The following is a 56703-nucleotide window of genomic DNA, read 5'->3' on the forward strand; positions in this document are numbered from 1 at the left end:
TAATACAAGGGTGGGCAAAGGCGCGCCAGCGCCGTGCCCACCGTTCCGAGCCGATAAACCGTTGGTGGGCACGCTTCGCTTTGCCCACCCTACGAGGTCACGCGAGTTCAGCGCCCATAATAGTCCTGCACCGTGTCCCACGCCGCCTTTTGCAGAAGCCGCGTCGTCTCCGCATCCAGGCCCATGATATAGGAATTGTCGACGGGCGAACGGCCCGTCAACGCGGCAAACGTCACGCATGCCGCAAGATACGTCCCCGCCGGACTCGGATGCCGCTTGTCGGGCGCGTAGAGATTGAGCTCCGGCTGCAGCTTGCGCACGCGCGCGAAGGCAAGACCTGCGGGAATGACCAGCGCATCGTTGGCATTGCCCGCGATCGTATAGGCCTCGGCCAACGCTTCCGTCATTTCCGGCTTGTCGGCATAGGCCCAGGACATGAACAGCACCGGCCGCAGGCCGTGGGCGCGGACGATCTCGCTGTCCTTCTTTGCGAAAGTCACGAACGCGTCCTTCAATTGCGGATGGATCGGGCACTGGCTGCAATCCATCATCACGACGGCGTCGTACTGCCGGCCCGGTTTGCTGAAGATGACGTTGTTCTGCTCGTCGAAGGAATAAGCGCCGAGGCCGCCCGGACGCAGCAGATTGTCCATGTCGTGCCAGTCGAGGCCGGAGCCGCCGATCGTCACCATGGTGTTGCGGTACACCGCCTTGTTGGCGGGATCCACGGCCCGCTCCATGAAGGTGAGATGCCCGGGCATGCCGTTGTTGTAGTAGAAGAAGCTGTTGCCGACGAACAGCGCGGCCCTGGGGAAGTCTGGTCCGAGCGAAGTGATCTTCGGCTTGGTCTGCGCCTGTGCGTTGAAGCCGGCTGCAACGGCCAGACACATTGCGAGCATCACTCGCGCAAAAAGACGCATCATGACTTCCTCCCTTTTTCCAGGGCCGGAACCAAATCAGCTTTTCAGAACGGTCTCAAGAGTACGAGCGTGCAACGGAAGTCCCCGCGCTTGCGTGCTCACCACAGATTCTTTCCGTCGATCATGTTGACCGGCACCGCCTCCAGATCGAAATCGTCGAACAGGCGCGCATTCACCGCGACCTTGGGATTGTCGAAATCGGGCTTGCCGGTCGACCAGTCCGGGGACTCCGAATAGGTGCCGCAGCCGCACGTCGCGCAGAAATGATGTTTGACCGTGCGGCTGCCCCAGAGATAGGTCGCGACGTCGTCTGGCGGCGAAAGCAGGCGAAACTGCGCCGGCGTGTAATAGGCCCACAACGCGCCGCGCTTGGCGCAAAGCGAGCAGGTGCAGCGCGTGACGCTCAAAGGCGCCTCCGTCACCTCGAACACCGCCTCACCGCAATGACAGCTTCCCTCGATCGGCATGACCCGCTCCCTCCGTTTGTCAGGAGGTGGTCGTAGCGGGTGCCTGCTGCCAACATGCTGTCAGCAGCGGGGCGCCTCCTCAACCAAAATATGAAAAACAACCCCATGCACAGTAGCCACCCCCTGTCGATTCAATGACTTACGGTGGCCGAATGTCGGCTTGCCCTCGCCCCGGCAAAACCCCGCCGCAATGTCGGCATGAGAGACGTCCACCGGCGTTGCCGGGCGTGAAAGCTGTTCAGGTCGCGCCTTCGTCGGGAATATTGAGAACCGTGCCACAAGCCTTGCAATGCACGGCGTCGGCATCGTGCCTCTGGAGCCCGCAAGCCGGACAGGGAAATCGCACCTTACTGGGACTGAGGAGTGCGCGGGCAAGATTGAAGAACAGTGTGACCCCGAAAATCATGATCACGACCGTGATGAGACGACCGAGCGTGCCCGGCAGGGTGATATCGCCGAAACCGGTTGTCGTCAGCGCCGTGACCGTGAAATACAGCGCATCGGCATAGTTGTGGATCTCATTGTTGCGGAACTTCTGGGTCTCGTAGACGATCCCGGTCATGACGAATATGAAAACGGCGAGGTTCGTCACCGCGAAGATGACCTCTTCGTTGCGACGAAAGAACGAAGAATCGATGCGGAGCCTCGCCAGCATCTGGTAGTCGCGAAGCAGCCCCAGCGTTCGCAGGATCCGGAGAAAGCCGCCCGCCTCGCCGGCAAGCGGTGCCAGGAAAGATACGATTGCCACCATGTCAGCCCAGATCGCAATCTGACGGAACTTCCGAAAGGGATGCCGACCGACGAGGAGTCGTGCCGAGAAATCGGCAAGCAGAAGCATGCCGAACAGAACGTCGAGCGTCTCGATGATCTCACTGGGAGGCAGGAACGAGGTTGCGATGATGAACAGCACCGTCACGATATCGAAGGCAAGCAGCGCGTAGCGGAAGCGCACGCCGCTCGGCGTTGCACCCTCGTAAAGGCCGCGAACGCTGCTTCTCATGGACGTCAGGGTCACTGCATCATAATCCGGTTTGCAGGGATGATTGCAACTGGGAGAGCGCGCCGCAAGATCGAACACAATCGCTGCCGTCTTTGGCCGAACAGGAGAAGGTTTGCGAACCCTGAGGGACTGGACGGTGTTCGACACGAAAGCTATGGTTTCGCCAGTTTCGCGATAATTCTTAGCCCACCAGATCTATTCCGAGATTGCTCACGATGCGAATTATTCTGATTGCGGCGATGTCGCTCGCCTGCATTGGTGCCGTACAGGCGCAGAACGTGACGTTCAAGTGCAACGTGAACAATTACCATCTCTTCGAGATGCGCTTCCAGAACTCCGACCCGCAATGGAGGTGGTGTCAGTATCGCTGCGAAGCAGATCAGACCAACGGGCTGGGCCGCGCAACGGTATGCTCGCCCGGCGTTGCCATTCCCCCGGTCCAAGACAAGGGAGGAGAAAAGCACCTTCTTGCCGATGCGCAAACTCAGCTCAACGATATCGGGTTCAGCTACCGATATGAGTGCAAGAGCACCCGGGAAGAGCTAGCGCCAAACCGCGACCACTATTGTCCCCCGACCATCATCCCACCTCAAAAGACCCCGCAGCCCTCCCCTCGTGGCCGTTCATGTTGGGGGACGACCGAAACGAACGTCTGCCATACCGACAGTCGGGGCAAGCCGCGGTGCATGATCCGGCGTGAGCGCGTTCGGCAGGACTGCGGCGGAAAGCCCTAAGCCAGTCGGTGCGAGGGCGCAGCGCAATCGGCTCCTTCGCTTAGGAGGGATCGCCCGGGTTGACGGCCACGGCTAAACTCTCTCGATTCGTGGAGACCGTTTTGGCCTTTCTCTTCGTCCTCATCGTCGGCCTCGTCGCCGGCACCATCTCAGGCATCGTCGGCACCGGCTCGTCGATCATGCTGATGCCGGTGCTGGTCTATGCCTATGGGCCGAAGGAAGCGGTGCCGGTCATGGCGGTCGCGTCCGTGATGGCGAACTTTTCGCGCATTTTGGCCTGGTGGCGGGAGGTCGACTGGCGGGCCTGCGCGGCCTATTCGGTCACGGGGATTCCGGCCGCGGTGCTGGGCGCGCGCACGCTGCTGGCGCTGCCCCCGCACGCCGTCGATCTCGCCATCGGCATCTTCCTGATCGCGATGGTGCCGGTGCGGCATTGGCTGGCGCGGCACGACCTCAAGGCCAATCTCTGGCATCTGGCGGTAGGCGGCGCGGTGATCGGCTATCTCACCGGCATCGTGGTCTCGACCGGTCCGCTCAGCGTGCCGCTGTTCCTGTTCTACGGCCTCTCGAAGGGCGCTTTCCTCGCCACTGAGGCCGCAAGCTCGCTCGGCCTCTATTTCGCAAAGTCCGTCACTTTCGAACGTTTCGGCGCGTTGACCGGCGAGGTCTTCATGAAGGGCCTGATCGCGGGCGCCTCGCTGATGTCGGGCGCCTTCATTGCCAAGCGCTTCGTGCTGCACCTGAAGCCGGACATGTTCCGCCTGCTGATGGACGCGATCATGGTCGCAGCCGGGCTCTCGATGCTGTGGAACGCGACGCAGCCATAAGCCGCCGCGATCAGGCGAATTCGGGTGCGATCGGCGGGCTGTCGGCGAGGATGCGGCTGTCCGGCGCGAGCGGCTTTTCGAGCCATTGCAGCACGGCATCGAGCGGCTGCGGCCGCTGGTAGAAATAGCCCTGCCCGAACCTCACGCCCATCTCGCGCATGGCCTCGGCCTGCTCGGGCCGCTCGATGCCCTCAGCGACCAAAGTCAGTCCCAGCGTGCCGGCGAGCGATGCGATCACGCCGACGATCGCCTTGTCTTCCGCGCTATCGGGAATCTCGCTGATGAAGGCCTTGTCGATCTTGACCTTGTCGAGCGGGAAGCGCCTGAGATGAGCGAGCGAGCTGTAGCCGGTGCCGAAATCGTCGAGGGCGATGGTGGCACCCAAGCGGCGCAGGCGATGCAGCGTCGCGGTAGCGCTGGCGATGTTGTTGATCAGCGATCCCTCGGTGATCTCGAGCTCGAGCGAGCTGGCAGCAACGTCGAAGCGCGCGCAGGTCGCGCGCAGCTCGGCGGCGAGCGAATGGTCGGCAAGCTCGGACGGCGGCAGATTGATCGCGATCCGGATCTGCGGCCTGCCGGCGGCGGCCAGGCGTTGCAGCGCCCAGCAGGCATCGGTGAGCACGTAACGCGTCAGCCGCGCATTGTTGCCGCTGCGCTCGATCAGCGGCAGGAATTCGGCCGGACCGATCACGCCGTGATCGGGATGGCGCCAGCGGATCAGCGCTTCCAGGCCAACGACCTCGTGGCTTTCGAGGTCGACCTGGCTCTGGTACCAGACCTCGAACTGTCCCTCGGCAAAGCCCGTGGGAATGGCGAGCTCGAGATCCCTGCGGCGGCGGTAGTCGCGCTGGAGCGCTTCGTCGAGCACGGCGACCGTGCCGGGCGCCTTGCTCTTGGCATGGTAGAGCGCGATGTCGGCCAGCGTCGGCAGATGCGACAGCTCCGGATCGTCGGCGCGGCGCACGGCAAGGCCGATGCTGGCGCGCGGCACGACCTGCTTGTCGTGGAGCCGGATCGGTTCGGAAATGGCGTCCAGCACCTGCTGCGCGAATGCGTGCGCCGAGGCTTCGTTGCTCACTTCAGGGCGGATAACGACGAATTCGTCGCCGCCGAGCCGGGCGACCCAATCCTCCGCTTCGACCGCGCTGCGAAGACGCTCGGCGATATGAACCAGGAAATTGTCGCCGGCTTCGTGGCCGAAGGTGTCGTTGATGCCCTTGAAGTCGTCGAGATCGATGAAGCAGAACGCGACCAGCGCGTCCGGCCTGCCTCCATCGCGGCTCGCCACGGCCAGCCGCTCGGTCAGGGAGCGCCGGTTGGGCAGCCCCGTGAGCGGATCGTGCCCGGCCATGTGCCCGAGCCGGTCGAGCGCGCCCGATGTCGTATGCTGCATGGCGTTGAAGGCGCGCGCGAGCTGGCCGAATTCGTTGGAGGATCTGACGTCCGCCGGATAGGCCCGGCCGTCCTGCTTGCTGCGCTGGATCGCCGACATCATGGCGGCCAGCGGCCTGCCGATGAAGATGTTGGCGGAAATCCGCATCGCGATCAGGGTCGCGAACGTCGCGAGCAGGCCGACGACCAGCAACAGCACCAGGCGGCTGCCCGCGTCCGCGTACAGCGTGGCGTGGGAATAGGCGATCGCGATGCGGCCGGCCTGAACGGCCATGTTGCCGTTGCTGTAGTGGATCGGGCGCGAGACCTCCGCGACCGCCTCGCCTTCGGGGCGTGCCACCACGCGGGCGATCGCAGCGCCGGTGTCGTCATAGACGGCCGCCGCCGCGATGGTCTCGTCGTGCATGATCTCGTTGAGCACGCCCGTGACCTGGTCGTAGCGCATCTTCCAGAGCGGCTCGGCGATCAGCTCGGCCCGGCTCTCGGCGACGCGGGCCATGCGGGCGTCGAGCTGCCTGGTCTGCGACCAGAAGCTCGAGGCCTCGACGCCGGCGGAGGCGAGCAGCTGCACCAGCAGCAGAACGGGCACGGTAGCCCAGATCATCGCGCGGACGACCGAGCGCAAGCGCGTTGGCGCGGCCTGCTGGTTGCGATCCGGATCGGTCATCGTCTCATCATCGCGCATCAGTCCGCGACGCCTTCGGGACGCGCCAGCGACGAGATCAGCGCATCGAGAGAGAAATCATATTGGCCGCAGCGTCCGGCCTTGGCCCGAAACCGCGTAAAATCGATCCGGTCGAAGGCGCGCGTCTTGATGAGGTCGCCGACCGAGGCGAGATTTTGGCGCGTGATCGCAGACGTCTTGACCTCGACGCGGGGTGAGACCGCCGCGAAATCGCAGCCATCGGCGTAATCGCGCAACAGCACGATCGACCAGCCGCCGAGCAGGAAGTGGCCGCCGTCGCTCAAGAGCAGGCGACCCGCCTTGATCTCGCGCAGCGCGTCCTCGGACCAGTTGAGGCCGACCACCTCGATGTTCCGGCCCGGCACAAGGCCGGCGGCGGTCACCGCGCGCAGCGCCCCGAGCGCCATCGGATCGTTCCCGGCCCATATGCCGGCGGGCCGGATCTTCTTGCGCGAGGCCCAGTCGAGATAATTCTTGGTGACCTGCTCGGCCTCCGACTGCGTCCAGTTGGCGAACAGCAGCCGGTCGACCACGACGTCGGGCGCGGCGTCCACCGCGAGCTTGAGGCCGGCGTTGCGCGCGATCGAGGCGGGCGTGATCTCGTCACCGCCGATGCCGAGAATGTGGATCTTGCCGTCCGGGCTCTGCCATTTCTCGGCACGCGCGGTCCGGATCAGGGCATCGGCCATCCGTGCGCCCGCGGTCTGAAGATCGGTCGTGATGTCGCCGAGCCAGGTCTTGAGCTTTTGCCTGGGCGGTCCAAGTCGCACCGCATCCTCGCCGATCAGCGTGTTCGAGAGCAGCAGCGTCTTGACGCCCGCGGCCTCGGCCGCCTCCACGATCGGCACGGCGGCGGATTCCTCGTTCGACAGGATGAGGAAATCCGGCTTGTCGTGACGCGCCACCACGCCGAAGCCGAGCTCCTGCATGGTGCGATAATTGCGTTCGCTGGTCAGCACCTCGACATGCGCGTCGAGCTTGCGGCCGGCAGCCTGCATGGTCTGCGCGACCATGTCCCAGTAGACCTCGCCGGTCTTGCCGGGATTGACGAAGACGATGTCGAGGGGCTTGGCAAAGGGCTTGGCAAGGCTACTGCCCGCGGACGCGAAAGCGCCGCAGGCCGTGCCCGCCGCGAGCAATATTCGCAGGAATCTCGTCATTTCTCTTCGCCGCCCCTGATGGTTCCGAGATTGGACCCGGGTCCGCTAACACTTCGCAAAATCCGCCCGGCCGCAGGGGCACAGAGCTAATGAAAGGTATATCTATCGTGCCGAATTGAGATCATCGAAGCGCCGGCGATCGGCCTTCCGTGCTATCAGCAAACCCGAAACCGCGACTCATCTGTCCCCATGGCCAAGAACACGCTTTCCTTCGTCTGCCAGAACTGCGGCGCGGCCTATAACCGCTGGCAGGGCAAGTGCGAGTCCTGCGGCGAGTGGAATACGCTCGCCGAGGAGGACGCGACCGGCAGCGTGCCGGTGTCGATCCGCTCCAAGCGCAAGGGGCGGACGTTTGCGCTGGAGAGCCTGTCGGGGAAAACCCAGGATGCGCCTCGCCTGTCCTCAGGGATGACCGAGCTCGACCGCGTCACCGGCGGCGGCTTCGTGCGCGGCTCGGTGCTGCTGGTCGGCGGCGATCCCGGCATCGGCAAGTCGACGCTGCTGACGCAGGCCACCAGCATGATGGCACGCGCCGGCCACCGCATCGTCTACATCTCCGGCGAAGAGGCGGTCGCGCAGGTGCGCCTGCGCGCCGAACGGCTCGGGCTGTCGGATGCGCCGGTGCAGCTTGCGGCCGAGACCTCGGTCGAGGACATCGTCTCGACGCTGTCCGAGGGCGCGGTGCCCCGGCTGATCGTGATCGATTCGATCCAGACCATGTGGACCGACACGGTCGAGTCCGCGCCCGGCACGGTGACCCAGGTGCGCGCCTCGGCGCAGGCGCTGATCCGCTTTGCCAAGAAGACCGGCGCGGCCATCATCCTGGTCGGCCATGTCACCAAGGACGGCCAGATCGCCGGCCCCCGCGTGGTCGAGCACATGGTCGACGCCGTGCTGTCGTTCGAGGGCGAAGGCTCGCAGCAATTCCGCATCCTGCGCGCCGTGAAGAACCGTTTCGGCCCGACCGACGAGATCGGCGTGTTCGAGATGACGGGGCTTGGCCTGCGTGAGGTCACAAATCCCTCCGAGCTGTTCCTGTCCGAGCGCGATCTCGGCACGCCCGGCACCGCAGTGTTCGCGGGCATCGAGGGCACGCGGCCCGTCCTGGTCGAATTGCAGGCGCTGGTGGCGCCGACCTCGCTCGGCACGCCGCGGCGGGCCGTGGTCGGCTGGGATCAGAGCCGGCTTTCCATGGTGCTGGCGGTGCTGGAGGCCCATTGCGGGGTCAAGCTGTCCGGCCATGACGTCTATCTGAACGTCGCCGGCGGCCTGCGCATCCACGAGCCGGCGGCGGACATGGCGGCCGCGGCCGCGCTGGTGTCGTCCCTGGTTAACGCGCAGTTACCCACGGATGCCGTCTATTTCGGCGAGATTTCGCTCTCCGGCGTCATCCGCCCGGTGGCGCAGACCCCGGCCCGGCTCAAGGAAGCGGTCAAGCTCGGCTTCAAGCGCGCCGTGCTGCCCGAATCGGCACGAGGCGGCGATGCCGGCGGTGACGCCGGATTGACGCTGAATGCGGTCAACAGCCTGACGACATTGGTGGCCGAGATCGCCGCCCGCGGCTCCCGCCGGGGCGAATCGAACGCGCCGGCAGAGAAAAATGCCACACCGGCAAGATTCCGCCGTGGAGAGGGTTAGGTGGAGGTGACGTCGGAGGCCCCCGCCGCTATACAGCCGTCACAAAAGCAGCATGGGATTGCGTGGTTGCGGCCTTGCCGGGAACGCCGTCTGCCCCTCTTTTAGGGCAGCGGCCAAACACCGATTCGCTAGAGCACCTTCGACGTACGAGCGGACCAGACCAGCCGATGCCAGTAACACTCCTCGACCTGATCCTGCTCGGTGTGATGCTGATCTCGGGCCTGCTCGCCATGGTCCGCGGCTTCATGCGCGAAATCCTGTCGATCGCGGCCTGGGGCGCGGCGGCGATCGTGACGCTGTACTCCTTCTCGAAGCTGCTGCCGACCGCCAAGACCTATTTCAACAACGATACCGTCGCAAGCGTGGTCGTCGTCGCCGGCGTTTTCGTCGGCACCCTGGTCGTGGTCTCCGTGATCACGGTCCGGATCTCCGACATGATCCTGGATTCCCGGATCGGCGCGCTGGACCGCACCCTCGGCTTCCTGTTTGGCCTGGCTCGCGGGCTTTTGATCGTGGTGGTCGCCTTCCTGTTCTTCACCTGGCTGGTTCCGGACAAGCAGCGCCCGGACTGGGTCACGGGGGCCAAATCCCGCGTGGTGCTCCAGGGAACCGGGGATTGGCTGATGGCCCTCTTGCCTGACGACCCCGAGAACACCATCTTGAAGAGATTCAAGAAAAACAAACCAGATGATGATCAAGCTGAATCCGAGCAGCAGCCTTCGGGCAGTGGCGACGGATACAGTAAACCTGCTCGTGACAGTTTGAAGAAACTGATCGAGAAACCTGCGGCGCGTTGATTGCCCTTAAAGAGAGGCGCGGACGAGATGCGACACCCTGACCAGGACGCCCAACTTGATCTCGATCCAAACGCCGGCCCAGGCCCGGCCGCTCTAGAGGTTCAGGACGACCTGGAGGGAGATACGCTGCGCGAGGAATGCGGCGTCTTCGGCATCTATGGTCACCCGGACGCCGCCGCCATCACCGCGCTCGGTCTGCACGCCCTTCAGCACCGCGGCCAGGAAGCCGCCGGCATCGTCTCCTACGACGGCAGCCGCTTCCACAGTGAACGCCGCCTCGGCCTCGTCGGCGACACCTTCTCCCGCCGCGAAGTGATCGACCGCCTGCCCGGCAATATGGCCGTCGGCCATGTCCGCTACTCCACCACCGGCGCCACCATCCTGCGCAACGTGCAGCCGCTGTTCGCCGAGCTCAATGCCGGCGGCCTCGCGGTCGCCCATAACGGCAACCTCACCAACGGCTTGACGCTGCGCCGCGAGCTCGTGAAGAACGGCGCGATGATGCAGTCGACCACCGACACCGAGGTGATCCTGCACCTGGTTGCGCGCTCCAGGCGCAGCCGCTTCATCGAGCGCTATATCGACGCGTTGCGCGAGATCGAGGGCGCCTATGCGCTGGTCTCGCTGACCAACAAGAAGCTGGTCGGCGCGCGCGATCCGCGCGGCATCCGCCCGCTGGTGCTCGGCGAGCTCGACGGCTGCCCGATTCTGACCTCGGAGACCTGCGCGCTCGACATCATCGGCGCGCGCTTCATCCGCGACATCGAGCCGGGCGAAGTCATCGTGTTCGACGAGAACGGCCAGGACATCCACAAGCCGTTCCCGCCGATGGCGCCGCGTCCCTGCATCTTCGAATACATCTATTTCTCCCGTCCCGACTCCATCGTCCACGGCCGCTCGGTCTACGAGGTCCGCAAGGCCTTCGGTGCGCAGCTCGCGCGCGAGAGCCACGTGCCGATCGACGTCGTCGTGCCGGTGCCGGATTCCGGCGTGCCCGCCGCGGTCGGCTACAGCCAGCATTCCGGCGTGCCGTTCGAGCTCGGCATCATCCGCAACCACTATGTCGGCCGCACCTTCATCCAGCCGACGCAGGCGATCCGCGAATCCGGCGTGCGCATGAAGCATTCGGCCAACCGCGCCGCGATCGAAGGCAAGCGCATCATCCTGATCGACGACTCGCTCGTGCGCGGCACCACCTCGAAGAAGATCGTGCGCATGATGCGCGATGCCGGCGCCAAGGAAGTGCACTTCCGGCTCGCTTCGCCCCCGATCCTCTATCCCGATTATTACGGCATCGACCTGCCCGATCGCGGCGGCCTCCTGGCCGCGACGCACTCGCTCGAGGAGATGCGCGAGATCATCGGCGCCGACTCGCTCGCCTTCCTGTCGATCGACGGCATGTACCGCGCCATGGGCGAGCCCGGCCGCGACCCCGCCAATCCGAAGTTCTCGGATCACTGTTTTACCGGCGCCTATCCGACCCACCTCACCGACCAGACCCAGACCGAGCAGCAGCCGCGGCAATTGTCGCTGCTGGCGGAGGCGAGCTGACGCTGAAAGCGTCATCCCGGGGCGATGCGAAGCATCGAGCTGTGGTGCGCAATTGCGCACCTGAGGATCTCGAGATTCCCCGATGCGCAATTGCGCATCTGAGGTCTGGTGCTTCGCACCATCCCGGAATGACAGATGCGGATGGGGGCTTGTCCCAGCCATCCACGCCTGTAAAACCCCGCCATGACAAAACCCCTCGCCGACCGCATCGCTCTCGTCACCGGCGCCTCGCGCGGCATCGGCTATGCCACAGCCATCGCGCTCGCCAGGGCCGGCGCGCATATCGTGGCGGTGGCGCGCACGCAGGGTGGGCTGGAAGAGCTCGACGACGAGATCCGCAAAGACGGCGGCAGCGCCACCCTGGTGCCGCTCAACCTCACCGATTCCGACGGCATCGCGCGGCTCGGTGCGGGCCTGCACGAACGCTACGGCAAGCTCGACATCCTCGTCGGCAATGCCGGCGCGCTCGGCCCCTCCTCGCCAATCGGTCATATCGAGCTGAAGACCTTCACCGACGTGATGGCCGTCAACGTCTCCGCGAACTTCCAGCTGATCCGCTGCATGGAACCACTGCTGAAGCAGTCCGACGCCGGCCGCGCCGTGTTCATCACCTCGGGCGCTGCCAACAAGGCGACCGCCTATGTCAGCCCCTACGCCGCCTCCAAGGCCGCACTGGAAACACTGGCGCGCGCCTGGGCGCAGGAGACCGCGAACACGAAGCTGCGCGTCAATCTGTTCAACCCCGGCCCGGTCCGCACCCGCATGCGCGCGACGCTGATGCCGGGCGAAGACCCTGCGACACTCGACACGCCCGAGCAGGTCGCCGAATTCATCGTGCCGATGTGCGCACCTGACTGGACCGAGACCGGCAAGTTCTACGACTACAAGACGCGCAGCCTGATGAGCTTCCGCTCGCCTGCGTAATGTCCTTGCCTGATTGACTCGACTGCCTCCCCGCGATTGACTGCCCGCGCGCAAGCGGCAGCAAGCCGCGCGCCAAAAAGGGAGGTTGCCATGGCGCCATGGCATGATCGCGCAGGCTTTGCGTCTGCGCTCGCACGTCACGCTCTCTCCATTCTGATCGCAGCCTTCGCGTTTCCGGTTGCGTCGAACGCCGGCGACGTCCCGACCTTCGCGGTCGATGCCTCCTGGCCGAAGCAGCTGCCCAACAACTGGATCCTCGGCCAGGTCGGCGGCATCACAGTCGACTGGCAGGGCCATATCTGGGTGATCCATCGCCCGCGCTCGCTCACCGACGACGAGAAAGGCGCAAGCCTCAATCCGCCGCGCTCGAAATGCTGCGTGTCGGCGCCGCCCGTGCTCGAATTCGACGTCGACGGCAATCTGCTGCGGTCCTGGGGCGGTCCCGGCCAGGGCTACGAATGGGTCGGCCGCGAGCACGGCATCGAGGTCGACGAGCGCGGCTTCGTCTGGGTCGGCGGCAACGCCGACAACGACAACGCCATTTTGAAGTTCACGCTCGACGGCAAGTTCGTCGCCCAGATCGGCAAGTTCGCCCCCAGCCTCGGCAGCAACGACACGACGCAGCTCGGCAAGCCCGCCGAGACCGCACTCGACAAGGAGGCCAACGAGATCTACGTCGCCGACGGCTATGGCAACCGCCGCGTCATCGTGTTCGACGCGACGACACTCGCCTACAAGCGGCACTGGGGTGCCTATGGCAACAAGCCCAACGACGACAAGCAGGCGCCCTACGATCCCAAGGCGCCGGTCGCGCAGCAATTCGGCAATCCCGTCCATTGCGTGAAGCTTGCCAATGACGGCCTCGTCTATGTCTGCGACCGCATCAACAACCGCATCCAGGTGTTCAGGAAGGACGGCAGCTTCGTGAAGGAGTTCTTCTTCGAGAAGAACACGCTCGGCAACGGCGCGGTGTGGGACATCGCGATCTGGCCCGATCCGAAGCAGACCTATCTGCTCAGCGCCGACGGCGAGAACAACGAGATCAGGGTCATCAAGCGCGAGGATGGCAGCGTGGTCGGCAGCTTCGGGCACAACGGCCGCAACGCCGGTCAATTCCACTGGGTGCATGCCATGGCGATCGACGCGAGGGGTAACGTCTATACCGCCGAGGTCGATACCGGAAAGCGCATCCAGAAATTCAAGCTGACATCGGACGCGCTTAAATAGCGTCTCAACGCATTTTGCCCAAAAGTTAACGGACGGATGACGCTACGACGCAGCGTCATCCGGCTTTAGGCGCATTGCCGCCGGCCCTGGGACAGGCTAGAGCCATCAGCCGGAACAAGGCTCCGCAAGAGAGCCGTCCGCATATTTGACAATGGAGGAAACGTTTATGACGACGACGTTCGCGCGCCGCTCCGCGGCCCTTCTGGCCTGTGCCGCCTTCGGTTTTGCAACATCCGCCTACGCGCAGGACAAGACCGTCAAGATCGGCGTGCTCAACGACATGTCGAGCCTCTATGCCGACATCGGCGGCCCCAATTCCGTGGTTGCGATCAAGATGGCGGTCGAGGATTCCGGCCTGCTCAAGAAGGGCTGGAAAATCGACGTCATCAGCGGCGATCACCAGAACAAGCCCGACGTCGGCGTCAACATCGCCCGGCAGTGGATCGACAACGAGAAGGTCGACGCGATCGCCGATACGCCGAACTCCGGTGTCGCCCTGGCGGTCAGCAACCTCGTCAAGGAAAAGAATGCGGTGCTGCTGAATTCCGGCGCCGCCTCCGCCGACCTCACCGGCAAGGCCTGCACGCCGAACACGATCTCCTACACCTATGACACCTACATGCTGGCCAACGGCACCGGCAAGGCGCTGACCAAGGCCGGCGGCGACAGCTGGTTCTTCCTGACCGCGGATTACGCCTTCGGCCACGCGCTCGAACGCGACACCACGGCGGTCGTGACCGCCAACGGCGGCAAGGTGCTCGGCAGCGTCAAGCATCCGATCAATACCGCGGACTTCTCGTCCTTCCTGCTGCAGGCGCAATCCTCCAAGTCCAAGGTTGTGGGCCTTGCCAATGCCGGCGGCGACACCACGAACTCGATCAAGCAGGCTGCCGAATTCGGCATCGTCTCCGCCGGCCAGAAGCTCGCGGCATTGCTGCTGTTCATCAACGACGTGCATTCGCTGGGCCTGAAGACCGCCCAGGGCCTGACCTTCACCGAATCGTTCTACTGGGACCTGAACGACAAGACCCGCGAATGGTCCAAGCGTTTCTCGGCGCTGGCCAACAAGAACGCGATGCCGTCGATGACGCAGGCCGGCAACTACGCGATGGTGCTGCATTATCTCAAGGCAATGGATGCGCTCGGCGGCAATCCGCATGACGGCGCCAAGGTCGTCGCCAAGATGAAGGAGCTGCCGACCGACGATCCGCTGTTCGGCAACGGCCCGCTGCGCCAGGACGGCCGCCGCCTCATCCCGGCTTACCTGTTCGAGGTGAAGAAGCCCGAGGAGTCGAAGGGACCGTGGGACTATTACAAGCAGATCGCCACGATCTCGGCGGAAGATGCGGCCAAGCCGCTCAAGGACAGCGATTGTCCGCTGGTGAAGAAGTGACCGCGTAGCGTCGCGCACAGCATCACCGACGTCATGCCCGGGCTTGTCCCGGGCATTCACGTTTGAGGCCATGGAAATCGCTGTCGTGGGATGGGCAAAGCGAAGCGTGCCCACCACCCTTCGAAGTCGCGGAGAGATGGTGGGCACGGCGCTTGTGCGCCTTTCCCCACCCTACGAGACTACGATCCTGTCTTCGCCCCACCCAGCGTCCGCACCGCGATCGCTACGCAGACCACCATCAGCACAGCCGCGAGCAGGAACGGTGCGCCGGGCAGATGCAGCGGCGCGCCGGCGCTGATGAAATAGGAAAAGGTCAGCGTGAACAGGAACGGGCCGACGAGCTGCGACACGCTCTGCACGCTCGCGGTCGCGCCCTGGAGCTGGCCCTGCTGATCGGGCGCGACCAGCCGCGTCATCAGCGCTTGCGAGGCGGCACCCGAGATGCCCCACAGCGCCAGAATGGGAATGCCGATCCAGGACAGCGGCCCGGTCGGCGCAGCGCCCAGGACCACGAAGCCGAGCGCGCCACAACACAGGCCCAGCAACAGCGCGTTCCGCTCGCCGAGCACGCGCACGATCGGGCCGATCGCGAGCCCCTGCACCACCATGGCGCAGATGCCGACCATCGCGAGCGTCAGTCCCACGGTCTTGGAATCCCAGCCGTAGCGATAGGTCGCATAGAGCACGAAGGTCGAGGGCAGCACGACATGCGCGACCTGCGCGATGAAATTGACGACGGACAACGCGGCAAGCACCGCATTGGAGCGCAGCAGACGGAGCGCACTGACCGGATTGGCGCTCCTCCAGTGGAACGGCGCGCGCTTGTCGGGCGCGAGCGATTCCGGCAGGACGAATAGCCCATAGAGCGCATTGGCGAAGCTGAGGGCCGCCGACGCCCAGAACGGCAGGCGTGGATCGATATCGCCGAGCAGGCCGCCCAGCGCCGGCCCCAGGATGAAGCCGGCGCCGAACGCCGCTCCAATCCGGCCGAAGACCGCCGCGCGCCGATCCGGCGGCGTGATGTCGGCGATATAGGCGAAGGCCGTCGAGATGCTGGCCGAGGTGATGCCGGAGATGACGCGGCCGACGAACAACCACACCAGGGACGGCGCCAGCGCCATCAGCACGTAGTCGGCGGCAAGGCCGAAATTCGACAGCAACACCACCGGCCGCCGCCCGAAACGGTCCGACAGCGCGCCGAGCAACGGCGAGAACACGAACTGCATCAGCGCCCAGGCGGTGCCGAACAGGCCGAAGATGCGGGCCGCATGCGCGGTGTCGTTGTCGACGAAGCCCTCGATCAGCTTCGGCAGGATCGGCATGATCACGCCGAGCGCGAGCATGTCCAAGAGGATGGTGACGAAGATGAAGGCGACCGCGCCGCGCCTCGCCGGCACAGCGCCTTGCGCCGTCGCCTCGCCGGCGCCGTCACTCACGACGGGCGCTTGCGCTTGTGGGCGAAGGGATTGGCCTTTTCACGGAGAGTAATGCGCACCGGCGTGCCCGGCAGTTCGAAAGTCTCGCGCAGGGAATTGATGAGGTAGCGCAGATAGGACTGCGGCACCGCGTCAGCGCGTGAGCAGAACAGCACGAAGCTCGGCGGGCGCGCCTTGGTCTGCGTGATGTAATTGAGCTTGAGCCGTCGGCCGGACACGGCGGGCGGCGGATTGGCCTGAACTGCCTGCTCGAACCAGCGGTTCAATGCCGAAGTCGACACGCGCCGGTTCCAGAGCGCGTAGGCGTCCTGGATTGCCTGCATCAGCCGATCGATGCCCTCGCCCATCAGGCCCGAGACCGCGACGATCGGCACGCCCTTGATCTGCGGCAGCCAATGGTCGGCATCGCGGCGCAGGCCGGAGATGGCGCCGCCCCCCTTGCTCTCCATCAGGTCCCATTTGTTGACGGCGAGCACGACCGCGCGGCCCTCGCGCTCGATCAGATCGGCGATGCGCAAATCCTGCTCCTCGAAGCGGTTCTGCGAATCCATCATCATCACGACGACTTCGGCAAAACGGACCGCGCGCAGGGCGTCGGCGACCGAGAGCTTTTCCAGCTTCTCCTCGATGCGGGAGCGCCGGCGGAGACCTGCTGTGTCGAACACGCGAAACTCGCGGCCCTTCCAGTTGATCTCGACCGCGATGGAGTCGCGCGTGGTGCCGGCCTCCGGGCTCGTCAGCAGGCGTTCCTCGCCGAGCAGATGGTTGATCAGCGTCGACTTGCCGGCATTGGGCCGGCCGACGATGGCGACCCGGATCGGGCGCGTCGCGGCCTCTTCCTCGGTGAGCGGCTCGTCGTCCTCGGTCTCGTCGTCGTCGACGGGCTCCGGCATCAGCTTGGCGAGCTCATCGTAGAGCTCGCCCATGCCCTCGCCATGCTCGGCCGAGATCTGGATGGGATCGCCAAGGCCGAGCGCGAAGGCTTCCATCGCGCCGGCATCGCCGTGCTTGCCCTCGCTCTTGTTGGCAACCAGCAGCACGGGCTTGTTGGCCTTGCGGGCGAAATCGGCGAAGGCGCGGTCGGTGGGCGTGAGGCCGACGCGGGCATCGATGACGAAGAACAGCGCGTCGGCTTGCGCGATCGCGGTCTCGGTCTGCTCCTGCATGCGCGCGGTCAGCGAGCCCTTGGCGCCCTCGTCGAGACCGGCGGTATCGATGATGGTGAACTCGAGGTCGCCGAGCCTCGCCTCACCCTCGCGGCGGTCGCGGGTGACGCCCGGCAGGTCGTCGACGAGCGCGAGCTTCTGTCCGACCAGGCGGTTGAACAGCGTCGATTTGCCGACATTGGGCCGGCCGATAATGGCAATCGTGAAGGACATCGGTCATTCGTGCGCTGCCGGGGCTGCGCCTGTCAATGCAGGTGGAATTATTAGCGCGAGAAGCTGCCGCTCGGCAGCGGCGCCGGGAAGCCGCCCTGCGTCTGCTGCTGCGTGGTCTGGGTCGGTTGCGCCTGCTGGACCGGCTGATCCGGCGGCGGTGCGGTGGTGCGCTTGCGGACGATCTTGTGCTTGGGCGGCGCAGCGGCCGTGGCCGGCGCCGCCTCCGGCTGGGCCTCGCCGTCGACTTCGCCGGCGGGCGCGACGGCTGCGGCGGCCGGCTGCCTTGTGTGCTTCGCCTTGGCTCCCTTCGCCGGCTTGGCCTCAGGCGGCGGCTCGGCGGGCAAAGCCGCGACGGCAGGTGCGTTCGGATCGGGCTGCTGTTGCTGCGCGCCCTTGTACATGTCCTTCGGGACGCCCTGCTCGAGGCCCGGCACGCCCTCCGGGAAGACCGGCTTGCGGTCGCCCGGCAGCTTCTTCTTGGTGTCGAGGAAGTCGAGCATGTCGCTTGGATCGAAGCTGGAGCAGCCGCCCAGGACACCCGTGAAGGCGATCAGGACGGCGGCTGCGATCAAGCGTGGCGTACGGCGCATCTTGTGTGTCTCGTTTACGTCAGAGGGCCCGTCGTCAGCTCTTTTTGCTCAGCTCTTGGCGACGGGCGGAAGCAGGGCCTGGAGCGCCTCGGCGCGCGAGCGCAGGCCGGGCGGCGTTTCGCCGTCGTCGCTAATCGCGTCGAGCCATTTGCGGGCCGCGGTCATGTCGTTGTTGCGCCAGGCCGACAGCGCCAGCATCTCGCGGGCACTGTGGCGGAAGGTCGATTTGGGCGCTGCGGAAGGCTCCAGCCGCTGCTGCATGTCGGCATAGGACGCGCTGTCGAGCAGCAGGCCGGCGGCGCGGATCTTGGACAGATCCTGCCACTCACCACCGACGCTGCGGTCGGCAGCGATGTCGTCATACATCTTGGCAGCAGCCTTGGCGTCGCGGGGCGCGGCCTCGGCCGCGGCACGCAGCCGCGCCAGGGTGCGATAACCCGAAGGCGCCTTGGCGGCGAGCTCGGTGAAGGCGGCCTCGGCCTCGGCATGCTTGTCCTGGTCGGACAGCTCGGCGGCCTTCTCGAAGGCGGCGCCGGCCTCGGCGGCCTTCCTGGCCTCCAGATATTGATACCCGCGCCAGCCGCCGACGCCGGCCACAACCAGCACCATCAGGGCGATGAAGTAGATCGAATATCTATCCCACAGCTTCTTGAGCTGTTCGCGACGTACTTCCTCGTCGACTTCGTCAAATAATTCAGACACTTATGCTAATCCCATGCCCATCCGGGTACGCGCGCGGAAGCGTTCGCGTCAGGAATCCCGTCCCCCACGTGGCGGCGGGGTACCCTAACGATATGGCGCTGGCAAGGCAAAGCGAGCCCGATCAAGGCGTTAACCACCCGGGAGAGCCCGGATGGCGCCTGCCCGGCTCAAGCGCCCAGGAGCTCCCGGAGCTGCCGCTTCAGCACCTTGCCGTTGGCGTTGCGCGGCAGCGGGTCTGGTGTGATCGCCATTGTCTCGGGAACCTTGTAATCGGACAGACGCTCCGCACACCAAGCCCGTAAGTCGCTGTCGGCGACCGGGCTGCGTGTCACCACCACGGCGTGGACGCGCTCGCCCAGCACCGGGCAGGCCTTGGCGATGATCGCGCTCTCGATCACCGCGGGATGGCCGGCCAGCACGGATTCGACCTCGGCCGAATAGATCTTCAGCCCGCCGCGATTGATCATGTCCTTCTGCCGGTCGAACACGCGAACGAACCCGTCCGCATCGACCGAGCCGAGATCGCCGGAGTGCCAGAATCCGCTGGTGAAGCTTTCGGCGGTCGCCTTCGGGTTGTTCCAATAGCCCTTGATGACGGAGGCGCTCTGGATCCAGAGCTCGCCGATCTCGCCGTGGGGCAGCTCGCGCCCGTCCGGATCCATCGCCACGATGCGCGCGCCGGGACACGGCAGGCCGACGCTGTCGATATGGCTCTCGGTCAGCTCGCCCGGCATGATCGTCGAGGGCGACGTCGTCTCGGTCGAACCGTAGCAGTTCATCAGCTTCAGTCCGGGAATCGTCGCCTTGAGCTTCTCGATGGTCGCGACCGGCATCGGCGCGCCGCCGAAGCCGCCGATGCGCCAGCTCGACAGATCGTAGCTGTCGAAATCGGGCTGCAGCAGGCAGAGATTGTACATCGCCGGCACCATCACCGTGTAGGTGACGCGCTCGCGCGCGGCGAGCTTGAGATAATCGGCCGCCTTGAACTCAGGCATGATGATCAGCGCCCCACTGCTGCGGATCATCGTCGTGATGTTGGCGACGACGCCGGTGACATGGCCGAGCGGCACGGCCGCGATCGATCGATCCGCTTGCGTCAATTGCAGGCAGGACACGAACACCATCGAGGAATGGACGATGTTGCAATGGGCCAGCATCGCGCCCTTCGGCTTGCCTGTGGTGCCCGAGGTGTAGAGGATCATCGCGGTGTCCTCTTCGCTCACCTCGACCGGCGCTGGCGCCGGCGGGTTGTCGGCGAGCGCGGCGAAGTGCGAGCGAGCCGGATCGTCGTCGACGGCGATGCGGTGGATCACATCGGGCACCTCCTGCGCATCGGGCAGCCGCTCTGCGAGCCCGGCTTCGTGGATCAGGATCCTGGCGCCGCAATCGGCGAGGACATAGGCGATCTCCTGCTTCTGCTGGCGCGTGCTGAGCAGCACCGTGACCAGCCCCTCATGCGCGGCGGCAAACAGCAGCAGCGGAAATGCGATGCGGTTGCCGAGCAGGATCGCGACGCGGTCGCCGCGCTGCAGGCCAAGCTTGCGGAAGCCCGCGGCGATCCGCGCAGCCTGCTCCGCGGCCTGCCGCCAGCTCAGCCGGACATTGCCTGCGATCAGCGCCTCGCCATCGGCATTGCGGGCGCGGGCTTGCGCGATCATCTCCCACACGCTCGCCGGCCGGTCGCAAAAGGCCGGCACCACCCGATCGCCAAAGCGCGCCTCGAACCGCATCGGCGGGATCTGAGATTGCGACCAGTCCATCGAAGGGCCCTCGGCTTGTTGCTCTTATTGCCTTCCGCGCATGGACATCGGGTTTCGTCTTGTGCTGACCGGCTAGACCCCGATCACGGGAACACCGATCACGACCGGATGGAACGCGAAGGCCAGCGCGAGATAGGCGACGACGCCGACGACGATTGCAATCAGATCATTGCTGACGCCGCCCACCGGGATCGGCGGGCCACCGCTATCGGTGCGATGCTTGAGCGAAATGCGGTCGTATACCGCCCAGCCCAGGAACGAGCCGAACAGGATGATGGAGCCGAGATCGCCGTTGGCGAGCAGATGCGCCGCCGCCCACAGCTTGATGCCGGCCAGCATCGGATGCTTCAGCGTCGCGTAGATGCGGCCGCGCAGATAAGAGGCAACCACCAGGATGACCGCGGGCAGCATCAGCGCGAGCGTGATGTGCTTCATCGCCTTCGGCGGATACCAGACGTCGATCCAGCCGGAGCTGCGGTAATGGGCAAAGCCCCAGATGATCAACGCGAGCCCCGCGAGCGAGACCACGGCATAGAGGATCTTGTAGGTCCCCTCGCCCAGCCTTGCGATTGCCTGCGCGCGCGCCTCACGTTTGGTGGTGAACACATGGGTCGCAAAAAACAGCGCAAGCCCCAGGATCATGACCAGCAGACCCACGACATCCTCCCCTCAAGCAGCCCCCGCCAATGGCGTATCATCGATTGACCGCAGGCCGCAACTCGCGCGCTACTGAGCGACCTGCCGATTGTCGACATACCGGATCGCGATCGGCCGCCCGGCCAGGGCGCCGGCGAGCCCGCCAGTGAATTTCAGCGGCAGGCAGGCATTCAGCGATGCGTTGATCGCCTTCAGATAGGTCGTGCGGGTGTCGGCGGGGACGCCGGCGGTCGCGAATGTGAGGCGCGGCGGGCCGATCAGGCCTCCGGCCCTGTTGAAGCTGAAACGCACCGACATCTGCATGCCCGCGCGCGCATTGTCCGATGGCGGCGACCAGCAGCTGCGCAACTCGGCGAAGAGGTCGCCGATCGTGTCGAGATCGTGATCGGGCTTTTGATATTTGGCGCGATCGGCCTCTGATGGGACGCTCTGGATGGTGAGCTGGAGATTCTGGCCGTAGGGATAGTCGATCTCGGGAATGCAGGGACCGGGCTCGAGCGGGCTGCAATAGGACGGCGTGCAGGGGCGGCCGTCGAGCACGCTGCAGGGCTCGTGCGCGAACGGGATCGGATTGATCTGGCGGGGGCGCGCGTCGGCGGTGGTCGTCGAGATCGCCAGCAGGATGAAGACGAGAATGCCGCGCCACATGGGATGAACTCGCAAGATCACGAGTAAAAGTGGCGTTGTCCATGAGCGCGTCAAGTGCGCGCGCTCACATGCTCGCGTACGAGCGGCAGGCGCCCCTACCCCTTCTTCTTGACGTCCTTGACGTTGGTGAACTCGATGCCCTCGGCACGCTCCTTGGTGTAGCCGAGATAGAACTCGTTCCGCGCCAGATACACGGGATCGCCGTCGACATCGTCGGCGATGCTGGAGGTGTTGGCGGCGATGAAGGTGTCGAGCTTCTTGCGGTCCTCCGAGGAGACCCAGCGCGCGAGCTGGAATTCGCTGACCTCGAATTCGACCGGCAGCGAATACTCCGCCTCCAGCCGCGCCTTCAGCACGTCGAGCTGCAGCGCGCCGACCACGCCGACCAGCGCTGGAGCACCGTCGCGCGGACGGAATACCTGCACCACGCCCTCTTCCGACATCTGCTGCAGCGCTTCCTTCAGCTTCTTCGCCTTCATCGCGTCGGTAAGACGGACGCGGCGAACGATTTCCGGCGCGAAGCTTGGCACGCCGACGAAGTTGAAATCCTCGCCCTCGGTCAGCGTGTCGCCGATGCGCAGCGTGCCGTGATTGGGAATGCCGACGACGTCGCCGGCGAAGGCTTCGTCCGCGACCGAGCGGTCCTGCGCGAAGAAGAATTGCGGGCTCGACAGCGGCATGCTCTTGCCGGTGCGCACCAGCTTGGCCTTCATGCCGCGGCTGAGCTTGCCCGAGCAGAGGCGCGCGAACGCGATGCGGTCGCGGTGGTTCGGATCCATATTGGCCTGGATCTTGAACACGAAGGCGCTCATGCGCGGATCGGTGGCCTCGACCTTGCGCTGGTCGCTGTCCTGCGCGCGCGGCTCGGGCGCGAACTTGCCGAGGCCTTCCAAGAGGTCGCCGACGCCGAAATTGCGCAGCGCGCTGCCGAAATAGACCGGCGTCAGATGGCCCTCGCGGAACGCATCGAGCTCGAACGGCTTGGAGGCCTCGGTGACGAGTTCGAGCTCGTCCTTGACCGCGGAGACGTCGAGATTGGCGTTGAGCTTCGCCAGGTCCTCGATCGCGATCTGCTGCGCCGCGCCGGTCTTGGCACCGCCGCCTTCGAGCAGGCGCACGCCGCCATTGACGACGTCGTAGGTGCCGAGGAAGTCGCGGCCGCGTCCGACCGGCCAGGTCATCGGCGTGGTGTCGAGCGCCAGCGTCTTCTCGATCTCGTCGAGCAGCTCGAACACGTCGCGGCTCTCGCGGTCCATCTTGTTGATGAAGGTGATGATCGGGATATCCCGAAGACGGCACACCTCGAACAGCTTTCGGGTGCGCGCCTCGATGCCCTTGGCGGCGTCGATCACCATCACGGCGGAATCGACCGCCGTGAGCGTGCGATAGGTGTCTTCCGAAAAGTCCTCGTGGCCCGGCGTGTCCAGGAGGTTGAACACGAGGCCCTCGAACTCGAAGGTCATCACCGAGGTCACGACCGAGATGCCGCGCTCGCGCTCGATCTTCATCCAGTCCGACCGCGTGTTGCGCCGCTCGCCCTTGGCCTTGACCTGGCCGGCGAGATTGATGGCGCCGCCGAACAGCAGCAGCTTTTCGGTCAGCGTGGTCTTGCCGGCGTCGGGATGGGAGATGATCGCAAACGTGCGCCGCCGCGCCACTTCGGCGGCAAGCGGGGAACGGGCCGGCGATTCGGCTGTGGTGGTGGCGATGTCGGACATGGCGGGAGCGTGTGGCAGGGAAAACGGGCCTGATCAAGCCTCATTTGGTGATTGCGGAGCCCCCCGGCCAGCCCCATATCGGCCTTGGCCATACTGGCCTTGGGGGGAGGACGGCCTCCCCAGCCCATCAGCACGTCAGCCGCGGGGACGACCCTGCCTTGAATGGAGGGTCGTCATGGCCTGGAGCATCCTGTTCGTCGCGGGCCTTCTCGAGATCATTTGGGCGATCGGCCTGAAATACACCGAGGGCTTCACCAGGCCTGTTCCGTCCGTCGTCACGCTCGCGGCCATGGCCGGCAGCGTCATCCTGCTCGGGCTCGCGCTCAAGTCCCTGCCCGTTGGAACCGCCTATGCTGTCTGGACCGGCATCGGCGCGGTCGGCACCGCAACACTGGGCATCATCCTGTTCGGCGAGCCGGCCACGGCCCTCCGTCTTGCCAGCATCGGGCTGATCGTTGCCGGCATCGTCGGGCTGAAGCTCGTTACCTGACGAAGATCTCGACCGCCCACCAGGTCAGCGCCGCCACGACGGCCGAGGCCGGGATCGTGATCACCCAGGCGTAGACGATCGAGCTGGCAACGTTCCAGCGCACCGCCGAGACGCGGCGGGCGGCACCGACGCCGACGATGGCGCCGGTGATGGTGTGCGTGGTGGAGACGGGAACCCCGAGATAGGTCGCCATGAACAAAGTCGCGGCCCCGCCGGTCTCGGCGCAGAAGCCCTGCATCGGGGTCAATTTGGTGATGCGCAGGCCCATGGTGCGGACGATGCGCCAGCCGCCCATCAGCGTGCCCATCGCCATCGCCGCCTGGCACGATAGCACCACCCAGAACGGCACCGAGAAGTCGCTGCCGAGATGGCCCTGCGAATACAGCAGCACCGCGATGATGCCCATGGTCTTCTGCGCGTCGTTACCGCCATGGCCGAGCGAATAGAGCGAGGCGGAGGCGAATTGCAGAATACGGAAGGCGCGATCGACCGCGAAAGGCGTCGAGCGCACCGAGGCCCAGGACACGATCGCCACCAGCATCATCGCGAGCAGGAAGCCGATCAGCGGCGACAGCACGATCGCCAGCACCGTCTTGGTCAATCCGCTCCACACCGCAGCCGAGATCCCGGCCTTGGCCATGCCGCCGCCGACGAGCCCGCCGATCAGCGCATGCGAGGACGAGGACGGGATGCCGAGCGCCCAGGTCACGAGGTTCCAGACGATGGCGCCGACCAGGGCCGCGAAGATCACCTGGGCGTCGACGATCGAGGGATCGATGATGCCGGTGCCGATGGTCTGGGCGACGTGCAGGCCGAACACCATGAAGGCGACGAAATTGAAGAACGCGGCCCAGATCACGGCGAATTGCGGCCGCAGCACGCGGGTCGAGACGATGGTCGCGATCGAATTGGCGGCGTCGTGCAGGCCGTTCAGGAAATCGAACAGCAGCGCGACGGCGATCAAGCCGACCAGGACGGGAAGACCCAACGCGGCATCCACAGCGGCCTGCCCTAAACTTGCTCGATGACGATGCTGTTGATCTCGTTCGCAACGTCGTCGAAGCGATCCGCCACCTTCTCGAGGTGGTCGTAGATCTCGACGCCGACGATGAAGTCCATCGCGCTGCCATCGCGATGCTTGAGGAACAGTTCCTTCAGCCCGATGTCGTGGAGATCGTCGACCCGGCCTTCCAGCTTCCCCAGCTCTTCCGTGATCGCGGTCAGCATGGCGACGTTCGGGCCGATCGATTGCATCAGCGGCAGCGCGCGGCCGACCAGATTGGCGCATTCGATCAGAAGCCCGCCGATCTCGCGCATCGGCGGCTCGAAGGTGCGGACCTCGAACAGCATCACCGCCTTGGCCGTCTGCTGCATCTGGTCGATGGCGTCGTCCATCGACGTGATCAGGTTCTTGATGTCGCCGCGGTCGAACGGGGTGATAAAGGTGCGGCGCACCGCCGTCAGCACCTCGCGGGTGATGTTGTCGGCGTCGTTCTCGAACTGGTTGACGCGCTGGCAATAGACCGGCGTCTCCTCGCCCCCGTTCAGCATGCCCTGGAGCGCGATGGAGCCCTGGATCACCGTCTGGGCATGCCGGTCGAACAGGTCAAAGAACCGTTCTTCCTTGGGCAGGAAAGCACGAAACCATCGCATCATGGGGGTAGGTTACCGGTTGGAAATGGCCCGGCCCCGTCAGGGCCGTCATGAAACTGTCATAGACCATTTTCGATCCGCGCGCGTGTCATCTCGCGCGCGCGGAGCCGGATCATCCACCGCTTTCAAGCGGCCGGGAAATCGTTTTTGAATCAGTTAGTTAGAGCGATCGCCGGAAGTAATGCGCGATTTCGCCGATGACGCCGCGGCGGAAGGTAAGCACGCAGACCACGAAGATCGAGCCCTGGATCACCGTCACCCACTGGCCGAAGCCGGCGAGATATTGCTGCATGGCGATGATTGCGAAGGCACCGACCACGGGGCCGAAGATGGTTCCGAGGCCGCCAACCAGCGTCATCAGCACGACCTCGCCCGACATCGACCAATGGACGTCGGTGAGCGAGGCGTTCTGCGCCACGAACACCTTCAGCGCACCGGCAAAACCGGCCAGAGTTCCCGACAGCACGAAGGCCAGGAACTTGTACTGGTCGGTCCGGTAGCCGAGCGAAATCGCCCGCGGCTCATTCTCCCGGATCGCCTTCAGCACCTCGCCGAATGGCGAGTTGATGACACGGAAGATCAGCAGGAAGCCGGCGAGGAACCCGACCAGCACGACGTAATAGAGCACCGTCGGCTTGGAAAGATCGAACACGCCGAACATGTGTCCCTGCGGGATGCCCTGGATGCCGTCCTCGCCGTGGGTGAACGGGGCCTGGAGGTAGATGAAGTACAGCAGCTGCGACAGCGCCAGCGTGATCATCGAAAAATAGATGCCCTGGCGGCGGATCGAGATATAGCCGGTGATGAGCGAGAGCACGAAAGCCGCGGCGATGCCGACGAGGATGCCGAGCTCGGGCGGCAGCGCCCACACTTTCAGCGCATGCGCGCAGCAATAGCCGGCGGTCCCCAGGAACATGGCGTGGCCGAACGACAGCAGGCCGCCATAGCCGATCAGCAGATTGAAAGCGCAGGCGAGCAGCGCAAAGCACAGCGCCTGCATCACGAAGAACGGGTAGACGCCGGTGAATGGCACTGATGCCAGCAGCAGCGCCATCACTACGAAAGCGATCATCTCGTCGCGCATCGCGCGAGGGGTCACCGGCAGCGTGTCGTCCGTCAGGGTTGTCATATCAGGCCGCCCTTCCCGTCAATCCCGTTGGCTTCACCAGGAGCACCAGCACCATCAGCACGAACACGACGGTGTTGGAGGCCTCGGGGTAGAAATACTTGGTCAGCCCCTCGATCACGCCCAGCGCGAAGCCGGTGATGATGGAGCCCATGATCGATCCCATGCCGCCGATCACGACCACCGCGAACACGACGATGATGAGGTCGGCGCCCATCAGCGGCCGCACCTGGTTGATCGGCGCCGAGAGCACGCCCGCGAGCGCGGCAAGACCGACGCCGAGACCATAGGTCAGCGTGATCATGCGCGGCACGTTGATGCCGAAGGCGCGCACCAGCGTCGGATTTTCGGTGGCGGCGCGCAGGTAAGCGCCGAGCTGGGTCTTCTCGATCAGGAACCAGGTCGCCAGGCACACGACCAGCGAGAACACGACCACCCAGCCGCGATAGATCGGCAAGAACATGAAGCCCAGATTCATGCCGCCCCTGAGCTGGTCCGGAATGGCGTAAGGCAGCCCGGAGGAGCCGAAATAGTTCTGGAACAAGCCCTGCACGATCAGCGCGATGCCGAAGGTGAGAAGCAGACCGTAGAGATGGTCGAGCCCCGTCAGCCATTGCAGCATGGTCCTTTCCAGGATCATGCCGAAGATGCCGACGATCACGGGTGCGATCAGCAGCGCCCACCAGTAGTTGATGCCGCCGAGGCTCAACAGGAAATAGGCGACGAAGGCGCCCATCATGTAGAGCGCGCCATGGGCGAAATTGATGATGTTGAGCATGCCGAAGATCACGGCAAGCCCGAGACTGAGCAGCGCGTAGAACGAGCCGTTGATCAGTCCCACCAGTAGCTGAGCGTAAAGAGCCTGCATCGATCAATCTCGTACCCGGTCTCGTGCCATTTCACTCTGCTGCGCCGAGGGGCGCGGCAGGTCTCACTTCTTCACCAGCGGACAGGCGCTTTCCGACAGCGGCCGGAAGGCCTGGTCAGCCGGGGTCGTGCCGACCAGCTTGTAATAGTCCCAGGGCCCCTTGGATTCCTCGGGCTTCTTCACCTCGAAGAGATAGGCCGGATGCAGCTTGCGGCCGTCGGCGCGGATCGAGCCCTGGCCGAACAGCGGGTCGTCGGTCGGCATCTCCTTCATCTTGGCGACCACCTTGGCGCCGTCATGCGGATTGCCGCCCATGGCTTCCAGCGCCTTGAAATAATGCAGCAGGCCCGAATAGACGCCGGCCTGCACCATCGAGGGCATCGCCTTGTTCTTCATGCGCTCGGAGAAGCGCTTGGAGAACGCGCGGGTGCCATCGTTCATGTCCCAATAGAAGGTCTCGGTGAAGTTCAGCCCCTGCGCCACCTTCAGGCCGAGCGCGTGAACGTCGGTGATGAAGAGAAGCAGGCCCGCCAGCTTCTGCCCGCCCGCGACGATGCCGAATTCCGCGGCCTGCTTGATGGTGTTGGTGGTGTCGCCGCCGGCATTGGCCATGCCGACGATCTTGGCCTTCGAGGCCTGCGCCTGGAGCAGGAACGAGGAGAAGTCGGCGGTGTTGAGCGGGTGCCTGACAGTGCCGATCACCTTGCCGCCCGACTTGACCACGACCGCCGTGGTGTCGCGCTCGAGCGCGTGACCGAAGGCGTAGTCGGCGGTGAGGAAGTACCAGGTGTCGCCGCCGGCCTTCACCAGCGCCTGCCCGGTGCTGTTGGCCAGCATGTAGGTGTCATAGACCCAGTGAACGGTGTTCGGCGTGCACTGCGCGTTGGTGAGGTCCGAGGTCGCCGCGCCCGTGTCGATCAGGATCGAGTTCTTCTCCTTGACGACGTTGTTGACCGCCAGCGCCACGCCGGAGTTCAGTACGTCCATGAAGATGTCGACCTTCTCGACGTCGATCCACTGTCGCGCAATCGTGCTGCCGATGTCAGGCTTGTTCTGGTGGTCGGCGGAGATCAAGTCCAGCTTCCAGCCCTTGGCCGCGAGCCCGGAATCTTCGATCGCCATTTGCGCCGCCACGGTCGAGCCGGGACCGCCGAGGTCGGCATACAGTCCCGAATTGTCCGTGAGCACGCCGATCTTGACGTTCTTGTCCTGCGCGGCCGCGCCGCCCGCCGTGCCCAAGGCCAACGCCGCACCAAGCAACATGGCCGAAATGCTATGCTTCATGATCCGCTCCCAATATTCCTTCAGCAGTTATACGTAACGACCAGTCGGCCTGCGCCGCTCAGACGCCGAGATAGGTGTGGAGCTTGTCCATGTTGGCGGCAAGCTCCGCATTGGAAAATCCGTCAATGATCTTGCCGTGCTCGACCACGTAGTAGCGGTCGGCGACGGTGGACGCGAAGCGGAAATTCTGCTCGACCAGGAGGATCGTGAAACCTTCCTTCTTGAGCCGCGCAATGGTGTGGCCGATCTGCTGGATGATGACCGGCGCAAGGCCCTCGGTCGGCTCGTCCAGCATCAGGAAGCTCGCGCCGGTGCGCAGGATGCGCGCGATCGCGAGCATCTGCTGCTCGCCGCCGGACAGCTTGGTGCCCTGGCTGTTGAGCCGCTCCTTCAGGTTCGGAAACAGGTCAAAGATCTGCTCGAGTGGCAGCCCGCCTGCGCGGACCACCGGCGGCAGCATCAAATTCTCCCGCACGTCGAGACTGGAGAATATGCCCCGCTCTTCCGGGCAGAATGCGATGCCCATGCGCGCGATCTTGTCGGAGGTCGCGCGGATGATCTCCTGGTTGTTGAACTTCACCGAGCCGGTACGCTTGCCGATGATGCCCATGATCGATTTCAGCGTGGTCGTCTTGCCGGCGCCGTTACGCCCGAGCAGGGTGACGACCTCGCCCGCGTTCACGTCGAAGTTGATCCCGTGCAGGATGTGGGACTCGCCGTACCAGGCCTCCAGGTTGCGGATTTGAAGGATGTTTCCGCCGGTCGCAGCCTTGGCCGGAGCCTCGGCGATCGCAGTGTCAGGCATGACCGGCTCCCAGATAGGCTTCCTTGACGCGCTCGTCCTTGGTGAGCTCGCTGTAATGGCCCTGCGCGAGCACCTGCCCGCGCGTCAGCACGGTGATGATGTCGGACAGGTTGGCCACGACGCTTAAGTTATGCTCCACCATCAGGATGGTGTATTTCGCCGAGATGCGCTTGATCAGCGCCGCGATCTTGTCGATGTCCTCGTGGCCCATGCCGGCCATCGGCTCGTCCAGCAGCATCATCTCCGGGTCGAGCGCGAGCGTGGTTGCGATCTCGAGTGCACGCTTGCGCCCGTAGGGCATTTCGACCGCGGGCGTGTTGGCAAACTCGTTGAGGCCGACATCGTTCAACAATTCGCGCGCGCGATCGTTGAAGCGGTTGAGCACCGACTTGGAGCGCCAGAAATCGAATGAAGATCCGTGCTGGCGCTGAAGCGCAACACGGACGTTTTCCAGTGCCGTGAGATGCGGAAACACCGCCGAAATCTGGAACGAACGAACCAGCCCCATGCGGGCCACGTCGGCCGGCGCCATCGCGGTGATGTCCTGCCCCTTGTAGAGGATTTTTCCGGCAGACGGTTTGAGGAACTTGGTCAGAAGATTGAAGCAGGTCGTCTTGCCGGCCCCGTTCGGGCCGATCAACGCATGAATGCTCCCACGGCGAACCTTGAGCGCAACGTCGCGGACGGCGAAGAAGCCCGCGAACTCCTTGGTCAAGCCTTCCGTTTCGAGAATGAACTCATCGGCCAAACAGATTTCCCCCTGCCCGCGCCAGCCGCGTGGCTATCCTTGTTGCTTCGGCTTTCCGGAGGCCCTGAAGCCCATCCGGAACGCCGCCTCCGGGCGCGGAATATGCCGGAGGTGACGGGGGTTAGGCAAGGCGGAAAGCTGAGCAGATCAGGTCTCCGGCCGGGATATAAATGCTCCCTTAGTCGGAGATGTTTTGATGTCGTGCCTGCCCGGCCTCCCGGTTCGCAAGGCACCGGTCATCAAGCCGTCGTTAACGGTCTTTGGTCCGGCGCGCCAGCCTTCATAGAAAATTTTCCCGCAGGCGGCATCATGTGCGGGTTTTGACGTTCCGGGATTATTGTTTTGGATTTCGCAAGCGCCGCTCCTTCCGTCGTCAAGTCGATCAGGCAGCGTGATCTCCTGAACACGTGGCTGCGACTTTATGCGCGCCAGCAGATCGCGCCGGCGGTCTGGGAATATCAGCCTGCGCGGCTCGAGGAAGAGCTGTCCGATCTCATCTATTATACGGTGGACGCTTCGACGCCGGCGCCGCGCCTCACCATCCAGAGCGAAAACACGCGCATCTCCCGCGCCTATGGACATACCGGCAAGGGCGTTCTGCTCGACGACTATCTCGGGCCGCGACTCGCCCCCTTCGTGATGCCGGTTTATTTTGAATGCGTGGCGCGTGGGCTGCCCGTCTACAGCGTTGCCGACGTCGACGACATCTACGGACGCATCGTCGCGTATGAACGGCTGCTGCTGCCTTTCCAGACCGACGGCAAGGTCTGCCACGTCATCGCCTCGGTCAAGACCTTCTGCGAGGACGGCGGCTTCGAGATCAAGAATCTGATGCGCGGAAATGACGCGCTGCCGCGCCCGAAACTGCGTGCCGTGATCGATCGCGATCTCTTCCATCGCGCGCCTGGCCGCATCGCGACGGCCGACGTCGTCGAGTTCGCGGACCAGCCGGCTCCCGGCGTCACCAACGAGATTATCGAGCTGAACTAGTCTCTAACGCGTCTTGGCGCCGACTTCCTTGGCATAGATGTCCGGCTTGAAGCCGACCAGCAGCTTGCCGCCGATCTCCAGCACCGGCCGCTTGATCATCGATGGTTGCGCTAGCATCAGCGCCAGCGCCTTCTTCTCGGTGACGCCTGCCTTGTCGGAATCGGGCAGCTTCCTGAACGTCGTGCCGGCGCGATTGAGCAGCGTCTCCCAGCCAACCTTGTCGCTCCACTGCTTGAGCTTGTCCTTGTCCACGCCCGCCGTCTTGTAGTCGTGGAATTCATACGCGAAGCCATGGGAGTCGAGCCAGGCGCGCGCCTTCTTCATGGTGTCGCAGTTCTTGATGCCGTAGATGGTGTTGGGCAAGATGTTCCTCGCGCATGGCGTACGTGATGTTCGCAGCGTTGTACGAAACTCCGCCCCGCGCGACAATATTGCGAACGACGCCAACTCGCCGAACGGACATCCCATGCACGTCACCCACGATCCCGCAGCCGCCGCCACGCCGACCATCGACTTCAACAGCTTCCTCGCGGTCGATATCCGCGTCGGCACCATCGTCGACGCAAAACCGTTTCCGGAGGCGCGCAAGCCGGCCTTTCGGCTGTGGATCGACTTCGGCCCGGTGATCGGCGTGCGCAAGAGCTCGGCGCAGATCACCGAGAACCATCCGCTCGAGACGCTGGTAGGACAACAGGTCGCGGCCGTCGTCAATTTCCCGCCGCGCCAGATCGGACCTGTCATCTCGGAGGTGCTGACGCTCGGCTTCCCCGATGCCGACGGCAAGGTCGTGCTGATGCAGCCGAGCAAGCCGGTGCCGAACGGCGGACGGCTGTTCTAGCCGCGCGCGATCGAGCGCAGCGTCGCCTCTGGCCAGGCATTCGCAACCACATCCTCCTCCTCCTTCCCAGCCCCGGGCCGGCCAGACTTGACCAAAATCCTCCTCTGCAATAAAATGACTGACTGATCGTTTTTTATATTGATCTGCTTGCCGCAAGGTTGACTGGAACGGACGGTAAAATGATCGATCTGTCAGTTATTTGAGGACGGCCAGATGCCCAAGATCAGCGACAAGCAGCGCGAAAGCCGGCGGCAGCAAATTCTCGAAGCCGCCCTCGCCTGCTTCTCCGAAGACGGTTTTCACCAGACCGGCATGGCCGACATCGTGAAGCGGTCCGGACTGAGCCACGGCGCGGTCTATCTCTACTTCCAGAGCAAGGACGATCTGATCGAGGCGCTCGCCGACGACCGGCATCGCCGCGAAGCCGTGCTCAATTCGGTCGCGCAAGGATCCGGCGATCCGATCGAAGGACTTCACGCGCTGATCCGTGTCTACGCGCAATGGCTGACCGACCCCGCCGGCGAACCGCGCCGCCGTGTCGGGGTTCACGGCTGGGCCGAAGCCCTGCGCAATCGCCGCGTCCGCACCAGCGTCGTCGAGGGCATCGACATGCCGCGCGCTCTGATCGTGGCGCTGGTCGAGCGCGGCCAGCACGACGGCCTCATCAGGCGCGACCTCGGTGCGGAAGCGATCGCGCGCGTGCTGATCGCGATCTTCCAGGGTTTTGTCCTGCAAAAATGCTGGGGCGACGCATTCGACGTCGAGGCCTGCATGGCGGCCGTGGCCGGGGTGATCGACGGCTTTCGTACGACCAGGCCCGGCCTCAAGCGGCGAAGCAGGACGTAAGCGATGTCAGGGATCCACGACCTGCTTGCCGGCGCCGGTGTCGGCCTGGTCAGCGGATTGACGTCGGGCTTGATGGGAACGAGCCCGGGTGGCGGGCTCGTGATCTTCAGCGTGCTGCTGCTCGGCGCTGAACAGCACGTCGCGCAAGGGACGTCGCTGATCACACAGGTCCCGCCGACGGGCCTCGCCGGCGCCCGCCGCTACTGGCAGAGCGGCAATCGCAGCCCCTGGCCGTGGATCGTCTGGATCGGCATCGGATTTCTGGTCGGCGGCGCCGGTGGAGGCTACGCCGCGGCGGCGGTTTCCGACCAGGCCTTGCAATGGACTTACGTCGTCTATCTCGTCGCGTTGATCGCCCTGCTGATCCTGCGCCGCGATCGCAAGGATTTCAGCCACGAATCCGGCGACCGGGACCAACTGCCGAGGCTGCCGCTGCTCCTCATCGGCCTGCTTGCCGGATTTTCCTCCGGCTTCATGGGTATCGGCGGGGGCCTGGCGATCACGGTCGGCCTTGCTGCGGGCCTGCGCGTGCCGCAGCATCAGGCGCAGCTCGTCAGCCTCGTCTTCTCGGTCATCCCGACCAACCTGCCGGCGGCCTGGATCTACTGGAGCAAGGGCCTGATGGTCGGCTGGCCGGCCATCATCGGCATACTGGCCGGCCTATGGATCGGCACGGATCTCGGCGCACGCATGGCCAATGGCGTCAGCAGATCGGTGCTGCGCCGGGTCATGATCGCCTTCGTCTCGCTGATGGCGCTCTACATGACGTACAAGGCACTGACCTGATCTTACGGCCGCTGCGGAATGTTCAGCCCCCGCTGCACCGCCGGACGCGCCAGTCCGCGTTCGAGCCAGGCACCGACCGATTTGAACTGGGTGAATTCGACGAGATCGCCGGCACCGTAGAAGCCGATGAGATTGCGGACCCAGCCGAGCATGGAGATGTCGGCAATGGTGTAGTCGTCATCCATGAACCATTGCCGGCCCGAAAGGTGCGCCTCCATCACGCCGAGCAGGCGCTTGGCTTCGGCGACGTAGCGGTCGCGGGGCCGCTTGTCCTCAAAATCCTTGCCGGCGAATTTGTGGAAGAAGCCGACCTGGCCGAACATCGGCCCGATGCCGCCCATCTGGAAGTGCACCCACTGGATGGTCTGGTAGCGGCGCGCGGCATCCTCGGGCAGAAGCTTGCCGGTCTTTTCGGCGAGATACTGCAGGATCGCCCCGGACTCGAACAGCGGCAGCGGCCTGCCGCCGGGACCGTTGGGGTCGAGGATCGCCGGGATCTTGCCGTTCGGATTGAGCGAGAGGAATTCAGCCGTCTTCTGGTCGTCCTTGCCGAAATCGACGAGATGGACCTCGTACGGAAGTCCGATCTCCTCCAGCATGATCGAGACCTTGACGCCGTTCGGCGTCGGCAGCGAATAGAGCTGGAGCAACTCGGGATGTTTGGCCGGCCAGCGTTTGGTGACGGGAAAGGCGGACAGATCAGACATCGGGACTCCAGCTTCGTTCATGCGATGCCGCCTAATCTAGGCGAGCAGACGAACGACGCAAGGTCGAGCGGTCACATCATTTCCCGCACGGGGATGAGATCACAAGGGCCGCAGCAAATGACTGGTGGCGTAAATCACATCGCGCTGTGCGCGCTGCTTGATGAAGAGCTGTCCGGTGACGAGCAACGCGCCGGTGAAGACGAGCGCAAGCATTGCGGTCGCGAATTGACTGACATCCCTCATCGCACGAGCTTCTCTGTCGTCGGTCCGCACGGGGAACGCGGACCGGCCATCGACAGTTCCTGCATAGGTCAAATAAATTGCCACCTTTTCCCGACTTCCATCTCATCGGCCGGCAGCCTCAATAGTTGATCTCCATACGCAGTCCGCGCGGATCGGTCTCCTCCCCGCCGACACGTTGCGTGCTGTCGCGTGCCGCGATGGCGCAGGCACAGGCGTCGATGAGATCGTCGCGGCCGATGCCGGTGCCATGTCGCTGCGTCAGCCATTTCGGCAAGCGCGTAAAGCCGTGTTGCGCCAGCAGCGCGACGCGTTGCTCGCGGCCGAGCACGGATGCCTTCTTCGCAAGCCGGACTCGCCCTGCGAGATTCCAGAAAATCAATTCCGGATGTGCTTCGCCGATCGTCGCCTGCCGCGCCGGCGTCATGATCTCGTCGACGTCCCTGATCTTGTCTCTGATGTTCCAGAGCTGCGCCGAGACGCCCCGGCCGTTGCCTTCGTGCTCCCAGTAATACCGATTGGCTGATGTCATGTCGGGAAATCGCCAGAGGTCACGTCGCGCGCCGAGAAACACGGCGGGACCGACCAGCTCACGCGCGCGCAAGTCGCAAATGCGATACCCGCTCGCCTTCAATCCGATCGGCATGTCGATCATCGCGCGCGCATGCGGCATCGCGAGCAAGCGCGTCAGGCCCGGCGAATAGTCGAAGCCATGATCACCGCGCTCGTCGATCCAGGCCGCGACCCAGCCGTAGCGAAATCCGTCGAGGCCGAGATATCTATTCACGCGCGCGACCCCGCCGCTGCCGACGTTCGTTCATCCCATGCCGCTGCCTCGATGTTGCTCGAACAGCGCGCACGTTTCATCTCGTCAGATATTCGCGCATCAGGGCGCGGGCGCGATGCAGGCGGGCCTTCACGGTCTGCCTGGACGCGCCGAGCGCGGTCGCGATTTCCTCGATGGTCATTTCCTTGACGTCGCGCATCAGCGCGACATCGCGATAGTGCGGCGGCAACGCCTCGAAGGCCGCGGCCACGTCGAGCCGCAGATCGGCTTCGGGGCGCGTCAGCAGCAGCGCTTCCGCCTCGCTCTCATCGATAGGCCGCGCGAGGCCCGCTTTGCGCGCCAACCGCAGGCATTCGCGGCGGACCACGCTGAACAGCCAGGCCGAAAACGCCAGCAGCGAGCGGATCGTCCCGACATGACGGAACAGGATCCACAGCGCCTCCTGCGTCGCATCCTCGGCATCCGCCGAGCTGCGGCAGGTTGCGCGGGCGTAGCGGCGGATATTCGGCTGCGCCGTCTCGAGCAGCGAGGCGATCGCCTTGGGATCGCCGAGCCGCGCCGCTTCGAACAGCTTCGGCGAGATCGCCGCCGCGCTCACGACGCCCCTCCTTGCCCGATCCCCGCGATCGCGCACATCGGGCAATAGCCGATGAAGCCGGTCAGCGCGACCCCTGCGCCGCCCAGCGCAACCAGCCACGCCGTCGCGCCGGCCAGATAAACGAACGCCGCGACCACCACCGCGACACCCGAGGCGATCCGCACCATCTGGTGCAGGCCGCCGATGTTCTTCCTGTAAAATGCCATTGCATCCTCCGAGATGAGCCGAGGCTGAATGCCTCGACCATCAAGAGGGCGCGCCGGCCGGAAAGGATTCGCGGGGCGCACAATTTTTTTCGCGGGTCAGCCTCCGACGGCCTGATAGGCCAGGCGCTTGAACTCGAAGAAGAACGGATTCCAGAAGCCCATGTAACGCTGGGCCATCAAGACCCCCGCGGTATTGGCCTGCGGGCAGATCCACCAATGGGTACCGGCAAGTCCGCCCCACTGGAATTCGCCGATGGAGTTGGGCGGATCAAACGGCGTCGGCGCGAAGGTAACCGCGCCGCCGAGCCCAAAACCCTTGCCGGGGATCGGACCGAGATTGGCAAAACGGATGGTTTGCCCAGCGGGCAGCTGGTTCGTCATCATCTGCCGCAGCGTCTCCGGCTTCAGCAGCGCATCCGAACCCGGCAGCAGCGCGCGGACCAGCGCGAGCATGTCGGGCAAGGTCGAGACCAGACCGCCGCCGCCCGACAACCGCGGGAACGGCCGCCGATAGGCTTGCGGAAACGGCAGATTGTCGGCCCGCGTGAGGCCGGGCTTCATCGGATCGAGCACGTCGGCGCCATTGTAGAGTGCAACCAGCCTGCCCTGCTGCGCGTCCGGAACGTGAAAGCCGGTATCGGTCATGCCGAGCGGATCGAAGATGCGCGCCTTGAGGAAGGCATCGAGCGCCTGGCCGGAGACGACCTCCACGATACGGCCGAGCACGTCGGTGGCCACCGAATATTCCCAACCGCTGCCTGGATGATAGGACAGCGGCAGATCGGCAAGCTTGTCGATCATGTCAGATAGCGGTGTCAGCGGATTGAGCACGCGCGCCTCGTTGTATCCCTTGAACAGCACCGTGCCGGGATCGAAGATGCCGTAGCTGAGGCCGGAGGTGTGCGTCAGGAGCTGGCGGATCGTGATCGGGCTCTTCGCCGGCTCGACGTCGGCAAGGCTCGAAGCGCCCGGCTTCAGCACCTTGCGGCCAGCGAGCTGCGGCAGGAATTTCTCGATGGGGTCATCGAGCCCGATGCGACCTTGCTCGACCAGCAGCATGATCGCGCAGGTGACGAAAATCTTGGTATTGGAGAACGCGCGGAAGATATGGTCGGGACGAAGCGCGGTCTTGGCTTCGCGGTCGGCAAAGCCGACGCATTGCTGGTCGACCACCTCGCCCCCGCGCAGCACGGCCCAGGATGCGCCCGGAATGATTTCCTGATCGACGTAGCGCTGCATCGCCGTCCGTGCGGCGGAAAAATCGGTCGTTCTGGCGTCCATGTGCTTCCCCCAAATTGTGGTTGGGACGGATATAGCGAAAATCGGCAGGAAATGAAGGGCGCCCCCGAGGGCGCCTATTGCTGCTTCATGAACGCTGTGACATGCAGGCAGCGGCGGATGCGCATGCCCTGCCGCTGGTACAGCGCGATCGCCGACGCGTTGCTCGAAAACACGTGCAGGAACGGAATTTCCCCGCGCGCCTCGATCCCGCGCGCGACGGCCGCAAGCAGCACCTGCGCATAGCCGCGGCCGCGATAGTCGGGATGCACGCACACGGCCGTCATCTCGGTGAACTTGCCCGGCTTCATGCGCTCGCCGGTCATCGCGACCAATTCTTCCCCGGCGCGAATGCCGAGGAACGTGCCGAGCTCATGGGTGCGCCGCGCGAACGGACCGGGCTTCGTCAGCTCCGTCAATGCCATCATGGCAGGGACATCGTCGGCCCCCAGCGTGACGATCTCGGCGTCGCGGAGCGGACTGGCCGCGGGCGAGCCGATCATCTGCTCGCAAGGCCCGGCGATCACGACCTTGAAACCGGCGGGGACGTCGACCGGATCCGGCGTGAACAATGCGGCGACCTGCGAGCTCGACAGCAGATCACCGAGCGCGGCAAAGCTTGCCGCGGACATGTCGACCATGTCGGCAAACGGCGTCATACCGACGGGATACCGTAGCGCCCGCGGCCCGCCCTCGGCCAGATGCTTGTGGCTGGTCGTCAGCGCGCTCCAGATCGGACGATCCAGCAGCGCCTCATCGCTGTCGGACACCGGCCTAGTCCTTGTCGAAGCTGACGATGACGGCAGCATTGGCGATGAGGATGGGATCGTTGGCCACTTCGGTCGCCGAGGGAATTTCCAGCCCACCCTTGACCGCCGTGACGGTGACGGTGCCGTAAGGCAGCTCCTTGGCAACGGCCTCCTTGTCGACGGCTTCCGGATTCGGCACTGCGATCGTGACGTCGACGAACATGTCGTTCGCGGTCTTGCCGATCATCCGGAAGAAGCCGAGGCTCGAATGCCTGATGGCATCCGACACCGCGCGCTTGGCCGCCTTGGTGGCGTCCCTGCCGTGGACATCGACGCCCATGCCCATCTCGGTGACGCAACGAACACGAGTCATTTTGTTGTCCTGTGCTTGTTCGGTATTTGGGAGTGTGGGTGATCGAGTCTCTCCAGACAAGCCCCTCTCGTGTCCCGGACGCGCTGCAACGCTTTTGCGTTGCTGCGCAGAGCCGGGACCCAGGAGGCCGCGAAGGTGGCTGACGCATGGGCCCCGGCTCTGCAGCGCAATGCTGAAGAAGCGCTGCGCTGCGTCCGGGGCACGAGACCAAACATCACGCCTTCGCCTTCTCGTGCGCCCGCAGCTCGTCCACGAGCACCCGCACGTTCTCCGAATAGTCGATCGGGATCACGACCAGATGCACGCCGCCCTCCTTGAACGCGGCATCCAGCGTCGGGCCAAAGCTGTCGATGCTCTCGATCCGATGCCCCTTCGCCCCGTAGGCCTTCGCGTAGAGAACGAAATCGGGATTGCCAAAGGTCATGCCGTAATCGGCGAAATGATCGACGGCCTGCTTCCAGCGGATCATGCCGTAGGCCCCGTCCTCCAGCACCAGCACGACGAGGTTGAGCTTGAGGCGGACGGCGGTCTCCATCTCCTGGCTGTTCATCATGAAGCCGCCGTCGCCGGCGACCGCGAGCACGCGGCGGTCGGGATAGAGCATCGCGGCCATCATCCCCGACGGCAGGCCGGCGCCCATCGTCGCCAGCGCATTGTCGAGCAGCAGCGTGTTGGCGAGGCGGGTGCGGTAGTTGCGCGCGAACCAGATCTTGTACATGCCGTTGTCGAGCGCGACGATGCCGTTCTCCGGGATCACCTGCCGGATGTCGTGCACGATCCGCTGCGGCGTCGGCGGCCAGCGCGCCTCGGTGGCGCGGTCGGCGATGTGCCCAAGGATTCCTTCGCGCAACGGCAGCAGCGCCGCAGCCTGCGGCAACTTGCCTTCGAGCCGGTCGGCGAGCAGCTCCAGGCTGGGGCCGACGTCGCCAATGACCTCCGCGTCCGGAAAATAGACCAGCTCGACGCTGGCCGAGGTGTAGCTGACGTGAATGACCTTCGGCCCTGACGGCCCCATGATGAAGGGCGGCTTCTCGACGGGGTCGTGACCGATCGCGATGATCAGGTCGGCGGCGTCGATGGCGTCGTGAACGTAGTCGCGTTCGGACAGCGCGGCCGTCCCCATGTAGAGATTGGTGCCGCCAGGCACGGTGCCCTTCCCCATCTGCGTCGTGAAGAACGGAATGCCGGTCCGCCGCACGAAGCTGGCGATGCCGTGGGTCGCGCGCGGCCGGCTGGTCGCGGCGCCCATCATGACCAGCGGATGTCTCGCCGACAGAATCATCTCGGCGGCGCGGTCGAGCGCGGCGCGATGGGCGACCGGGATTTCGATCGGATGGACCGGGATCACGGGAACGTCAGGCACTTCGTCACCCGCGATGTCCTCGGGCAATTCGAGATGCACCGGCCCCGGCCGCTCCTCCATGGCGACGCGAAAGGCATCGCGCACCACGGTCGGGATGCTGGAGGCGCTGACGATCTGCCGCGACAGTTTGGTCAGCGGTTTCATGGTCGCGACGACGTCCACGATCTGGAAGCGCGCCTGCCGGCTGCTCATGATCGGCTTCTGGCCGGTGATCAGGATCATCGGCATCGCACCAAGATGCGCATAGGCCGCGCCCGTGGACAAATTGAGCGCGCCGGGGCCGAGCGTCGAGAGACAAACGCCGGGCTTGCCGGTCAGCCGCCCATGCGTGGCGGCCATGAAGGCGGCGGCCTGCTCGTGACGGGTCAGGACCAACTCGATCTTGGAGGTGCGCAGCGATTCCACGAGATCGAGATTCTCCTCGCCCGGGACCCCGAAGATACGGTCGACGCCTTCGTTCTCCAACGCGGCGACAAACAGGTCCGATCCCTTCACCTTGCGCTCCTTTCCGCTCATGTCGCCTCCGCTTGTGCTCGCTCCCGTGTTCCACGGCAGTTGGCACATGGTAGCGACCTGCGGTCCCGGCACAACTCACAAAGGGCGGCACACGGCATCAACTTCGCCATTGCCGAGCGATACAATCGAGCGTCTGCCCGCGAGGCGCCAGCATGCACATTGCAAGCCGCGTGCAACCTGCTATCGCTCCGGCAATGACACCCAAATCCTTCGAAACCCGCTGCCTGCGCCTGCCCGCCGTCACCAAGGTTGTGCAGTGGGAGGGCACCTCCGTCTTCAAAATCGGCGGCAAGATGTTCGCGCTCGGCGGCGGCTTTGCCGCTGGTACCGGTGGCTACATGTTCAAGACCTCGGATATGGCCTATGCGATGCTGATCGAGCACGGCGTGGCGCGACCGGCGCCATACCTTGCGCGTGCCAAATGGGTGCAGCTCGTCAGCAACGGCGCGCTGCCCGACGCCGAGCTCACGGCCTATCTGACTGAGGCGCATGCGCTGATCGTGGCAAAGCTCACGCGGAAAACCCGCAAGGAACTTGGGCTCGCCCCGCCGGGGAGCGGCCGGCGCGATGATCACCGCGTGTAGCCAGCCGGCCACTCGCGGCAACATTGAGCTTTCATTCTTCCCCGATATACTGGCGGTCGTGGATTCGATTTAGGACATCGGCGTGGCGATTGATCTGAAGGCGGTCGAGCAACTCGCGACCGATCAATCCTCGCTCAAGGCCGCCGCCGGCCTTGCCAAGCCCGCCAAATGGTCCGGCGTCGGCGGCAGCCGCGATGGCGCGCTGATCTGGGGCGAATGCGCGGGCTCCGGCGCCAATCCGTACCGCGTGATGGCCGATCTGCGCGACCTCGGCAACAAGTGCACCTGCCCGTCGCGCAAATTCCCCTGCAAGCACGTGCTCGGCCTGCTGTGGCTGAATGCGGAAGCGGTGGTGCCGTTCACGCCCGCCGACACGCCGGCCTGGGTCAGCGATTGGCTGGGCCGCCGGCGCGGCACGTCCGCGGCAAAGCCTGCGACCAATGCGCCATCCGGCGGCGAGAAGGATCTGGGCGCCGCGCGCGCCGCCGAACCTGAGGTCGCCGACGACCCGAAGGACGTGGCCCGGCGCGAGGCCCAGGCGGCCAAGCGCAACGAGGAAACCGAGCGTGCCATTCTCGATGCGCTGGATGCGCTCGAGCAATGGATCGGCGACCAGCTTCGCATGGGGTTGTCGGGCTTCATCGACGACGCCACGGCACGGTGCCGGCGGATCGCGGCGCGGCTGGTCGACGGCAAGGCCGCGGCGCTCGCGGGCCGGGTCGACGAGCTGCCGTCCCGCCTCCTCGCCCTTTCTGCAGGTGATCGGCCGCGCGGCGCCGTGGTCGAGCTCGGCAAGCTGGTACTGCTCGCGCGCGCCTTCCGCGCCGCGCCGCGCAATACCGAGATCCGACGCGCGGTCGCCGCATCGGAGACGCGCGAGACCATGCTGGCCGACCCGCAGGCCTTGCGGATCGATGCACACTGGGAGGTGCTGGCCGAGCAGGTGCAGACGCGCCGCGACGGCCTGGTATCGCAGACCACATGGCTGCTCAACCTCGCCGAGGCCGGTCCGCGCTTTGCGATGCTGCTGGATTTTTTCCCGGCAAGCGCCGGACGGCGCGGTTCGGTGTTCACGCCCGGCGAGCGCTTTCACGGCGAGCTCGTCTTCTATCCGTCGGCGCAGCCGCTCCGCGCCCTGCTCGTCCGGCGCGACGCCGCACAGGAGATGCCGGCACCGGGATGGCCCGCGCCAGACGAAACACTTTCCGAGGCGTTGACGCGACCATTGCTGACAGAGCCCTGGGTGATCGACATTCCGCTGCTGCTGCCGCACGGGCGCATCGCGCGTGACGCTGCCGGACACACATGGTGGCGATCGGCCGATGGCCTCGCGACGCTGCCGGTGGCCTCCGAGGTCAATGGCATTCTGTGCGGCACCGATCTCGCGCGCACCGCCGCGATCTGGTCCGGCAATCGGCTCGCGATCCTCGCCGCGCAGACCCCTTGGGGGCGGATCGGCGGCCATGACTGAGGCAACCAGGGTCGAGACGATCCTTGATGCGATGGGTGCAGTCCTCACGCGCTGGACCATGGGATCCGCGGCCGCGCCCGCAGCCACGTTCTGGCGTACCGAGCTCGGCGACGATCCCGCCGAAGCGGAATTGCGGCTGCTGGCGCTTTCCGGCCAGTTTCTCGGCACCTCGGTAACGATGGAGCCGGCTTCAGTGCTCCGCGTCCTGCCCGATATCCCGACGCTTGCATTGCCGACGGTGCCCGAAGAGCTGCGTCCGCTCGTGCGTCGGATCCTCGCGGCGAAGAAGCAGGCGCACGCCGGGGCCGAACTCGTCCACTTCCTCGCGGCGCGCGGCTGGACAACGCATCCGGCCGACTGGATGCCCGCAGCCGACGATGACGACGCGCCGGACGTCTATGCCAGCTGGCGCGACTGGGCGACGATTGCGGACTCCGACGGCGCCGCCCGGCGGCAAACCAACGACAGCCTCACCGCCGAGAACTGGGACGATTTCTGGCCCGCTGCTCGCAAGGCGGCACTGGCCGAACTCAGGCGGCGCGACCCGTCCGCCGCACGCGGGGTGCTGGAGGCCAAGCTCGCGAGCGAGACTGCCGACACACGCTTGCGCCTGCTGTTGCTGCTGTCGGAGCGGCTATCCGACGACGACATCGCCTTTCTCGAGCGCATCGCGGCCGACGATCGCGCCCCCAAGGTCAAGGCGCTTGCCGTCTCGCTGCTCGCGCGTCTTGGCCGCGGCCCTGCGGCCGGCGAGGACGTCGCCGAGCTTGCCGGCTTCTTCTCGGTCAAGACCAAGGGGCTGCTACGCCGCTCGCGCGTGATCCAGGCCGAACCACTCAAGACGCCGGCGCAGATGCAGCGCCGCAAGGCGTTGTTCGACGGCGCCGACCTCGCTTCGTTTTCCGGCGCGCTGGGGCTTGCGCCGCAGGAGCTGATCGCCGCCTGGGACTGGAACGTGGACCATGCCGCCGACATGTCGCTGATCAACCTGATCGTCGCGACCGGGACGGATGCGCTGGTCGCGCAAGCGGCGGACGCCATCGGCGAACGCGATGCCACCGGCCTCGTTGCCGCGCTCGCGCCACGCCTTGCGCCCGCCGAACGCACGAGGCATGCCGAGGCGGCACTGCGCACCCACGGCATCAGTTTCGAGCTGGCCCGACAGCTCGCAGGCGCAGCGGCACGGCTGGACGATCCGCTCTCCGCGCCCGCCGGCAAGACCCTGCTCGCCGCTCTTCATCGCGATGACGCGAGGCCCGGCGATCAGGTCTCGGAGCTTCACGCACTGGGTCTCATCGCCTCGCGCGACGGCGCGCAACGATCACTGCAACGACTGACGGCTGCGGGCCTCCTGCAAGGAGACCCGCGCCTCGACATGCTGCGGCTCAACGCCGCGTTGGACGACAACGGAGCGAAACCATGAGCGAGAAACTGCGCTTGCCCGCCGAGGACAGCTATGCCGCCGAATTGAAGGCGCTTGCCGCGGGCGACGGGCATCGTCCGCCGGGCTGGGCGCTCTCGCCGCGGCAAGTGGTGACTTACCTCATGGGCGGAAAGGCCGCCGACGGGAGCGTGATCACGCCGAAATATGTCGGAGACAAGCGGCTGATCGAGACCGCCGTCGCGACACTGGCGACCGATCGCGCATTATTGCTGCTGGGCGTGCCCGGCACCGCCAAATCGTGGGTCTCCGAGCATCTCGCCGCGGGCATCACCGGCGACTCCACGCTCGTGATCCAGTGCACGGCCGGGACCGACGAGAACCAGATCCGCTACGGCTGGAACTATGCCCAATTGCTCGCCCACGGGCCGAGCCGCGAGGCGCTGGTCCCGACGCCGCTGATGCGTGCGATGGAGGGCGGCAAGCTCTGCCGTTTCGAGGAACTGACGCGGATGGGCAGCGACGTGCAGGACACGCTGATCACGGTCCTGTCGGAGAAGATGATGCCGGTCCCGGAGCTCAACACTGCCGTCTATGCCCAGCGCGGCTTCAACATCATCGCCACCGCCAACAACCGCGACAAGGGCGTCAACGAATTGTCGTCCGCGCTCAAGCGCCGCTTCAACGTCGTCGTGCTGCCCCTGCCCGACAGCGCCGAGGAGGAAGTGGCGATCATCGTCAAGCGTGTCGGCGAGATGGCGCAGAATCTCGATTTGCCGGCACCGAAGAACGTCGCCGACGAGGTCGCGCGCGTCGTCTCGATCTTCCGCGAGCTGCGCTCCGGGTCGACCGAGGACGGCAAGGTCGCGCTGAAGTCGCCCTCCGGCGGGCTGTCGACAGCCGAAGCGATCGCGGTGATGATCGGCGGCATCAGCCAGGCGACCTTCTTCAACGACGGCAAGCTGACGCCGGAGACGCTCGCCAGCAACATGATCGGTGCCGTCGTGAAGGATCCGGTGCAGGATACGGCCGTGCTCGGCGAATATCTCGAAACCGTGTTGAAGAAGCGGCGTGGCTTCGAAGGCTATTATGCTTCGCTGACCGACCGGATCTGACAGCGCGGCGCGAGCGATGGCAGGCCAGGTCTCCCTCTTCGGCATCCGGCATCACGGCCCCGGCTCCGCGCGGCGGCTGGTGGAAGCGCTCGACGCGCTGAAGCCGGACGCGGTGCTGATCGAAGGCCCGGCGGATGCATCCGAACTACTACCGATGCTCGCCGATCCCGACATGGTGACGCCGGTGGCGCTGCTCACCTATGCCGAGGACAATCCGGCCAACGCCAGCTTCTTTCCCTTTGCCGACTATTCGCCGGAATACCAGGCCGCACGCTGGGCGGTGCGCCACGGCGCGACCCTGCGCTTCATCGACCTGCCGGCATCGGACCGGCTGGGTGCCACCGACGGCGACATTGCGGAGGAGATTGCGGCAAGGGCGGAGGCCGATCCAGTCAGCCACGACCCGATCGGGGCGCTCGCCACCGCCGCAGGCTATGACGACGGCGAGTCCTGGTGGTCCGACGTCATCGAGGAGAATCCTGCAACGGGCCCGATCTTCGCCGCCGTTGCCGATGCGATGACGGCACTGCGCGCAGACGAGACATCGCTGTCGGCCCGCGAGGCCGCGCGCGAGGCGCATATGCGGATCGAGATCGCGAAGGCGGCAAAGGACCACGATGGCGCCATCGCGGTCGTTTGCGGCGCCTGGCACGTGCCGGCGCTTGCCGAGCGTCGCAGCCTTGCTGCGGATCGCGAATTGCTCAAGGGCCGGCCGAAGACCAAGATCAAGGCGACCTGGGCGCCTTGGACCGCGCCGCGCCTGGCGCGCGCGAGCGGCTATGGCGCGGGCGTGGTGGCGCCGGGATGGTGCGCACATGTCTGGGATACGCGCGACCGCGATCGTGCCGCGGTGTGGCTTGCCAAGGCGACGCGCGTGCTGCGCGATCGCGGCCACTTCGTATCGACCGCCTCGGTGATCGAGGCGCAGCGGCTCGGCACTGCCCTCGCGGCGCTGCGCGGCCGCCCGGCACCGGGTTTCGCGGAGCTGCGCGAGGCGGCGATCGCGTGCCTGTGCAACGGCGAGCGCGCCATGTGGAGGATATTTCAGCCGAGTTGCTGATCGGCGCAGGTGTCGGCGCGATCCCGGCGACAACACCGCTCGCGCCGCTGCTCGAAGATCTCCAGCGGCAGCAGAAGGCGACGCGGCTCAAGCCGGAGGCGCTCGATCGGCCGCTGACGCTCGATCTGCGCAGCGAAAGCGGGCTGATGCGCTCCACGCTGCTGCACCGGCTGAACGCGCTCGACGTGCCCTGGGGACGGCTCACCGACGCGGGCCGCAGCCGCGGTACGTTTCGCGAGAACTGGCAGTTGCGCTGGGAGCCGGAATTCGCCGTCAGGCTCGTGGAGAATCTGCTCCACGGTTCGACCATCGCCGAGGCTGCCGGCGGACGCCTGATCGAAGCGATGGGCAAGGAAGCCGAGCTGGCTCCGCTCGCGGCGCTGGTGCGCAACGCCATGATCGCCGACCTGTCCCGCGCCACCGCGTTCGGCATCGCGGCGCTGGAGACCAAGGCGGCGCTGACCAGCGACGGACAGTCTCTGCTTGGTGCGTTGCCGCCGATGGCCGACATCCTGCGCTATGGCGAGGCGCGCGCCGGCACGGTCGAGCATCTGGCGGCGCTGATGCCGCGCATCGTGGTGCAGGCCGCACTCGCTTTGCCCTATGCCGCGCGCAATCTGGACGGACCCGCTGCGGCCAAGCTGCGCGGCGCGCTGCTCGCAGCCGACGCCGCGATCCAGCTTGCCCAGATCGAGCCCGAAATCGTCGCCAGCTGGCGCGATGCGCTGAGCGCGCTGCTGAACGATGATCAGGCCACCCGGTTGATCGCCGGCACCGCGGCGCGGTTGCTCTACGAGGCCGAGCTATTGACCGCCGATCACGCGGCCGACCTGCTGACGCGGATGCTCTCGCCCGGCACGCCCGTTGCGGAAGCCGCCGGCTTCTTTGAAGGCTTCTTCGAGGGCGCCGGCCAGCGATTGATCCACGATGCAACGCTGCGCGGCGCCGTCGACGCCTGGTTGATGACGCTGGACGAGGACGCCTTCACCGCCAGCCTGCCGCTGTTCCGCCGCGTCTTCTCGGCGCTGGACCGAACCGAGCGCAGGCGGTTGATGGACGCGCTGTTCGCGCGCAGCACCGATGCCGCCAAAGGATATCGGCTGCTCGCCGGCGCAGACGATATCTGGTCCGCGCATCAGGCCCGCGTGCTCGAACTTCTCACCTCGGGAGCAGCGCGATGAGCGAAGCCGATGAACGCAGCCGCCGCTGGACGCTCGCCCTCGGCGTCGACGCGGAAGGCGCCGAGAACGGCCCCGCCTTGTCCGCCAGCGACCGCCGCATGTCGGAGGCGCTGACGGCGCTCTATGGCGACGGCGACGAGGCGCCGAAGAAGGGCCGCGGCGGGCTCGGCGGCTCGGCGCCGCGCGTCGCAAAATGGCTCGGCGACATCAGGGAGTTCTTCCCCGCGCCCGTGGTGCAGGTGATCCAGAAGGACGCCTTCGAGCGCAAGGGTCTGCGCCAGATGCTGGTCGAGCCCGAATTCCTTGCGACCGTCGAGGCAGATGTGAGCCTGATCGCCGATCTCATCGCGCTGCGCGGCGTGATGCCGGAGAAGACCAAGGATACCGCCCGCATCGTCATTGCCAAGGTGGTGGCCGAGCTGATGGAACGGCTCGAGCGGCGCACCGCGGACGCGGTCCGCGGCGCCTTGAACCGCTCGCTGCGCACCCATCGCCCGCGCTTTGCCGACATCGACTGGCCGCGCACCATCAAGGCCAATCTGCGCCATTACCAGGCCGAGCACCGCACCGTGGTGCCCGAACGGCTGATCGGCTTCCTGCGCCAGCAGCGTCGCATCGTCGATCTCGAAGAGGTTACCCTGTGCGTCGACCAGTCGGGGTCGATGGCAACCTCCGTCGTCTATGCCTCGATCTTCGCGGCGGTGATGGCCTCGCTGCCGGTGGTCGCGACCAAGCTCGTCTGTTTCGACACCGCGATCGTCGACCTGACCGAAGAGCTCGCCGATCCCGTCGAGGTGCTGTTCGGCGTCCAGCTCGGCGGCGGCACCGACATCAACCGCGCCGTCGCCTATTGCGAGGAGCGCATCGAACGGCCGGCGAAAGCGCATCTGATCCTGATCACCGACCTCTATGAGGGCGGAAATGCGGATGCGCTGGTCGACCGGCTGGCGCGGCTCGCAACGCGCGGCATCAACGTGATCGTGCTGCTGGCGCTGACCGACACCGGCCATCCCTCTTATAATCCCGCGCTGTCCGCGAAGGTCGCAAGTCTCGGCATTCCCGTGTTCGCCTGCACGCCGGATCAGTTTCCGGATCTGATGGCAACCGCCCTGAAGCGTGAGGACGTTGCCGGCTGGGCCGCCGACCAGGACATCAAGCTGATCCGGCCGGAAACCTAGCATCAGCTCCCGCTCGATTGACAGACCGCGATATCTGACTAAAGTCAGACATCATGCTCGACCCCGTTTCCCGCGTTCGCCGCTTCAACCGTGCCGTCACTTCCGCCGTCGGCGCGCTCGATACCTCGTTTCTCGGGCGCGGCCGCCCGCTCGGCGCGGCGCGCGTGCTCAATGCGATCGGGCACGGGCGTGCGGACGTGGCCGAGATCCGCGACTATCTCGGCCTCGATTCCGGTTTGATGAGCCGGCTTCTGCGCAGCCTGGAAGAGGACGGCCTGGTCGAGACCGCCGCGCATGAGGACGATGCCCGCCGCCGGGTCGCGACATTGACGCGTGCGGGCCGGCGCGAGTTCGCGGCCTATGAGGCGCTGTCGAACACGCAGGCCGAGGGCTTGCTCGCGCAGCATTCGCAGGCCGAGACGCTGCTGGCGGCGATGGACCTGATCGCGTCCGCATTGACGCGCGAGCGTGTTGCGCTGGAGGAGACGGATCCGCGAAGCGAGCAAGCGCGTTACTGCCTCGGCGAGTATTATGCCGAGCTCGGCCGCCGCTTCAGCCAAGGCTTCGACGTCTCGCTGTCGCGCGACCCTGACGCCAAGGACATGCGCCGCCCGCGCGGCAGCTTCATCGTCGGGATGTCGGACACGCTGCCGATCGGCTGCGTCGGCCTGAAGGGAACCGATCACGGCTATGCCGAGATCAAGCGGCTGTGGGTCGCGCCCGCCGCGCGCGGATTGCGGCTCGGCCGGCGCCTGATGGACGCCGCCGAGAGCGCCGCACGCGAACTCGGCATCACGCTGCTGCGGCTCGACACCAACAGCGCGCTGCCCGAGGCCGGCCAGCTCTACCGCACGACGGGCTGGCGCGAGATCCCGCGCTACAATGACGATCCCTATCCGGACCTGTTCTTCGAGAAGCGCATCTGAGCTGGACCGGTTCGCGATCCTCGCGCGTTAGGGTCGAAGCCGTCGGGAGCTTCGATATGAGAAGAGACGACCTCGCTGCGATCTACCACGCCTACATCGCCTGCCTGAACCGGCAGGACTGGCCGGCCCTCAGCCAGTTTGTGCATGACGACGTCGCCCACAACGCGCGGCCGCTCGGGCTCTCCGGCTATCGCGCGATGCTGGAGCAGGACTTTCGCGAGATCCCGGATCTGCGTTTCGACATCGAAATGCTGCTGTCGGATCCGCCCAGGATCGCGGCGCGGCTGAGGTTCGACTGCGCGCCGGTCGGGACATTCCTAGGGCTTGCCGTCAACGGAAAGCGCATCTCGTTCTGCGAGAATGTGTTCTACGCGTTCCACGACGGAAAAATCCGGCAGGTGTGGTCGGTGATCGACAAGGCGGCGATCGAGGCGCAGCTCTGACGCTGCGCCTCGATATCGAACCTACGCTGCCGCGGGCGCCACCTCGCCTTGCGGCTTCGCGAACGGCCTGAAGTTCATCGCCATCAGGAAGGCACCCAGGCCCATCGCCCAGGACGCGATGTAGAGCCAGGCGTAGCTGGCGAAGGCGTCGTAGATCAGACCGCCGGCGAGCGGGCCCGTCGCCATGCCGAGGCTGCCGGCCATCGCCGTGCCGCCGATCACCGTGCCCATCATCTTGAGCGGAAAGTTTTCGCGGATCAGCACGGCGTAGAGCGGCATGGTGCCGGCATAGATGAAGCCGAACACGGCGCCGACGGCGTAGAAGGTCGCCAGCTGATGGGCGAAGACGTAGGCGAGCGCGCCGAACGCCTGGAGCAGCAGCCCCGAGACCAGCACGCGCTTGGCCCCGAAACGGTCGCCCATCAGGCCGAAGGCGATGCGCCCGCCGAGACCGGCAAAGCCCTCGATGCTGTAGATCGTCACCGCCGCGACCAGCGGGATGCCGCAGCTCACGGCATAGCTGACGGTGTGGATGATCGGACCGGAATGGGTGGCGCAGCAGAAGAAGTTGGTCGCGAGCAGGATCAGGAATTGCGGCGAGCGCAGCGCCTCACCCATCGACATCTCGTTCTGCGCGGTCCCCTCGCCCGTTGGTGCGACCGCCGCATCGGCGAGCGCCGGCGGGCGGCGCACCAGAAGCGAGACCGGAATCATGATGGCGCCGACGACGAGCGCGATGATCTGCATCGAGGTGCGCCAGTCATGGTGCGAGACGAGCCAGGCCGCGAGCGGCGCCATCGTCATCGGCGCCACGCCCATGCCGGCCGACACCAACGATACGGCAAGGCTGCGATGGGTATCGAACCAGCCGGTCACGGTCGCCATCATCGGCGCGAAGATCGCCGCACAGGAGGCGCCGACCAGCAGGCCGAACACGAACTGGAACACGATCAGGGAGGTCGCATGGCTTGCCGCGAACAGGCTGAGCGCCAGCACCGTCGATCCCGTCAGCACCACCGGCAGCGGCCCGAACCTGTCGGACAGCGTGCCCCAGGCCATGCTGGTGAACGCCATTGCCAGAAAGCCGATCGTCATCGCGCTGGAGATGCCGGTCACCGACCAGCCGGTGTCCTTGGCGATCGGCTGCAGGAACACCGGCAGCGAAAACATGCCGCCGATCGCGACGCAGCCGAGCAGGCCGCCGGCGGCGACGATCACCCAGCGATAGTTGGAAGAAGTCATTTCGGTCTCCCGTCAGGTCTGTCTCACGTGGAAGACGAATGGGAACTGCGCCGGCCGACATGGCTCACGTCATTTTTGCCGCACGGGTTCGTGACCTGCCAACAAAAAAGTCGAAAACAACCCCATGCACAGTAGCCGGGCGCTGCCGGATCAATGACTTACGAGGCCTGCGATTTGCGGAATGACGCTCGATTTGACCTGTCAGGCAAAACACCGGCACGATGGCATCATCCCGCCGAACTTGATCTCATCACCATCGAACGTCTGCCACCGACAGACGACAAGATGCGTTGCCGGAGGCGCCCGCCTCACAGCGCCGCGCCACGGCGCCACGTGCCGACGGTGAGCCAGACCGCCGAGACCAGGAAGTACAGCGCGCCGACCGCAGCATAGCCCGCGACGTTCGCGATCGACGGGATTACGGGCATCGTGGCCTGAACGATGAAGAAGCCGCCTGCCAGCGCCGACTGGCCTCCGCTGAGCACCATGGTCCATTGCGCGCCGTAGCTCCTCCAGCGCCGGACCGCCGTGCCGAGCTGAAGCAATCCGGCAAGGATCGCCCACGCGCCGAGGATCCCGAGCACCCAGTTCATGCTCACCCGCAAGGCCAGGATGACCGCGACGGTGGTCGCCAGGCTGACCAGCACGTTCAGGGCCTGGGTGCGGTTCTGGTTCAATCCGCCGCTGCAGCGCGCGTCAAGATAGTTGGCCGCGGCGTCCCATGCCGGATAGGCGATCAGCAACGTTGCCGCGATCACCGCAGATGACGGCGCGATGGCGAAGGCCGCAATGACCCAGGCGAGGGAAAACGCCGCGCGAAGGAAATAGTATTGCTTCAGCCATTGCGCACGGCCCGACGTATCCGAAGCCATCTCAAGATCTCTCATCTTCTTTCCTTACCTACTAGTTGGTAGATTTCTGGCGAAGCGAAATCGCCTCGCCGTTCAGATCGGTTGCAGCGGTGCCGGTGGCGTCAGTGCCTGGGGGAAAGCCGATCCAGCAGCGGCCGCGCAATGATCCCGAACATTTTCGGATCGCCATAGGCTCGCGCCGACAGCATCGCGCCGTGAACGGTCGCCATGAATCCTTCAGCCTCGATCCGGGCCGTGCCGGAGAGCTGAAGCCGCCCCTGCCGCTTGCCGCGCTCCATCACCGATGTCAGCCACGACGCCAGCGAGCGGAAGTGAGCCCGGACCTCGAGCGCGACCTCCTCAGGCAGGATCGGAAGCTCGCTGGCGAGCAGCGCGCAGACACAGAACGGAGCCGTCGCATCCTTGATGCACGCTTCCCAATACGCGACATAGCTCTTGAGCTGCTCGCCGGGGTCGGGGACGTTTCGCTCCATGGCCGCCAGCCCCGCCTGCGCTTCCTCGCGATATCGCGACACGAGGGTGCGGACCAGATCGACCTTGCTGGCGAAATGGTGGTGAATGCTCGGCTTGCGGATGCCGACGATCTCGGCCACATCGGCGTAGCTGAAGCCGTTGTAGCCGCCGGCCATGATCAGCGTGCGGGCGCAGGCCAGAATGTCGTCGGCGGTCGAGGATATCTTGGTCATGGCAGGTTAGCTACCTTCCAGTTGGTAGGCAGTCAAGAACGGCGTGCTTCAACCCTCCGTGAGTGGTAGGAGCCCTGCATGACCATTCGCCCCATCGTGCGCTATCCCGACCGCCGGCTCGCGATGCCGGCACGTCCGGTCACCGCATTCGACGACGGCTTGCGCGAGCTTGCAGCGGATTTGCTCGACACCATGCGCGCCGCGCCCGGCATCGGCATCACCGCGCCGCATATCGGCATGCCCTTGCGCGTCGTCGTGCTCGAGCTCGACGCCAAGGACGGCCCCCTCACCTACGTCAATCCGGTCATTGAATGGACGTCACCCGAGATGATCCTGCACCGCGAAGGCAGCGTCTCGATGCCCGGGGTCAACGACGAGGTGCAGCGCCACGCGCGGGTGCGGATCAGCTATTGGGACCTCGACGGCAGCATGCAGAGCGAGGAGTCGGACGGCCTGCGCGCCGTCTGCCATCAGCACGAGATCGACCAGCTCGACGGCGTGTTCTGGATCCAGCGGCTGTCGCGACTGAAGCGGGAGCGGCTGGTGAAGAAGTACGAGAAGATGGGGCGGAATATGTAGGACGGGTTGGCCGCGACTGCGCTTCGCGCAGCCGCGGGCATAATCCACCTTAGGCAATCATTTCAGCGGCAGAAAAAGCTCCGCAACCGTCTCATGCTCGGGCACGTCCGGGAAGAAGCTCAGCCGCTGGCAATAGATCGGGAAGTCGCGCGCTTCCTCGCCGCTGGCCGGAAGCCAGTCGCGATAAAGGTAGAGCGCGGCGGGCTCCAGATTGTCGGTGTAGCCGACGACCCGCAGCACGGCGCAGCGCCCGCCGGGGATCTCGCCGGCCTTGACCTCTTCGCCATTCGCCTCGATCGGCTGGTCGGTCCCGACACAGAGGTCCACGCTGTAAGCGGCGGGCGAGGCAGGACGTCGTTCGGACCGCCAGACATTGAAGGTCGGATTTGTCCTGGGATGCAGGCCCGCTGCCTTGCGCCAGGCGATGAACCGCCGGATGGTGTCGCCGAGCGTTGCCGGGTCGCCCCGATGCTCCATGATCGCCACCCGCGTCGCGGGCACATCGCGGATCGTCACGTCGTCGTTGGTGAAAGTCTTTTGCATGAGCTTGCTCCTCGCATTGTCGAGAGGCCCGAAGGCCACAAGCCACGGCTCCCAGTCGGGAGAGTTGCGGAACGACGACGGCGACTGCCCGAACCGTTGCCGAAAGGCGCGGGCGAAGGCATCCGGGGCTTCGTAACCGGCGTCCATCGCGATATCCGTCACGCTTTGGACGTCACTGTAGGCCAGCCGATAGGAAGCGCGCTTCATACGGGCGAGCTGGACATAGCGATGCACGGACAGCCCGAAGGTCGCCGCGAACTGCCGGTGGAAATGAAATTTCGAGAAGGCCGCAACAGCGCTCAGCCTTTCCAGGTCCAGATCATCGTCGAGGTGCCGGTCGATATGGTCCAGCACCCGCCGCATCCGGTCCTGATAGTTTTGCAGCGCCGCCTTCATCGTCCCTGCTCCGTGGCGGCTTTAGTTAGGCGGTGATGGCCGTGATGCGCTCGACCGATCTTGCGGTTTGAGAGGATATCGCGGCATTCGCCGGCCCGTAGGGCGGATTAGCGAAGCGTAATCCGCCAACTTTGACTGCGGCGTGCCGAGAGAATGGTGGATTACGCCGGCGGACTGCGCTTCGCGCAGCCGCAGGCTAATCCACCCTACGCAGCCTGGCGCCCTACCCGCCCGCCATCAGCGCCTTCGCCAACGCCATGTAGGCCGGCAGCGTCACGTGATCGTTGGCGGCGTTGCCGGCGACGGGGTGCGAGGCGTAGCGCGCGATCACCATCTCGGCTTTGGGATCGACATAGATGCCCTGACCGTAGACGCCGCGCGCCATATAAGCGCCGTGCTCATTGTGCGTGACCCACCATTGATTGCGGTAGGACGCGCCGGGCAGCGTGGTGTAGCCGGCCGGCTTGAATTTCTCAGGGTCGCCGCCGCGCGCGATGTCCTCGACCACTTGCGACGGCACGATCTGCCGGCCGTTGAAGCGGCCGTGGTTGCGCATGGTCTCGCCGAAGCGGGCGAGATCGCGCAAGCTGGTGGAGAGACCGCCGCCACCGCTTTCGGTGCCGATGCGATCGACGTGATAATGCGCATCCTCCTCCGCGCCCATCGGCTGCCAGATGCGCTCCGACAGAAGATCGGACAGCGTCATGCCGCTGGCGCGCCTGATGATCCAGGCCAGCACGTCGGTGTTGACGGTCTTGTAGGCAAAGGCCTTGCCGTGCTCGCCCTGCTTCTGCTGCGCCATGAGGAAGTCGAAGATCGTGGTCGGGCCATCATAGTCAGGCGGGATCGGCGCCATGCCGTTGGCGCGCCGCAATCCCCACACGGCGGAATTCTTGTCGGTGTAGACCTCGGTGTATGCGAGCCCCGTGGTCATATCCATGACCTCGTGCACGCGCGCATCGCCGAACCCGCTGGCCCTCAGCTCCGGCACATAGTCGGTCACGGAAGCCTGGGGATCGATCTTGCCCTCGCTGACCAGAATGCCGGCGAGCACGCCGGTGAAGGACTTCGTCACGGACATCCCGATATGCGGCTTGTGCGGCTTCAACGCGCCGAAATAGCGCTCATAGATCAGCCTGCCCCGATGCAGCACGGCGATGCCGTCCGTGTACGTCTCCTCCAGCATTTTCGCGAAGGTCATCGGCCGCCCGTCCATCGTGGTCGAGGCGACCGCGCCGATGTCGTGATCCGCGCGCGGCAGTGGCGAAGCCGGCCCCGCCCCGCGCCAGACGTTTACGGTGGGCACCAGCTGGCGGATGTTGCTCCAGGCCCAGCGGAGTTCGGGGAAGCTGCGGAAGGAGCCGTTCTGGAAGGTGATGGTGCGGTCCGGCGCCGGCGGAAAGCCCTTCATCCAGCCGACGGTTTCGGGATCGGTCTCGGCGGCGGTGGCGGGCTGTTGGCTGGGGGCGATCGCAGTGGACATGCAAGCTGGCTCCGGAGAGGACGATGCGGGCGTCGTATCACGGCCGAACGAGACGGACATCCGACGTTTGCGCCGGGTCCCTGCGCGCCGATCGGATCGGCGGCAGCGCCAGCCCTGCTCACCACCGCGCTGTCGCGCTCCCCAGCACGGTCCGTCCCTGCGTGAACGCGCAGGTCCCACCATTGCAGATCGGAACGCGCTCATCCGACAGATTGCGCGCATTCAGAGCCAAGCGCATGCCGCGATAGTCGGAATGCACGCCCGCATCAAACGCCGTGACGGCCGGATTCCTGATCGTATTGACCTCGTCCGCCCAGGTCTGCCCGATCCATCGCGCACCGGCACCGACGCCAAAGCCTGCAAGCAGGCCATTCTGCCAGGTGTAATCGAGGAAGATCGCCGCCTGCTGCAACGGCACGCCGATCGGCACCTTGCCGAGATCAAGGCCATTGCTGCGCGTCACGATGGCATCGGTATAGCTGTAGGACGCGACACCTTTGAGACCCTCGGCCAGCGACAGCACGGCCTCGAGCTCGGCGCCGCGCGAACGAACCTGACCGGTCTGCACCGAAAAAGTCGGAAAGGCCGGATCGATGGTCAACACGTTGTCCTTGGTGAGGTTGAACCAGGTCGCGGTGAAGTAACTGTTCCAGCCAAGCGGCTGATACTTGATACCGGCTTCAAACGATTCACCCGTCGTTGGCGCG

At 65.4% G+C, this 56703-nt stretch carries 56 protein-coding genes and 1 pseudogene (1 of these 57 only partly in view); 22 read left to right on the forward strand and 35 right to left on the reverse strand.

Annotated elements, in window-relative coordinates; all coding sequences use genetic code 11:
- Window positions 1-107: 107 nt before the first annotated feature.
- The 3 genes from AABA84_RS22565 to AABA84_RS22575 all read right to left on the reverse strand — a co-directional run bounded on the left by AABA84_RS22565 (window position 108) and on the right by AABA84_RS22575 (window position 2402).
- Entirely contained in the window at window positions 108-923 is an 816-nt protein-coding gene (locus AABA84_RS22565) for a DUF4886 domain-containing protein (RefSeq protein WP_338313167.1), read from the reverse strand.
- Between the two features lie 95 nt (window positions 924-1018).
- Window positions 1019-1387: a GFA family protein gene (locus tag AABA84_RS22570; protein ID WP_338313170.1), complete on the reverse strand. Its 369-nt coding sequence runs from the start codon at window positions 1385-1387 to the stop codon at window positions 1019-1021.
- A 238-nt stretch (window positions 1388-1625) separates the two neighbouring features.
- A complete protein-coding gene (locus AABA84_RS22575) occupies window positions 1626-2402 on the reverse strand; it encodes a potassium channel family protein (RefSeq protein WP_338307189.1) in 777 nt (258 codons plus the stop codon).
- A gap of 200 nt (window positions 2403-2602) precedes the next feature.
- On the opposite strand from AABA84_RS22575, the gene AABA84_RS22580 reads away from it, so the two are divergent.
- Window positions 2603-3121 (forward strand): hypothetical protein, encoded by a 519-nt coding sequence (locus AABA84_RS22580; RefSeq protein WP_338306948.1) that lies wholly within the window; start codon window positions 2603-2605, stop codon window positions 3119-3121.
- Between the two features lie 101 nt (window positions 3122-3222).
- Entirely contained in the window at window positions 3223-3948 is a 726-nt protein-coding gene (locus tag AABA84_RS22585; protein ID WP_338313171.1) for a sulfite exporter TauE/SafE family protein, read from the forward strand.
- A gap of 10 nt (window positions 3949-3958) precedes the next feature.
- On the opposite strand, the gene AABA84_RS22590 is transcribed toward AABA84_RS22585, so the two are convergent.
- Window positions 3959-6025: a putative bifunctional diguanylate cyclase/phosphodiesterase gene (locus AABA84_RS22590; RefSeq protein WP_338313172.1), complete on the reverse strand. Its 2067-nt coding sequence runs from the start codon at window positions 6023-6025 to the stop codon at window positions 3959-3961.
- Window positions 6025-7185 carry an ABC transporter substrate-binding protein gene (locus AABA84_RS22595; RefSeq protein WP_212246279.1) on the reverse strand — a complete coding sequence of 387 codons (1161 nt, stop codon included), beginning with the start codon at window positions 7183-7185 and terminating at the stop codon, window positions 6025-6027. The genes AABA84_RS22590 and AABA84_RS22595 overlap by 1 nt, the downstream gene beginning before the upstream one ends.
- A 189-nt stretch (window positions 7186-7374) precedes the next feature.
- Here AABA84_RS22595 and radA point away from each other — a divergent pair, with 189 nt between their 5' ends.
- From radA to AABA84_RS22625, 6 genes are all read left to right on the forward strand, one after another.
- The gene (radA, locus tag AABA84_RS22600) at window positions 7375-8823 is read left to right on the forward strand and encodes a DNA repair protein RadA (protein WP_212246283.1); all 1449 of its coding nucleotides are present in this window, start codon (window positions 7375-7377) and stop codon (window positions 8821-8823) included.
- Between the two features lie 167 nt (window positions 8824-8990).
- Window positions 8991-9620: a CvpA family protein gene (locus tag AABA84_RS22605; RefSeq protein ID WP_018317599.1), complete on the forward strand. Its 630-nt coding sequence runs from the start codon at window positions 8991-8993 to the stop codon at window positions 9618-9620.
- 27 nt (window positions 9621-9647) lie between these two features.
- Entirely contained in the window at window positions 9648-11171 is a 1524-nt protein-coding gene (purF, locus tag AABA84_RS22610; RefSeq protein ID WP_338313174.1) for an amidophosphoribosyltransferase, read from the forward strand.
- A gap of 183 nt (window positions 11172-11354) precedes the next feature.
- The gene (locus tag AABA84_RS22615; protein ID WP_338313176.1) at window positions 11355-12095 is read left to right on the forward strand and encodes an SDR family NAD(P)-dependent oxidoreductase; all 741 of its coding nucleotides are present in this window, start codon (window positions 11355-11357) and stop codon (window positions 12093-12095) included.
- A gap of 90 nt (window positions 12096-12185) precedes the next feature.
- Window positions 12186-13322 (forward strand): hypothetical protein, encoded by a 1137-nt coding sequence (locus tag AABA84_RS22620; protein ID WP_338313178.1) that lies wholly within the window; start codon window positions 12186-12188, stop codon window positions 13320-13322.
- Window positions 13323-13488: 166 nt separating this feature from the next.
- Window positions 13489-14715 carry an ABC transporter substrate-binding protein gene (locus AABA84_RS22625; RefSeq protein ID WP_212246291.1) on the forward strand — a complete coding sequence of 409 codons (1227 nt, stop codon included), beginning with the start codon at window positions 13489-13491 and terminating at the stop codon, window positions 14713-14715.
- Window positions 14716-14894: 179 nt separating this feature from the next.
- Here AABA84_RS22625 and AABA84_RS22630 read toward each other — a convergent pair whose 3' ends face one another.
- The 8 genes from AABA84_RS22630 to AABA84_RS22665 form a co-directional block, all read right to left on the reverse strand.
- Window positions 14895-16151 (reverse strand): TCR/Tet family MFS transporter, encoded by a 1257-nt coding sequence (locus tag AABA84_RS22630; RefSeq protein WP_338313180.1) that lies wholly within the window; start codon window positions 16149-16151, stop codon window positions 14895-14897.
- Window positions 16148-17530, reverse strand: coding sequence for a ribosome biogenesis GTPase Der (der, locus tag AABA84_RS22635; RefSeq protein WP_338313181.1), 1383 nt, complete (start codon window positions 17528-17530; stop codon window positions 16148-16150). The genes AABA84_RS22630 and der overlap by 4 nt, the downstream gene beginning before the upstream one ends.
- A 50-nt stretch (window positions 17531-17580) precedes the next feature.
- Window positions 17581-18120: a hypothetical protein gene (locus AABA84_RS22640; RefSeq protein WP_338306959.1), complete on the reverse strand. Its 540-nt coding sequence runs from the start codon at window positions 18118-18120 to the stop codon at window positions 17581-17583.
- 48 nt (window positions 18121-18168) lie between these two features.
- On the reverse strand, window positions 18169-18822 hold the full coding sequence (locus AABA84_RS22645) for a tetratricopeptide repeat protein (protein ID WP_338313182.1): 654 nt from the start codon (window positions 18820-18822) through the stop codon (window positions 18169-18171).
- 167 nt (window positions 18823-18989) lie between these two features.
- Complete coding sequence (locus tag AABA84_RS22650; protein WP_338313184.1) at window positions 18990-20582, reverse strand: class I adenylate-forming enzyme family protein; 1593 nt, start codon at window positions 20580-20582, stop codon at window positions 18990-18992.
- A 72-nt stretch (window positions 20583-20654) separates the two neighbouring features.
- A complete protein-coding gene (locus AABA84_RS22655; protein ID WP_028145059.1) occupies window positions 20655-21239 on the reverse strand; it encodes an NnrU family protein in 585 nt (194 codons plus the stop codon).
- A 69-nt stretch (window positions 21240-21308) separates the two neighbouring features.
- Window positions 21309-21887, reverse strand: coding sequence for a hypothetical protein (locus AABA84_RS22660; RefSeq protein ID WP_212246297.1), 579 nt, complete (start codon window positions 21885-21887; stop codon window positions 21309-21311).
- A 95-nt stretch (window positions 21888-21982) separates the two neighbouring features.
- Window positions 21983-23605 carry a peptide chain release factor 3 gene (locus tag AABA84_RS22665; RefSeq protein WP_212246299.1) on the reverse strand — a complete coding sequence of 541 codons (1623 nt, stop codon included), beginning with the start codon at window positions 23603-23605 and terminating at the stop codon, window positions 21983-21985.
- A 175-nt stretch (window positions 23606-23780) separates the two neighbouring features.
- Here AABA84_RS22665 and sugE point away from each other — a divergent pair, with 175 nt between their 5' ends.
- Complete coding sequence (gene sugE, locus AABA84_RS22670) at window positions 23781-24095, forward strand: quaternary ammonium compound efflux SMR transporter SugE (protein ID WP_212246301.1); 315 nt, start codon at window positions 23781-23783, stop codon at window positions 24093-24095.
- On the opposite strand, the gene AABA84_RS22675 is transcribed toward sugE, so the two are convergent.
- The 7 genes from AABA84_RS22675 to AABA84_RS22705 form a co-directional block, all read right to left on the reverse strand.
- A complete protein-coding gene (locus AABA84_RS22675) occupies window positions 24088-25095 on the reverse strand; it encodes an inorganic phosphate transporter (RefSeq protein ID WP_338313186.1) in 1008 nt (335 codons plus the stop codon). The two genes, sugE and AABA84_RS22675, sit on opposite strands and share 8 nt — an antisense overlap.
- Before the next feature lie 11 nt (window positions 25096-25106).
- Complete coding sequence (locus AABA84_RS22680) at window positions 25107-25751, reverse strand: DUF47 domain-containing protein (RefSeq protein WP_014495845.1); 645 nt, start codon at window positions 25749-25751, stop codon at window positions 25107-25109.
- Window positions 25752-25908: 157 nt separating this feature from the next.
- On the reverse strand, window positions 25909-26877 hold the full coding sequence (locus tag AABA84_RS22685; RefSeq protein ID WP_338313187.1) for a branched-chain amino acid ABC transporter permease: 969 nt from the start codon (window positions 26875-26877) through the stop codon (window positions 25909-25911).
- A 1-nt stretch (window position 26878) separates the two neighbouring features.
- Window positions 26879-27742 (reverse strand): branched-chain amino acid ABC transporter permease, encoded by an 864-nt coding sequence (locus AABA84_RS22690; protein WP_212246305.1) that lies wholly within the window; start codon window positions 27740-27742, stop codon window positions 26879-26881.
- A 63-nt stretch (window positions 27743-27805) separates the two neighbouring features.
- Entirely contained in the window at window positions 27806-29026 is a 1221-nt protein-coding gene (locus AABA84_RS22695) for an ABC transporter substrate-binding protein (protein WP_338313190.1), read from the reverse strand.
- 58 nt (window positions 29027-29084) lie between these two features.
- Entirely contained in the window at window positions 29085-29831 is a 747-nt protein-coding gene (locus tag AABA84_RS22700) for an ABC transporter ATP-binding protein (protein WP_212246312.1), read from the reverse strand.
- Complete coding sequence (locus tag AABA84_RS22705; protein WP_018317619.1) at window positions 29824-30579, reverse strand: ABC transporter ATP-binding protein; 756 nt, start codon at window positions 30577-30579, stop codon at window positions 29824-29826. The genes AABA84_RS22700 and AABA84_RS22705 overlap by 8 nt, the downstream gene beginning before the upstream one ends.
- A gap of 342 nt (window positions 30580-30921) precedes the next feature.
- Between AABA84_RS22705 and AABA84_RS22710 the strand changes: the two genes are divergently transcribed.
- Window positions 30922-31569, forward strand: a complete 648-nt coding sequence (locus tag AABA84_RS22710; RefSeq protein WP_338313191.1) for a hypothetical protein — start codon at window positions 30922-30924, stop codon at window positions 31567-31569.
- A 3-nt stretch (window positions 31570-31572) separates the two neighbouring features.
- On the opposite strand, the gene AABA84_RS22715 is transcribed toward AABA84_RS22710, so the two are convergent.
- On the reverse strand, window positions 31573-31932 hold the full coding sequence (locus AABA84_RS22715) for an ArsC family reductase (RefSeq protein WP_212246314.1): 360 nt from the start codon (window positions 31930-31932) through the stop codon (window positions 31573-31575).
- A gap of 103 nt (window positions 31933-32035) precedes the next feature.
- Here AABA84_RS22715 and AABA84_RS22720 point away from each other — a divergent pair, with 103 nt between their 5' ends.
- The 3 genes from AABA84_RS22720 to AABA84_RS22730 all read left to right on the forward strand — a co-directional run bounded on the left by AABA84_RS22720 (window position 32036) and on the right by AABA84_RS22730 (window position 34039).
- Window positions 32036-32407, forward strand: a complete 372-nt coding sequence (locus tag AABA84_RS22720; RefSeq protein WP_212246315.1) for a tRNA-binding protein — start codon at window positions 32036-32038, stop codon at window positions 32405-32407.
- A gap of 213 nt (window positions 32408-32620) precedes the next feature.
- Window positions 32621-33253: a TetR/AcrR family transcriptional regulator gene (locus AABA84_RS22725; protein ID WP_212246316.1), complete on the forward strand. Its 633-nt coding sequence runs from the start codon at window positions 32621-32623 to the stop codon at window positions 33251-33253.
- Window positions 33254-33256: 3 nt separating this feature from the next.
- The gene (locus AABA84_RS22730; protein WP_338313194.1) at window positions 33257-34039 is read left to right on the forward strand and encodes a sulfite exporter TauE/SafE family protein; all 783 of its coding nucleotides are present in this window, start codon (window positions 33257-33259) and stop codon (window positions 34037-34039) included.
- Window positions 34040-34041: 2 nt separating this feature from the next.
- On the opposite strand, the gene AABA84_RS22735 is transcribed toward AABA84_RS22730, so the two are convergent.
- The 8 genes from AABA84_RS22735 to AABA84_RS22770 all read right to left on the reverse strand — a co-directional run bounded on the left by AABA84_RS22735 (window position 34042) and on the right by AABA84_RS22770 (window position 40856).
- A complete protein-coding gene (locus tag AABA84_RS22735) occupies window positions 34042-34746 on the reverse strand; it encodes a glutathione S-transferase family protein (protein WP_212246320.1) in 705 nt (234 codons plus the stop codon).
- Window positions 34747-35107: 361 nt separating this feature from the next.
- A complete protein-coding gene (locus AABA84_RS22740) occupies window positions 35108-35773 on the reverse strand; it encodes a DUF429 domain-containing protein (RefSeq protein WP_338313196.1) in 666 nt (221 codons plus the stop codon).
- Window positions 35774-35849: 76 nt separating this feature from the next.
- Window positions 35850-36371 (reverse strand): RNA polymerase sigma factor, encoded by a 522-nt coding sequence (locus AABA84_RS22745; RefSeq protein WP_212246325.1) that lies wholly within the window; start codon window positions 36369-36371, stop codon window positions 35850-35852.
- Complete coding sequence (locus AABA84_RS22750) at window positions 36368-36577, reverse strand: YgaP family membrane protein (protein ID WP_338306976.1); 210 nt, start codon at window positions 36575-36577, stop codon at window positions 36368-36370. The genes AABA84_RS22745 and AABA84_RS22750 overlap by 4 nt, the downstream gene beginning before the upstream one ends.
- 96 nt (window positions 36578-36673) lie before the next feature.
- Window positions 36674-37858, reverse strand: coding sequence for a serine hydrolase domain-containing protein (locus AABA84_RS22755; protein WP_338313198.1), 1185 nt, complete (start codon window positions 37856-37858; stop codon window positions 36674-36676).
- Between the two features lie 74 nt (window positions 37859-37932).
- Complete coding sequence (locus AABA84_RS22760; protein ID WP_338313200.1) at window positions 37933-38625, reverse strand: GNAT family N-acetyltransferase; 693 nt, start codon at window positions 38623-38625, stop codon at window positions 37933-37935.
- 4 nt (window positions 38626-38629) lie between these two features.
- Window positions 38630-38977: a Lin0512 family protein gene (locus AABA84_RS22765; protein ID WP_026201886.1), complete on the reverse strand. Its 348-nt coding sequence runs from the start codon at window positions 38975-38977 to the stop codon at window positions 38630-38632.
- Window positions 38978-39191: 214 nt separating this feature from the next.
- The gene (locus tag AABA84_RS22770) at window positions 39192-40856 is read right to left on the reverse strand and encodes an acetolactate synthase large subunit (protein ID WP_338313202.1); all 1665 of its coding nucleotides are present in this window, start codon (window positions 40854-40856) and stop codon (window positions 39192-39194) included.
- A gap of 194 nt (window positions 40857-41050) precedes the next feature.
- Here AABA84_RS22770 and AABA84_RS22775 point away from each other — a divergent pair, with 194 nt between their 5' ends.
- The 8 genes and pseudogenes from AABA84_RS22775 to AABA84_RS22810 all read left to right on the forward strand — a co-directional run bounded on the left by AABA84_RS22775 (window position 41051) and on the right by AABA84_RS22810 (window position 50195).
- Window positions 41051-41440: an MmcQ/YjbR family DNA-binding protein gene (locus tag AABA84_RS22775; protein ID WP_338313203.1), complete on the forward strand. Its 390-nt coding sequence runs from the start codon at window positions 41051-41053 to the stop codon at window positions 41438-41440.
- An 82-nt stretch (window positions 41441-41522) separates the two neighbouring features.
- Window positions 41523-42911: an SWIM zinc finger family protein gene (locus AABA84_RS22780; protein WP_338313204.1), complete on the forward strand. Its 1389-nt coding sequence runs from the start codon at window positions 41523-41525 to the stop codon at window positions 42909-42911.
- A 130-nt stretch (window positions 42912-43041) separates the two neighbouring features.
- A complete protein-coding gene (locus AABA84_RS22785; RefSeq protein ID WP_338313206.1) occupies window positions 43042-44334 on the forward strand; it encodes a DUF5691 domain-containing protein in 1293 nt (430 codons plus the stop codon).
- The gene (locus AABA84_RS22790; protein WP_212246341.1) at window positions 44331-45407 is read left to right on the forward strand and encodes an ATP-binding protein; all 1077 of its coding nucleotides are present in this window, start codon (window positions 44331-44333) and stop codon (window positions 45405-45407) included. Before AABA84_RS22785 ends, AABA84_RS22790 begins: the two co-directional genes overlap by 4 nt.
- A gap of 16 nt (window positions 45408-45423) precedes the next feature.
- Window positions 45424-47648 (forward strand): annotated as a pseudogene (locus AABA84_RS22795) (DUF5682 family protein).
- Window positions 47645-48826, forward strand: coding sequence for a VWA domain-containing protein (locus AABA84_RS22800; RefSeq protein WP_338313207.1), 1182 nt, complete (start codon window positions 47645-47647; stop codon window positions 48824-48826). Before AABA84_RS22795 ends, AABA84_RS22800 begins: the two are co-directional and overlap by 4 nt.
- Before the next feature lie 53 nt (window positions 48827-48879).
- Window positions 48880-49752, forward strand: a complete 873-nt coding sequence (locus tag AABA84_RS22805; RefSeq protein WP_338313209.1) for a helix-turn-helix domain-containing GNAT family N-acetyltransferase — start codon at window positions 48880-48882, stop codon at window positions 49750-49752.
- A gap of 56 nt (window positions 49753-49808) precedes the next feature.
- Complete coding sequence (locus AABA84_RS22810) at window positions 49809-50195, forward strand: ester cyclase (protein ID WP_338313211.1); 387 nt, start codon at window positions 49809-49811, stop codon at window positions 50193-50195.
- Between the two features lie 21 nt (window positions 50196-50216).
- On the opposite strand, the gene AABA84_RS22815 is transcribed toward AABA84_RS22810, so the two are convergent.
- From AABA84_RS22815 to AABA84_RS22825, 3 genes are all read right to left on the reverse strand, one after another.
- Window positions 50217-51437 carry an MFS transporter gene (locus AABA84_RS22815; protein WP_338313213.1) on the reverse strand — a complete coding sequence of 407 codons (1221 nt, stop codon included), beginning with the start codon at window positions 51435-51437 and terminating at the stop codon, window positions 50217-50219.
- Between the two features lie 308 nt (window positions 51438-51745).
- Entirely contained in the window at window positions 51746-52324 is a 579-nt protein-coding gene (locus AABA84_RS22820; protein ID WP_338313216.1) for a DUF308 domain-containing protein, read from the reverse strand.
- Window positions 52325-52410: 86 nt separating this feature from the next.
- Window positions 52411-52995 (reverse strand): TetR/AcrR family transcriptional regulator, encoded by a 585-nt coding sequence (locus AABA84_RS22825; protein WP_338313217.1) that lies wholly within the window; start codon window positions 52993-52995, stop codon window positions 52411-52413.
- A 78-nt stretch (window positions 52996-53073) separates the two neighbouring features.
- Between AABA84_RS22825 and AABA84_RS22830 the strand changes: the two genes are divergently transcribed.
- The gene (locus AABA84_RS22830) at window positions 53074-53574 is read left to right on the forward strand and encodes a peptide deformylase (RefSeq protein WP_338313218.1); all 501 of its coding nucleotides are present in this window, start codon (window positions 53074-53076) and stop codon (window positions 53572-53574) included.
- 57 nt (window positions 53575-53631) lie between these two features.
- On the opposite strand, the gene AABA84_RS22835 is transcribed toward AABA84_RS22830, so the two are convergent.
- The 3 genes from AABA84_RS22835 to AABA84_RS22845 all read right to left on the reverse strand — a co-directional run.
- Window positions 53632-54513, reverse strand: coding sequence for an AraC family transcriptional regulator (locus AABA84_RS22835; protein WP_338313220.1), 882 nt, complete (start codon window positions 54511-54513; stop codon window positions 53632-53634).
- 223 nt (window positions 54514-54736) lie between these two features.
- Window positions 54737-55996 carry a serine hydrolase domain-containing protein gene (locus AABA84_RS22840; protein ID WP_338313222.1) on the reverse strand — a complete coding sequence of 420 codons (1260 nt, stop codon included), beginning with the start codon at window positions 55994-55996 and terminating at the stop codon, window positions 54737-54739.
- A gap of 118 nt (window positions 55997-56114) precedes the next feature.
- A protein-coding gene (locus AABA84_RS22845) for a TonB-dependent siderophore receptor (protein WP_338313224.1) crosses the window boundary here: on the reverse strand, window positions 56115-56703 show its 3' portion. Its footprint extends 1415 nt past the window's final position; the window shows 589 of its 2004 coding nt (coding positions 1416-2004); the start codon falls outside the window, past its right edge — the gene reads right to left on this strand; it ends in the stop codon at window positions 56115-56117.

Source organism: Bradyrhizobium sp. TM239 (genome assembly GCF_036247985.1).
In the GTDB taxonomy this organism is placed as follows: domain Bacteria; phylum Pseudomonadota; class Alphaproteobacteria; order Rhizobiales; family Xanthobacteraceae; genus Bradyrhizobium; species Bradyrhizobium ottawaense.

What these genes read in the sequence shown, in the direction of transcription:
- AABA84_RS22595 (WP_212246279.1), bottom strand. Translation starts at nt 7,185, where the DNA reads ATGACGAGATTCCTGCGAATATTGCTCGCGGCGGGCACGGCCTGCGGC.
- purF (WP_338313174.1), top strand. Translation starts at nt 9,648, where the DNA reads ATGCGACACCCTGACCAGGACGCCCAACTTGATCTCGATCCAAACGCC.
- AABA84_RS22565 (WP_338313167.1), bottom strand. Translation starts at nt 923, where the DNA reads ATGATGCGTCTTTTTGCGCGAGTGATGCTCGCAATGTGTCTGGCCGTT.
- AABA84_RS22650 (WP_338313184.1), bottom strand. Translation starts at nt 20,582, where the DNA reads ATGGACTGGTCGCAATCTCAGATCCCGCCGATGCGGTTCGAGGCGCGC.
- AABA84_RS22800 (WP_338313207.1), top strand. Translation starts at nt 47,645, where the DNA reads ATGAGCGAAGCCGATGAACGCAGCCGCCGCTGGACGCTCGCCCTCGGC.
- AABA84_RS22625 (WP_212246291.1), top strand. Translation starts at nt 13,489, where the DNA reads ATGACGACGACGTTCGCGCGCCGCTCCGCGGCCCTTCTGGCCTGTGCC.
- AABA84_RS22730 (WP_338313194.1), top strand. Translation starts at nt 33,257, where the DNA reads ATGTCAGGGATCCACGACCTGCTTGCCGGCGCCGGTGTCGGCCTGGTC.
- AABA84_RS22590 (WP_338313172.1), bottom strand. Translation starts at nt 6,025, where the DNA reads ATGCGCGATGATGAGACGATGACCGATCCGGATCGCAACCAGCAGGCC.
- AABA84_RS22660 (WP_212246297.1), bottom strand. Translation starts at nt 21,887, where the DNA reads ATGTGGCGCGGCATTCTCGTCTTCATCCTGCTGGCGATCTCGACGACC.
- AABA84_RS22825 (WP_338313217.1), bottom strand. Translation starts at nt 52,995, where the DNA reads ATGACCAAGATATCCTCGACCGCCGACGACATTCTGGCCTGCGCCCGC.
- AABA84_RS22620 (WP_338313178.1), top strand. Translation starts at nt 12,186, where the DNA reads ATGGCGCCATGGCATGATCGCGCAGGCTTTGCGTCTGCGCTCGCACGT.
- AABA84_RS22735 (WP_212246320.1), bottom strand. Translation starts at nt 34,746, where the DNA reads ATGTCTGATCTGTCCGCCTTTCCCGTCACCAAACGCTGGCCGGCCAAA.
- AABA84_RS22725 (WP_212246316.1), top strand. Translation starts at nt 32,621, where the DNA reads ATGCCCAAGATCAGCGACAAGCAGCGCGAAAGCCGGCGGCAGCAAATT.
- AABA84_RS22765 (WP_026201886.1), bottom strand. Translation starts at nt 38,977, where the DNA reads ATGACTCGTGTTCGTTGCGTCACCGAGATGGGCATGGGCGTCGATGTC.
- radA (WP_212246283.1), top strand. Translation starts at nt 7,375, where the DNA reads ATGGCCAAGAACACGCTTTCCTTCGTCTGCCAGAACTGCGGCGCGGCC.
- AABA84_RS22790 (WP_212246341.1), top strand. Translation starts at nt 44,331, where the DNA reads ATGAGCGAGAAACTGCGCTTGCCCGCCGAGGACAGCTATGCCGCCGAA.
- AABA84_RS22820 (WP_338313216.1), bottom strand. Translation starts at nt 52,324, where the DNA reads ATGAGAGATCTTGAGATGGCTTCGGATACGTCGGGCCGTGCGCAATGG.
- AABA84_RS22835 (WP_338313220.1), bottom strand. Translation starts at nt 54,513, where the DNA reads ATGAAGGCGGCGCTGCAAAACTATCAGGACCGGATGCGGCGGGTGCTG.
- AABA84_RS22815 (WP_338313213.1), bottom strand. Translation starts at nt 51,437, where the DNA reads ATGACTTCTTCCAACTATCGCTGGGTGATCGTCGCCGCCGGCGGCCTG.
- AABA84_RS22770 (WP_338313202.1), bottom strand. Translation starts at nt 40,856, where the DNA reads ATGAGCGGAAAGGAGCGCAAGGTGAAGGGATCGGACCTGTTTGTCGCC.
- AABA84_RS22680 (WP_014495845.1), bottom strand. Translation starts at nt 25,751, where the DNA reads ATGATGCGATGGTTTCGTGCTTTCCTGCCCAAGGAAGAACGGTTCTTT.
- AABA84_RS22640 (WP_338306959.1), bottom strand. Translation starts at nt 18,120, where the DNA reads ATGCGCCGTACGCCACGCTTGATCGCAGCCGCCGTCCTGATCGCCTTC.
- AABA84_RS22570 (WP_338313170.1), bottom strand. Translation starts at nt 1,387, where the DNA reads ATGCCGATCGAGGGAAGCTGTCATTGCGGTGAGGCGGTGTTCGAGGTG.
- AABA84_RS22665 (WP_212246299.1), bottom strand. Translation starts at nt 23,605, where the DNA reads ATGTCCGACATCGCCACCACCACAGCCGAATCGCCGGCCCGTTCCCCG.
- AABA84_RS22700 (WP_212246312.1), bottom strand. Translation starts at nt 29,831, where the DNA reads ATGCCTGACACTGCGATCGCCGAGGCTCCGGCCAAGGCTGCGACCGGC.
- AABA84_RS22840 (WP_338313222.1), bottom strand. Translation starts at nt 55,996, where the DNA reads ATGTCCACTGCGATCGCCCCCAGCCAACAGCCCGCCACCGCCGCCGAG.
- AABA84_RS22690 (WP_212246305.1), bottom strand. Translation starts at nt 27,742, where the DNA reads ATGCAGGCTCTTTACGCTCAGCTACTGGTGGGACTGATCAACGGCTCG.
- der (WP_338313181.1), bottom strand. Translation starts at nt 17,530, where the DNA reads ATGTCCTTCACGATTGCCATTATCGGCCGGCCCAATGTCGGCAAATCG.
- AABA84_RS22750 (WP_338306976.1), bottom strand. Translation starts at nt 36,577, where the DNA reads ATGGCATTTTACAGGAAGAACATCGGCGGCCTGCACCAGATGGTGCGG.
- sugE (WP_212246301.1), top strand. Translation starts at nt 23,781, where the DNA reads ATGGCCTGGAGCATCCTGTTCGTCGCGGGCCTTCTCGAGATCATTTGG.
- AABA84_RS22810 (WP_338313211.1), top strand. Translation starts at nt 49,809, where the DNA reads ATGAGAAGAGACGACCTCGCTGCGATCTACCACGCCTACATCGCCTGC.
- AABA84_RS22830 (WP_338313218.1), top strand. Translation starts at nt 53,074, where the DNA reads ATGACCATTCGCCCCATCGTGCGCTATCCCGACCGCCGGCTCGCGATG.
- AABA84_RS22580 (WP_338306948.1), top strand. Translation starts at nt 2,603, where the DNA reads ATGCGAATTATTCTGATTGCGGCGATGTCGCTCGCCTGCATTGGTGCC.
- AABA84_RS22755 (WP_338313198.1), bottom strand. Translation starts at nt 37,858, where the DNA reads ATGGACGCCAGAACGACCGATTTTTCCGCCGCACGGACGGCGATGCAG.
- AABA84_RS22685 (WP_338313187.1), bottom strand. Translation starts at nt 26,877, where the DNA reads ATGACAACCCTGACGGACGACACGCTGCCGGTGACCCCTCGCGCGATG.
- AABA84_RS22805 (WP_338313209.1), top strand. Translation starts at nt 48,880, where the DNA reads ATGCTCGACCCCGTTTCCCGCGTTCGCCGCTTCAACCGTGCCGTCACT.
- AABA84_RS22615 (WP_338313176.1), top strand. Translation starts at nt 11,355, where the DNA reads ATGACAAAACCCCTCGCCGACCGCATCGCTCTCGTCACCGGCGCCTCG.
- AABA84_RS22775 (WP_338313203.1), top strand. Translation starts at nt 41,051, where the DNA reads ATGACACCCAAATCCTTCGAAACCCGCTGCCTGCGCCTGCCCGCCGTC.
- AABA84_RS22695 (WP_338313190.1), bottom strand. Translation starts at nt 29,026, where the DNA reads ATGAAGCATAGCATTTCGGCCATGTTGCTTGGTGCGGCGTTGGCCTTG.
- AABA84_RS22605 (WP_018317599.1), top strand. Translation starts at nt 8,991, where the DNA reads ATGCCAGTAACACTCCTCGACCTGATCCTGCTCGGTGTGATGCTGATC.
- AABA84_RS22720 (WP_212246315.1), top strand. Translation starts at nt 32,036, where the DNA reads ATGCACGTCACCCACGATCCCGCAGCCGCCGCCACGCCGACCATCGAC.